Origin of the sequence: Balneatrix alpica DSM 16621 (assembly GCF_000619885.1) — a bacterium.
Taxonomy (GTDB): Bacteria; Pseudomonadota; Gammaproteobacteria; order Pseudomonadales; family Balneatricaceae; genus Balneatrix; species Balneatrix alpica.
Map to the genome: position 1 here is coordinate 1 of NZ_JHUZ01000014.1, position 57,671 is coordinate 57,671.

The following is a 57,671-nucleotide window of genomic DNA, read 5'->3' on the forward strand; positions in this document are numbered from 1 at the left end:
ATGTTGTGATGACGACAACGAACTGAAGACGATCCAGAATTTAGGTAAACCTGCGGTCACAGCGTGACATAAGACAGAGAGACCTGAACCGAATTGCTTGGCGACCATAGCGAGTTGGAACCACCTGATTCCATCCCGAACTCAGAAGTGAAACGACTCAGCGCCGATGGTAGTGTGGGGTTTCCCCATGTGAGAGTAGGTCATCGCCAAGCGCCTAATACGCGAAACCCCTGTCAGACATCTGGCAGGGGTTTTTGCTTTTTGGAGTTTAGTTTTGAAGTTGTGCTTGGCGGCTGATGCACCCGAGTCTTCCCCCGGAATCAGCTAGCGAATGGCTGCGAGGATATCTCCCGCAATCGCTTAAGCTGCCCATACACCTATCCTGACGATCTCCAATCCTCGTTGCATGCTCAGCGTAATGGCTGGATTGTGAAAGAGCCTCCAGCTAGTGGGCGTGTAAGCGTGATCACGCCATCTGAGCTTGCCATGTCCCCCATCGCTGCCGAGATCAATGTTCCGGGGTGAAGAAGCGCTCGGCGTATAAAGCGCATATACCCACCTAACAACAGCTTGGCTGTTCATCTTATCTTATCCAGAGTTCTTGCAAACTAACTGATCTGTTGCGTCTTGATTGCAGCCTCCATCAGCATCTTGGCTAGGATAGGAGTGGGTTCGCTGTGCCGGATCAGTAAGCGCAGGGGATAGAGCGTGCGGCCGCCACTGATCGGAATCAGCTTTAATCCAGGTACGCTGGCAGCGAGATAGGAGGGGTAAGGCATGATGCTGCAGCAGTGACCGGCTAGTACCGATTGCACCAACAGATGCACGGAGTCGGTCTCCAGAATGGGCTGGAGCTTTAAACCAAGATGCTGAAAGTTGTGCTCGATTGCTTGGCGAAAGTGCATACCTTGAGAGAGCAGGCCAAGCGGTAGCTGGGGTAAGGCGCTCCAACTGATTTCCTCCAGTGAATCTGGCGTCAACTGTTGGATTAATTGCGGGTGATAGAGCAGGCCCATGCGGGTTTCACCGAGATCAAGCGCTTGGAAACGCTCGCCTGGTTGCTCTAAGTAGGCGATGCCTGCATCCAGTTGTTGGCGGCTAAGTTGTTCAAGGATGTGTTCAGAGCTGAGGGCGCGTAGTTCCACTTCTACCTGTGGATAATCTTGCTGCAACTGTTTCAAGAGGGGAATCGGGCTATAGCTGCAGAGGGGGACAATTCCTATGCGGACTTTGCCAATGATCTGCCCTTTGCAGGCACTGGCTTCTATTTTAAGGGCGTCGTAGGCACTGAGCACTTGTTTGGCCCAGGCGAGGATACGTTTGCCTTCTTCGGTAAAACCTTCAAAACGTTGCCCGCGTTTGACTAAGGCAATACCCAGCTCTTCTTCCAGGCTTTTCAGACGCATCGAGAGGGTGGGTTGAGTCACGTGGCAGTGCTCGGCAGCCTGACCAAAATGTTGGCTGTTTTCCAGGGCGACCAAAAAACGCAGTTGCTTGATGTCCATACACTCTCCCTTGTTCGCTACACCTTAGCAAAGGAGCTAAGCGGTTAAAACGCACCGGTGCGGATAAACACCCCGGTGATCACAAAAGCGAGACTGAGAACAGTGACCGCACGAATATGCCAGGCCAGGGTAGGGAGGTTGTGTACGTTTAAATGGGGAATCACTCTTAACCTGGCATGGGCTGCCAGAGCAAAGGTAGCAAGTAATAACGTGAGCTTGATGAGTAACCCAGGATGTTGATGCCATGCACCACTCAGTCGATAGTGACTCAAGGCAATACCGGTCAGTATCTGCATAATCAGAGCGGGCATGCCAATACGTTCGAAGCCCGCCTCAAATTCCAGTAATCGTGCCGGCGATTGCTGTTTGAGTACTTGCGGCAAAATGACCAGGCTGAGTACCAAGTGTCCCCCGGTCCAGAGAGTGGCTCCGAGTAAATGTAAACTGAGTAGCAAGGTGTACATGTCAAGGCTCCAGACGGGCTAGGTTGATTAAGCCTAGCGGGAGTCTGGCAGGGAGGGTTTGAGCTGAGTCTATTTTCAGTTAGGTGTCTGTCACCTGACGACGGCGCGAGTGAAGCAATTTTGGCTGCTGATAACTGAGGACGTTGATACAGTCAAAGAGACCGCTAATCAGAAACTCTTTTAGTTGGTTACTGTTATGCTGACTGACAAAGCCTAAGCGCTGGCTTTCCTGCTGCAGCCAGCCATTCTGGTTGATTTGAAACAACCAGCCATGACCTTGATGACAGTACTGCCAAAACTCGAGTAAGTCTCCTTCGTCCAATAAGCGGAAACCTATCACACTGCTGAAGCACACTTGAATCTCCAGAGCTGGGCTTTGCAAGAGTACCTCCAAATCTCCTCCCTCATAGCGAATGCTTTGCAGAATCAGGTCGCTGCCGGGCAGACAGGCAAAGCTGACTGGTTGACCATGAGCGGAGCTACGATCAGTGGGAGGAAGTGGGTGATTTTTTCGAGCAAATAGGGGTGGGCGCATTGTGGCGTACTGGGCAAATAATCGGTTGCGAGTGCGTTGTAGCATAAACAAGGCTCCAAAGTTAAAAGAGGTGCGTCCTTGCACCAGGCTTCCTTGCCTGTGCGTCCATCGGGTTAGCTCCGTAGGTGCTCAGTTACAGCGATATGCATGACCAATCAGGGTGGTATTCGTGGTGCCGAGCGAGTCACTTGCTTGAGAGTGATGGCTTTCTTGCATGTACACGACATTAGCCCCCACTGCCGCTGCTTTGTTGCGTAAATCATTGCGAGCACCTAGCAGCAGGTTTTCAGTTGAGGTGTAGTTGCCGCTGAAAAAGTTGCCCTGAGAGCCACTGACTTCAGCAATAAAGCGACATGAGCCCGTTGGTTGTTCCATCACCAGACGAACTTGTTCGGCCCCAGGATTGGCCTGGATGGCGGAGCATCCGCTCACGCCAACCAGAACAGCACTCCACAAGGTAAAGGGGACATACCTGTGCATGTGTTGTCAGCCTCGTCTGTTGTTTAGAAGGAGTAGATTAAGCCTACTGAAGTTGAGACGGAGCTTTTCCGCTCAACCAAGGAGGAGTCAGAGATATTTTTGCTGAGTTTGGTCCATTGGGTGCCATGGTGCAGGCTGAGATTGTCACTAATTCCCACTGTCAGCTCATAGCCCAGGTAAGGGTTGACGGCAGATTTACCGGTATAAGCTTTACGGCTAGCTGTCGCTTCTTTGTTGGTGACACCGTAGTAGTAATCTACATACTTTTTACTGGCGATTTGCATGCCAACAAAAGGACTGAGTTCAACGCTGTCACTGATTTCGATAGGCAGGCTATAGTTAGCATCGGCTAAGAAACCTTTGTAAGCACCACTAACGTCGTGTTGCAGGCTGAAAGTAGTGACACCCCAGGCGCCGTAGGTGCCGACTTCTACGCCGAGGTCCAGGCTACCCTTACGTTTGTTCATACCCTTGAGGAAGGGTGAGTCTTTGCTTTCATAGCCCTCGCCACCGCCTCCCAGGAAGGCATTGACCCAGAAGCCTTCATCTTCTGAGCCGGATTGCATCAGCTTAACGCCGAGTTCACTAGGATTGAGGTAGAACAATTCTCCTTCGTAATGCAGGAAAGGGGTGGCTTGCCACTTTTTGTCATCTTTATGCTGCTTGTACAGCTGCTGTTCATAGGCTGCGCCTAAGCCCAGGCTGAAGGTGCCCTCGGCCATGGCAGTGCTTGCCAGCAACAGGCTGCAAGCACTGAGGAGCGAGGTTGAGAGATAAGTCTTTTTCATTACGCTATTCCTTAACTGAGTGGGAATAGCGTTAGTCTGCGCGTAGTCGCTAACAGACATTAGCCCTGTTCTGTATGGCTTTGTATGGGTTGGGGCAGGATCAGCTCGAAGCAGGCTCCACCTAAGGTATGACTGGCACTGACACATACCTGTCCGTTATGTAAACGCATGACTTCGCGCACAATACTCAACCCCAGTCCATATCCCCCTTGGCTACGGCTGCTATTTAAGCGAGTAAAGGGAGAGAAAATCTGCTCCCGCTCCTCTGGTGCAACGCCTGGGCCGTCATCCTCTACCAAAATATGAATGTTAGTACCCTGTTGTATCAGGCTGACTTGAACTTGTCGTTTAGCATGATGGAAGGCATTACGGACTAAGTTATGCAATGCACGGCTAAACAGGCGCTCATCAACTTCCTGCGGAATAATTTGGCTAGGCAGCTGCAACCCTAAAGCGAGAGGACTTTCTGGGCGCAAGTGTTCGATTTGAGCGGCGAGCCAATGATTGAGGCTAATCTGGCTGAGTTCGAGTTTAGCCTCTGTACGCTCCATGCGTGCGTATTCCAGCAATTCTTCTACCAGAGTGTCGAGTTCATCAATGTCCTCGGCAATGCCTTGCATTAACTCCTGGCGCTCTTGTTCAGGTGCTTGCTGGAGCATGTCCAATTGCAGACGTAAGCGAAAAATAGGCGTGCGCAGCTCATGGGCGACGGCGTTAGTGAGTTGCTTGTGACTATGCAGTAAGCGACTAATGCGTTCCGCCATTAAATTGAAGCTGGCATTGAGATGCCCAATCCGCCAACGTCCTTCCTCGGGGACTCTTGCTGCTAAGTTGCCTTCCGCCAGTGATAGTGCCCCCTGCTCCAGGCGTTTGAGTTTACGCTGCAATAGGTACAACCAAAGCAAACAGGCCAGCGCCATAGCGAGTAATAGCAGGGCGAGAATAATGTTGGCAGCCTGCTCTAGTTCTGGAATGGTCTCAATGGGGCCCACACGTAAGACCCAGTCAGCTTCTTCAAAACGGTAATAGACGAGCGGATCTTCGTCGGTGGGCTGGAGATAGAAATCGCCCGGCTCCAAAGCCTGTAGCTCGGTTTGTACATCGGTAAACTCCCCCAGGGGGCGGAACTTGATTTTGACATTGGAGTTAGCAAAGGCTTCCTCCATCTGAGGGGCAATCAGACTAAGGCTGTTATCCAGATTTAGCATTTCAATGAAAGTGGTGAGACCTTGAAAGTCTCGGATGCTGTCACGTCGTTCCAGGTCTGCTACCCAGGGTTGTAACACCAGCAGTTCCAGTACCAGCACAATAATAATCAGGGAGGCAACCAATCCCAGATAAAGGGTGATAAATAAACGAGCCATATCCACGCGTCCTTCAATAAGCTAGTGCTATTTTGGCATAGGAAGGTTGGGGCAGCCCGCGTTAGCCTGTCTGCTTTTGTCCGCCTCTGTCAGTACCAGACATCGGGTACAAACAGGTACCCTTTGCCGCGGACGGTGATTAAGCGTTGGGGCAGGGAGGCGTTATCCCCTAGTTTGCGTCTGAGACTGGTGATTTTGTTATCGATGCTGCGATCCAGCCCATCGTACTCAATGCCACGGGTTTGCTTGACCAGCTCATCACGGCTGAGGGTTTGCTCCGGATGGCTGGCCAGTAGCCAGAGGAGATCAAATTCACCCGGGGTGAGTGCGATGTTGTCACTGCCTAGCTGGCACAGTCGTTGGATATGATTGAGGTACAGGTGACCGTAGCGTAGCTCTTTGCTGGATGTAGGTGTTGCCTCGGCCATGGCGGAAGGAGAGGTTTCTACCCGTCTAAGCAGCATCCGGATACGGGCTAGGAGCACACGCGGATGAAGAGGTTTATTGACGTAGTCGTCGGCGCCCATCTCCAGGGCGGCGACTTGATCCATATCGTCTTCACTGGCCGTGAGTACTAAAATTTTACCGTTGTAGCGGTTGCGCACCTCGCGGCAAATACTTAAACCATCCAGCCCCGGTAGCATTAAGTCGAGGATGACCAATTCCGGCTGTCGCTGCGGAATTAGCTGCACGGCCTCTTGGCCCTGATGCAGGCAGTCAACCTGGAAGCCATGCTTACTTAAATATTGGCTAATTAAGCTCGCCAGCTTTTGATCATCTTCGACAAGTAGTATCTGCATAACCACCTTCTCTGGGGAGGAGCTGGCCCAGCATAACGGATGTTAGCCGTGACACCAATCTTCCAGCGTTGCTACCACCAGCGCATGGTCTTCTAACTGGGGCAAGCCCGATAGACTGAGGGCGCCAATTAAGTCCCCTTGTCTCAGGCGTAGCGGGAAACTACCGCCGTGGGCAGCATACCTCTGCGGATCAATATGGGTTTGGGCTTCAAACTCACGTCCTTTACTGCGGTTATATTCACCAAGATAGAGGGAGCTGTGGCCAAAACGCAGCACCGTATTACGTTTGCGTTCTATCCAGCTATGGTTATCCAAGTTAGAGCCTGGCAGGGCGGCTTGCAGCAGGACGCGCCCATAGGCATAGACTTCCAGCACTACGGGGGCCTGACAGGCTGCTGCCCGCTGGTATAAAGATTGCCCCAGCAGCCAGGCATCCTGCAGGTTGAAGTGCTGGAGTTGCAGCCTTTGCTCTTGTTCAAGCAGCATCTCGAGGTTCATTAGTGCACCTCCAGGGTGCGTCCTTGCTGGCTGCTTTGGTAAGCCAGTTCGATTAAACGAATACCCTGCAGTGCCTCCTCTGCGCTCACGGGGGCTGCCGCGCCTTTTAACAAGGTGGCGACCATGTCCTGATAAAAGCGCTGATAGTTGCCCGCCTGGGTGGGAAGTGTCAGGGCGGGTTGTTCTGCCAGATAGAGCTGGCCATGGGCGGTAACAGGTTCCTGCCCCCATTCTGGATGGCCTGGTAACTGGCCTGCCCGCAGGGCATCTTCCTGGGGATCGAGGCCATATTTGACGAAGCTACCCAGTTGACCCTGCAGCAGATAACGCAGATTGGGATTGGCACAGAAGGGGCTGGAGTTGAGTAATACCTCTTTATCCGGGTAATGCAGGTGGAGCTGGAAAAAGTCGGTACTTTCTGCACCCGGACGCAATTGGCGGCAATGGGCACTCAGAGCTTGAGGTAGGCCAAATAACAGCAGGGCTTGATCAAGCAGATGCGGGCCAAGGTCAAACAAAATACCGGTGCCGGCCCCTGCCTGTTCACGCCAGCGGGAGCGTGGTTGAGGGCGAAAACGGTCAAAGTGTGATTCGAAATAACGGATTTGCCCCAGACGCTGATCACGGATCAGTTGCTGTAACGTCAGGAAGTCACCATCGTAACGGCGATTGTGATAGACCAGCAGTTGCCGCTGCTGCTGTTTAGCCAGCTTGATCAACTCCTCACCCTGCTGTGTAGTCACGACAAAGGGCTTTTCCACCAACACATGCTTGCCTGCCAGCAAGGCTTGGCGGGCCAGTGGGAAATGGGTGTCATTGGGGGAGGTGATCACCACCAGTTCAGCATCCGTATCCGCAATCAATTGCTCCGCCTGTAGGTAATGCTGGATATCAGGATAATCCTGGCGCACCTGTGCCTGGCTGCTGCTGATCGCGACCAGTTGTAACTCTGGCTGTTGGCGAATAAAGGGCAGATGAAATGCCTGGGCAGACAAACCATAACCAATCACGGCGGTTTTAAGCATCGCTGGGCTCCAATGTGGTCAGATGAATATCGGCAGCTTCAAGCTGCTGGCAAAAGGACGCAGGAGGGGGCTGATCCAGGTAAAGGGCATCCAGCTCCGTCAGGGCACACACCTGGTAACGATGGTGCTGGCCTAACTTGCTGCAACTGCCGAGGGCAATGCGTTGTTCGGCTTGTTGGATAGCTTGGCGTTTTAGTTGTGCCTCAGCGGCACTCGGAGCGGTCAAACCCTGCTCATCCAGGGCGCAGATACCTAAGAGGGCAACATCAAGACGATACTGGCTGAGTTGGAGCAGTGTCTCGCTGCCGTAGCAGGCACCCTGGGTGGCATCAAAACTGCCACCTAACAGAATGAGTTGCAGATGCGGGTGTTGGCTGAGGGCCTGGGCGGCAGCCAAGGCTGGGGTGATGATATGGAGCTGGTGACTGCGTACCGCCAAGACGTTAGCCACAGCTAGCAGGGTGCTACCACTATCCAGATAAATCCAGCCATGCTGCGGGAGTGTGCTAACCACCCTCTCCGCCAGTTGTTGCTTCCAGGGGGCAGCTGGGCGCTGGGCAAAAGGCAGGATGCCAGGGGCATGGGCGGCAAGCCGCACGCCGCCGCGCAAGCGCTGGTAGCGTGGATTCTCACAAAGACGCAACAGGTCACGGCGAGCCGAGTCGCGGGAGATGTTGAGGAGCTGGCAGATTTGTTCCAGGCTCAGACGTTGCTGCTGCTCAAGCAGGGCAGCGAGTTGCTCAAGGCGTTCTTCTTGCGTCATTTTAAGTTTTTATAAGTTTATTTAAGTCAAAATCCTAGTGGCTCTTATCAAAATCTGCAAGCATTGCCCGTAATAGGTATAAAAAAAGCGGGCCGAGGCCCGCTAAGAACGTGAAACTTAAGGAGGGATAGGCACCGTGCACAACGGATGACATATCCCTTGTTGTTTAGCCTTCTGCGGCTTCCAGCTTCATCACTCGTCGCTGGGGTTGGCGCCCCAGCTTGGTCATCAGTTTCTCGCCCAATACCAATAGGCATGGGGTGAGGAACAGGGTCAGAGCGGTGGCGAAGGTGAGGCCACCGGCAATGGAGGAGGAGAGTTGTGTCCACCATTGGGTGGAGGGCGCACCAATGGAAATCTGCCGGTTCAACAGGTCAAGGTTAAGGGCCATCACCATCGGAATCAGACCGAGTACGGTGGTAATGGCGGTCAGCAAGACCGGGCGCAAACGCAGGGCGCCGGTTTCAATGGCGGCGCTGACGGCATCCATGCCCTGGGCACGCATCTCGTTATAGGCATCAATCAGGACGATATTGTTATTCACCACAATACCGGCCAGGGCAATGATACCGATACCGCACATGACGATGCCGAAGGTTTGTCCGGTAATCAGCAAGCCCAGCAGAATGCCCGCGGTGGAGAAGACAATTGCCGAGAGCACTAACAAGGCCTGATAGAGGCTGTTGAACTGGGTTACCAGAATCAACGCCATCATAAAGATCGCCGCCAGGAAGGCCCCCATCAGGAAAGTCATGGTTTCGCGTTGGTCTTCGTCTTCACCCTTGAAGGTGACTTTGACATCGGCCGGCAGGGTCATTTCAGCCAGTGCCTGTTGCAGCTTCTTCACCTGGTCATTGGCCAGCACTCCTTCCTGTACATCACTCTTGATGGTGATCACCCGCTTGGCATCCACCCGTTCAATGGTGCCGGTTTTGGGGGCGGGGGTAAGGCTGACGAAGTTGCTGATCGCCACCATACCTTGGGGAGTACGGATATGCAGTTGATCGAGCTGATCGAGGCTGCGCTCACCTAGCGGGAAGCGAATGCGGATATCCACCTCATCATCGGCATCGGCAGGACGGTATTCGGTGACCTTGATACCACTAGTGACCATCTGAATGGCATTGCCGATGGTGGTGATATCTGCGCCATAACGCGCGGCCTGCTCCCGGTCAACATCCAGGCGCCATTCGATACCAGGCAGGGCACGGTTGTCTTCGCTATCGGCAAAGCCGCCAATCTCATCCATCTTAGCGCGCAACAGGGCGGCACTTTGCTCCAGCGACTGGCTATAGAGGCCAGCGATCTGCATGACGATGGGTTTATCTCCGCCGGGGCCGTTTTCCGCCTTGCGGAATTCCAGCTGCACACCAGGAATATTCTCGGCGCGCTGACGCATGTCCTCAAGGATGGTATTCGCCGGGCGGCGCAGGTACCAGTCAATAAACTGGAACTTGATCGCCCCCACTACATCTGCTGCCATCCCCTGGCCGGGTGAGTTGAAGGAGCGGGCGGCCATGGCTTCGATTTCCGTCATACCGAGCAATTGTTGCTCAACCTGACGCACCAGGGCATCACGCTCATAGATCGACAGATCGCCGCGGGCATGGATTAACACCTGGGCGGAATCGGGCTCCACATCGGGGAAAAACTCAACCCCTTTGCCCAGTGCGCCATAGGCCATGTAGGTGCCGATCAACAGCACGGTAGAGACCAGCAGGGTTAGTTCAGGCCAGCGCAACAAGCGGCGCAGGACGCTAACATAGGCTCGGGTCAGGGCGGAGCGCTGGCTATCTTGATCGGCCAGGGTTAAGGCGGCACGGCGGCTGGTGATCACCGCACCCATCACCGGCATAAAGATCAGGGCCATAAACAGGGAGGCGGTTAGGCACAGCAGGACGGTCATCGGCAAGTACTTCATAAACTGCCCCACCACGCCGGGCCAGAACAGCAGGGGTAAAAACACCACCAGAGTCGTCGCGGTGGAGGCAATCACCGGCCAGGCCATGCGGCTGGCGGCATTAGCATAAGCCTGCCTGGGTGGTTGGCCGTCTTTCAGGTAGCGATCAGCCAGTTCGGTGACCACGATGGCGCCGTCAACCAGCATGCCGACCACCAGAATCAAGCTGAACAGCACCACGATATTGAGGGTGTAGCCGAGGCTGTAAATCAGCAGGATGCCGGTCAAGAACGAGCCGGGAATCGCCAATCCCACCAGAAGGGAGGAGCGCAGCCCCATTACCGCCAGAATAATGACCATCACCAGGATGATTGCGGAGATGATGTTGTTAAACAGGTCGGTAAGGATGTTCCGAATGTCCTTGGATTGATCAAGGATATAGGACACCTGAATCACCTCAGGCCAGCGTTTTTGTTGCTCGGCCACCAGGTTTTGTACCTGCTCGATGGTTTCGATAATGTTAGCGCCGACCCGCTTTTTGACGTCCAGAGTCAGGGCCGGTTGGCCATTGACCCGGGCAAAGCCCTGGGGATCCTTAAAGGTGCGGCGCACGCTGGCAACATCCTGGAAGGTGACGACGGTAGTGCCATCCACTTTAATCGGTAGGCGCAGCATGTCATCGAGGTTTTCAATTACCCCGGGTACCTTCAGTACCATCCGCCCGGCACCGGTATCCAGTGCTCCAGCGGCCACCAGTTTGTTATTGCTGGTGACGATCTGGTAGAGCTCGGCGTAATCGATGTTGTAGCTTTCCAGAATCAACGGATCGACGATGATTTCCATCACCTCTTCCCGGTCACCACCGATTTCGACTTCGAGCACCCCAGGAATGCCTTCGATTTCATCACGCAGATCCCGCGCCAGCTTAACCAGTTGCTCCTCAGGCACTGGGCCCGCCAGGGAGAGTGACAACACCGGGAACAGGGCGACGTTAACCTCGTTGACCGTAGGCTCATCGGTGCCATCGGGTAACTTGGACTTGGCAACATCGACCTTTTCACGGACATCGTTCAGGGCTTTTTTGGAATCAAAGCCAGCATCAAACTCCAGCAGTACCGAGGCATGGCCTTCACTGGCGGTGGCGCTCATTTCTTTCACGCCTTCGATGGATTTCAGCTCATTTTCCATGGGGCGGGCCAGTAGGCGCTCGGCATCCTCAGGGGAAATGCCCTCATAGCCCATGGACACATAGATAATCGGAATGGCGACATCCGGGTCGGACTCCTTGGGAATCGACTGGAATGCCAAGGCACCACAGATCAGCAGGAACAGCAGCAGCAAAATGCTGGTGCGGCTGCGATCAATGGCGGCGTGAATGATGGCATGCATAAGGGGTCAGGCTCCTTGCTTAACCGCGTTTGGCCGGAATGGCTTGCACCTGATCACCGGCCTCAACAAACCCCTGGCCGAGGGTGATCACTTGGGCGCTGTCAGGCAGGCCCTTGACCCAGGCTCCCTGGGCATTAGTGCGGACGATCTGCACTGGGAATTGCTCGACGTGTTGTTCTTGATCGACGGTTTTGATAACGAGCTCACCTTCTTTACCCAAGCTAATCAGTGAAGGGGAGACAAAGTGTGCTTGTACCTGCTCCACCGGCAAACTCAGGGTGGCCGACAGCCCAACCAGACGCTTCTGGCCAGGATTGTCGACGGTCACCTCAACTCGGAAACTGCGGGTGGCATCATCGCCCTGGGTGGCGACATAGCTGAGGGTGCCCTGCAGCTCGGTGCCATCCAGTAAGTAAGCCTTGGCAGGCTGGCCGATTTGCAACTGGCTGATACTTTGTTGAGGCACCTGGGCGGTGACCAGTAAACGGCTATCATCCACCAGAGTGGCGATCACATCTCCCCGCTCAACAAAATGACCCAGCTCCACCGGACGCTGATCCAGTACCCCGGCAAAAGGAGCCTGAATACGGGTATGGGCGATATCCTGGCGGATGCTCTCCAATGCTGCTTGGGCACTGGCTAGAGCTGCTTTGAGTTCCATGATCTTACTCTCTGCCTGCAACCCTTTCTGTTTGAGGGTTTGGGCGGCTTTTAAATCATGGTCATACTGGCGTACCTGCATCTGTGCTTGCTGCAGGCGTGCCTCACGATCATCCAGCGCCAGCTTAATCAGCATGGCATTGGCGTCGACCCGTTCACCTCGCTTGGCCGCTAGCTCGGTTACCCGGCCACTGGTTTCGGCTTTGATGTTAACTGTGCGCAGGGGCTCGACCTGGCCCTGTACTTTGACTTCACGGACAATTTGGCTGGCTTCCAGGGTGGTGACTTCCACCTTAAACACCGGCTTTTCCGCTGTTTTGGCAGAGGCCGCTGGGGGCTCGGTAGCGGCGGTGGTGACCGGTTCGCCCGACAGCATCCAGGCGGCTAGCACGACCACAATAACAATGGCGATCAGCATAGAACGTTTCATGGCTTGGTCTCGTTATAACTGGCAATAGGGGGTGAGCTCAGATCCGGCGGGCAGTTGGGCTGACTACCGGGTTTGGCGGGTAAATGGGCGATACCGGCCAGGGTGAACTCAATAATGTTGTCGATAAAAGCGCTATCACTGACGTGGTGCTGGGGGCAGAGCTGGTGCTCTTTACGCCACAGCATACCGATAGCGCCATCAAAACAGGCCTGAATGCCGAAGATCATGTCCTCCAGCGGGCGAGGAGGCAGGGCTCCTTCACGAATACCGCGATCAATAACCTGATGTAGCAGCTCGAAGAAGGCCTGATCCAGTTGCTCAAATTCGGCAAACAACTCAGGGGTTAAACGCTGGATAAACTCAGGGCGGCGGCAGTAATAGCCAACCTGGGCGATGTTCTGTCGCTGTAGAAAGGCAGCAAAAGAGGTAGCTAGCATCCTGCGTAGAATGCCTAATACCGGTGCCTGGAGGTCAATCCCGCGGAAGGAGTCTAGCAGCTGGTGATGAAAGTTCAGTGAAATCCGGGCATAGAGGGCTTCCTTGCTGGCAAAGTGTTTATACACAGTGCCTTTGGCCACCTCGGCTTGCTGAGCAATCTGTTCGACGGTGACCTGAGTCCAGTTGTCATCGACAAACAGGGCTTCGGCTGCCGCTAAGATGGCTTGCTCACGCTCAATAAACTGGCGCTGTTTAAGGGATAAAGAGGAGGTCATAGGGGTGTACACAAAAAATGGACCGGCAGTCATTCTATGACTGTCGGTCACGGATGGGCAACCCTAATACAGCGTTTCTTGAGTGCAACAGTGGGCTTGATGAGCTTTAGGCAGACAGAAAGAGATGATCGATCTATTTCTTATTTATTTAAGAAAAATATGATAGGTGGCTGCAATAATCATGCTTCAGTAGTTTTTTCCAGATATTAGTCTCTGTTTTTAAATAAAGAGCATTTGCATCTAATTTTAAGCGTATTTTTTGTACTGCGTTATAGGATGGATTATTTCTTATAACCTTCTATAGAGACTAAGGAAAAATAACTTTACTCAAAAAAACACACAATGGCTATCGGAGGAGTGGTCAAGTGAACACGTAGGTGTGTACAGGTACTTGGCTGTCGGCAAGGCCTTGCTGTGTTCAGGGACATGCGATGATATGCGGCCAGTGCACTGGTTCTGTATGAACTTATGGACAGAGAGGACATGATGTACCGCACAACAATCTTTCGTGATGCTTAGGTTATGTGCTAGGATTCGCGTTTATTTTTGCTGGGTGTGGAGTGCTCATGGCTAAGCTAAAAAATGTGCAAAAAAATGATTTGCGCAATGCATTAAGCCTTTGCAAAGGGTCTTTTATTGTTGCAGGCATATTTAGTTTTTTTATAAATGTGCTGATGCTGGTACCGTCTATTTATATGCTTCAAGTATATGATCGAGTGGTAACAAGTGGTAGCGAGTCGACATTATTTTTTATTTCGTTGATTGCTTTTTTTGCTTTTGTCGTAATGGGCGGGCTTGAATGGGTGCGTTCACAAATTCTTGTGCGTGTTTCAAATAGAATTGACTATTTGGTATCAGATCGTATCTACGATGTTTGTTTTAAGCGTAGTTTAGTTTCTCAAGGGAATTCGGCTAGTGCTCAGCCATTGACTGACTTGACAGCCCTGCGCCAATTTATGACAGGCAATGGACTGTTTGCTGTATTTGATGCTCCCTGGCTTCCTATTTATATTTTTGTGATGTTTGCGTTTCACCAGTGGTTTGGCTGGATGGCCGTTTTCTCTGCTGTCATACTGCTTTTAATAGCATATGCAAACGACAAGACAACAAATAATGCTATTACTGAAGCAAATAAGATATCCAACGAAAATATATCAAAAACGAATCGGCAGCTTTTTAATGCAGAAGTTATTGCGGCGTTAGGCATGATTACTGCGCTGAAAAAGCGCTGGAGAAAAAGTAATGAGGATGTGCTGCTACTGCAAAGTAATGCAAGTATGCAGGCTTCTCTCATGACGAATATTTCTAAAGTTTTTAGAATGATAATGCAGTCCGCGACTTTAGGAGTAGGTGCATATCTAGTTCTAGAAAATCAAATGTCACCAGGGATGATGATTGCCGGTTCCATACTTTTGTCTCGTGCGTTATCTCCGATTGACTTATTAGTTGGCAGTTGGAAAGGATTTATTAATGCGAAAGGCCAGTATGATCGTCTGAATGAAATTCTAGAAAATATGCCTAAAGAGACTGAAAAAATGTCTCTGCCAGCACCGAAAGGTGAGATTAACTTTGAGCAGGCTTTTGTGACGCCGCCAGGATCCAGAATGCCTGTCATTAAGGGCATTAACCTACACATTCCTGCAGGACAAATTGTAGGTATCATTGGCCCCAGCGGAGCGGGAAAGACGACCCTTGCTCGGGCATTACTTGGAATTTGGCCTTGTTCACAAGGGTGTATCCGCTTAGATGGTGCGGATATTTTTCATTGGAGTCGAGATGAAATAGGCTCCCATATAGGATATCTTCCTCAAGATATTGAGCTCTTCGAAGGAACTATTAGCGAAAATATATCGAGATTTGCTGATCAGCCGAAGTCTGAAGATGTTATTGCAGCAGCACAGTTGGCAGGTGTTCACGATATGATTTTACAATTGCCTCAGGGGTATGACACTCATATTGGGCAAGCTGCTGGAGTTTTATCGGGAGGTCAGCGTCAACGCTTGGGATTAGCAAGAGCACTTTATGGTATGCCAAGCTTGATAGTACTGGATGAGCCTAACTCTAATTTAGATGATGAAGGAGAGAAGGCACTTTTTAAAAGTTTACAAGAGTTAAAAAAGGCAGCAAAAACTGTTTTTGTAATTTCCCATCGTTCATCACTATTAGCATATGTTGATAGTCTTATCTTGTTGCGTGATGGAAGTGTTTCGATGGCTGGTCCAAGAGATATGGTTCTTCAAAAACTTGCAGAGAGCAAGCATTCAAGTGTGGGAAAGGCTAATGGTTAAGATGCTTGATTCTAACGGAAATGAAGTGGCAAGTTCTTCATTGCCTATTTATGACTATTCGATTAGAAGAATAGGTTATGTAATTGTTTTTCTGGCTTTTGGTGTTTTTGGAGGTTGGGCACTATTTGCACCCTTAGACAGTGCGGCCTTGGCTCCTGGTGAGGTCACTATAAAAGATAATAGAAAAACTATTCAGCACTTTGAGGGCGGAATAGTTAAAGAGTTATTAGTTAGAGAAGGCGAGCGAGTAGCAGCAGGCCAACCGCTAATTATTTTGGATTCTACTAAAGAACAAGCATCTTTAGACATAATTATTGGTCAGTATTTTGTTAGCTTGGCTAAACTTGCTCGTTTGGAACTTGAGGAGTCGCTGTCTCTTGACGTGGCTGAAATTAATTACCCGGACGAACTAATCAATACTGCTGATGTAAGGGCTGTTGAAGCTATTAGCTCCCAGAATAAAATATATACTACTCGACGAGAAGCCCTGTTAGGACAGCTTGAGTTACTTAATCAACAAGTTAAGCAATATAATTCACAAATTTCAGGTCTTAAAGCTCAAAAGGTTAGTAAGGAAAGGTTGGTATCATCTTATAAAAAGGAAATAGCTGATCTTCGAGTGCTACTCTCTGATGGTTATGCAGAGAAAACAAGGCTTAGAGAGCTTGAGCGTCAGTTAGATAATAATTTGGGAGAAATAGCGAGTATTGACGCGGAAATTGCATCTAGTAACTTAAAAATAACTGAGGCCGAGTTAAAATCTATTCAAATTAAAAAGGAATATCAAAAAGAAGCTGCAGATGCAATTGCTAGTACAGAGGTAGAGTTGCAAGATCTGAGCGAACGTAAAAAAGTATTATTAGATTCTCTTAATAGAAAGGTTATTCTGTCGCCAGAAGCAGGTAAGGTTTTATCGCTGCAGGTACATACTATTGGTGGAGTAATTGGGCCCGGCAATGCAATTATGGATATAGTTCCAGAGCAGGAAGAGCTTGTTATTACTTCTCAAATTTCTCCTATTGATATTGACCGTGTAATGATAGGCCAAGATGTTGAAGTCAGGTTTAGTGCTTTTAAAAGCAGTGTTACTCCGCGCACGCATGGTGTCTTAGTTGATATCTCAGGTGATAAGCTAATAAATGAACAAACAGGTATGCCTTATTACCTTGCCAAAATCAGGCTAAAGGAAGGCAGTGCCACTGCTTTGAAAGAAAAGGGTCTTGAGCTATTACCTGGTATGCCGGTAGAAGCTCTAATCAATACGGGAAGCAGAACCTTTGCTCAATACTTAGTGCAGCCATTAACAAACTTCTTTGCTAGGTCAATGTTAGAGGATTAAGTATGCGAGGCTATATTTCAGCATTACTAGTGTGTCTTATTGCAAGTAATGCCGTATCTGGCGTGTTGGTGGATCTCGATCAAAGTGCAGAACTAAACAATCCTAGTCTAACTGCTGCTGGATATAGAGGAAAAATAGCTGAAGCACAAACTAGTCAAGCACGCTCTAGTTATCTGCCACAAATTTCAGCAAATGCGAGCATTTCAAAGCACGAGCAAGAGTTGGAGAATGGCAGGAGCTTGCGCTACGATGGCCAGAAAAGCTCTATTACAGTGCAGCAAGCTATTTTTGACAAATATAGCTTGAATAAAATCGATGAGTCTAGTGCGATAGAATCCGTATATGCATTGAAGTTAAAGGAAATCCATCAGTCTATCAGGAAGGATATATTGTTTTCATATTTAGATGCTGCGCTAAATATGGAGAAATTAAGTATTTTAAAGCAGCAGAAGATAAATCTTGAAGGGCAGTTAGAGCAGATTAAGTCGCGATATAAGCTGCAGCTTGCGAAAGTAACTGATGTTTATCAAGCTGAAGCAGAAGTGGCTCGTCTTACAGCTGATGTTACTTTCTACGAACAGCAATTAAACATCTTCTTAAGAAGGCTGTATAGTCTTAGTAAATATGAGCCAATTCTCAAGATGGAAAGCATTAGCCCTATCTTACACGATAGAGTTTTATTAGCAGTTGACTCAATGCCCTTTTCGACATTGCTAAATAAAACTAGGGAAAATCCAAAACTGCTCGCACTAAGTAAAGAGATAGAGGCTGCAGCTATTGGTAAGGATGCGGCATTTGCAAAACATTACCCCACAGTTTATCTAGGTGCTTCTATTCAGAAAAGTAATACTGGCTATGAAGATAGCCCCTCAAGTAAAACTACCACGAGTAGCTTGTCTTTAAATCTTAGTGTACCACTTTATAGTGGTGGTCAAACTGATGCAAAAGTTCGTGAGGCTAGTCATAGGCAATCATTAGCTCAAGCTGAATATAATGTCGAAGAGCAAAACTTAGAGCAGTTAGTCCAAGAGGCATACTCTGAGTTAATCGGTGCTAAGAGGCAGTTTGAAGCAAAAGAGCTGTTAGTTAAATCTTCTGAAAAGGCATACAGCGCGAATCAAAGAGGTTATGAACTCGGTGTTGTCACAATTAACGATGTCTTATTAAGTCAGAATGCACTTAGCAAAGTTATTGCTGATAAAGTTGATATCAATTACCAGATATTAAAGGCTAAATTAAATTTAGCTTTTGCTGTAGGACTGATGGACTATGAGCTAGTTAGCACCCTTGATAAGGTTGCTACGTTAAAATGAAGAAAGTTTTACATGTATATAAAACTTTTACTCCTTACACATACGGTGGTGTGGAGGAGTTTATAGACCAATTGATAAAAGGTACATCGCTAAGAGGGTATCAAAATTGGTTATTATCTTTTTATCCAGGTGAAAGAATTTATATTGAGAAGCGTGCAGGGCTAAAAATATACTGGGTGCCTGCACGATTAAACTTGCTTTCGATGCCTATCAGTCTGAAAGTGAGGAAGGTGTTTCAAAGGTTATTGGGGAAAGTGGATTTGGTTCACTATCATTTCCCCTTTCCATTGCAAGATGTTCTAAATTTACTAAATAAAGACAAGCCTTATATAGTTACATACCATTCCGATGTTGTTAAACAGAAAGTCTCCGGTGTTTTTTATAAGCCGTTAAGTCATTATTTTATAAGAAATGCAAGTGCGGTAATTGCAACATCTAGAAACTATGCTGAATCTAGTACTACTTTATTAAAGTTTAGAAGAAAAATTAGAATAATTCCAATTGGTATTGAGGATGTAACTGCCAATGTTATGGAAGATAAATGGAAGAAAAGATTAGGGCGCGATTTTTTTCTTTTTGTGGGGGCTCTAAGATATTATAAGGGATTGGCGACGTTGGTTGAGGCTGCTCGCATTAATCACCTTCCTACTGTTATTGCAGGAAGTGGGCCTGAGTTAAAGGCATTAAAGAAGCAAGCTGATGGGGTAAAAAATATCATATTTTTAGATCATGTTTCGCATGAGGATAAGCTTGCATTATTTAATTTATGTGGTTGTTTTGTATTTCCATCAAATAAAAGATCGGAAGCTTTTGGCATAAGTTTAGTAGAGGCTTGTCGAGCAGGAAAACCGATGATTAGCTGCGAAATAGGTACTGGAACCAGCTTTGTTAATATGAATGGGGTAACAGGTATTACAGTACCGCCGGATAATCCACAGGTGTTCTCACAGGCTATGCAAAAAATATACTCGGATGAGAGTTTAAGAGAAGGCTTTGGCTTAGCTGCTAGGAAATGGTACGAAGTGAATTTTACATCGGATGTAATGATTCAGTCTTATATTAAAATATATGATGAACTTATTCCTTAATTTTATTTTTTTGACGTTTTTCGAGGCACATTAGAACGACTTGAATGTTAAGTCTGGCTGTTTCCTCGTGTTTTTTTCTATAATACTCAGTGTGATAAATAAAATTCTTGGTCAATAGATTTTTAATAAATTTTATTTGGCCTTCGATGTCGCCATTTGATTCTTTAATACATAAAGCTGTGTCGCGTAGTGTACTTCTTCTGTTTTTAGAAAAACTATGAAGATCTATGTCGAGAATGATCTTTTCTAACTCGGACTTTGGTTCAGAATTTCTTTTAGTAACCAAAATTAGGTCTTTGATAAGGTTTTTATCAATGCCGACTATATTAGCAGACTGCTTATCAAAAAACTCTGAAGAGTTTTTCTCATTCTTGCTGGATCCATATTGATATATAATGTCGTGGAAAATTATTGCAATCTGTAAGTGTTTTTTGTTTGGTGGCTTAAGCTGCTCTAGTGCAGAAAGAGACTCTAAAATATGCTCTAGAGTATGGTAATGACGATGAGGCTCATTGTATCGATTTATTATTTCTTTTGTTAATAACTGAGCAGCGCTGTGAGAGAAGGTGATCTCTCTAATAAGTTTATAGATTATTTGAAAGCTCATATTCTTCTCAGAAAATAAATAACCATTCTATTCCAAGAGTGTTTTTCTCTTTGTTAAGAAAGTCAATATTGGAACGATGATGGTCTTTGGAAAGGTAGAGTTTGATATTACTGCTCCTGATGTTTTTTGCGATACTGGCAGTAATATTTTGGCTATGTAAACTTCTATAAACCTCAGGGAGAAGTAGCTCGTTATAGAGATAATGGTCTTTAGTCGTTTTGTAGGAGTATGATAGCTTGTACTCTACACCATGATTAGTATTGTGCGTTAGGTCTGCAGTTAGACCATTACTGGATGACTTGCCGGACTCACTATGGCTGTTGCCTAAAATCGCACTAACGTTGTATTGATAATTTTTTCCTAAAAATAGCATGTGGTCTTTATAGCCAATACGTACTTCATCTGAATGGTAAACTTTATTATCATTTTTTTCTCGACCATTTATATATTCTATAAATATTCCATTTTTAGAAAGATTAACTACGGCAAAGTCTCCTTTTTTTATGCTATTCCCGTTTTCTACGCTACTGTGGAGATAGGCTATGTCATAGTCAAAATAGATGCTATCCTGAATTCCACCCCCAGCAATAAATGAATTGTGCAGGTCTAGTGCTTTATTTTTTGGTATTTTTAAGGAAGTCTCACCAATTAAGTAATAGCGAAAGTAATTGTTTTCATCTGTATATTGGGCGCCAATCTTTGGCTCTAAAAAAAAACTACTTTTTTGTGTATAGTCTTCGGATATCGATACATCAAGATGCCGACCAAGGAAAAAAATCTTAGTGGTGTTTTTGCTAATACCATCGTTGTAATTATCTGTATATCCTATACCTGCGGAAAAATAATAACTAGTATTGTTGAGTAGTCGATCATAGATTGACTTACTATAAGGATCAACATGAACTACAGTGGAGTATCCCTGAATACTTTGCAAATCAAGCCAGGCGCCCACATGGTTAGGGTTCAAAATTAAAACTCGTTCAAAGGCTAGAATCGCTTCTGATATTTTATTCTGCTGTATGTAGCATAATCCCATCGAGTAATTTTCTTCATCGGAGTAAAGGTCCCTATTTTGAGAGCACTGATCTGAGCTCGCATAAGATATACAGCCATGAGTAATGAAGTAGGAAATAAGGGCTAGCCTTAAAGAAATCATTTTTTTATTACTCGGTAAACTTCTATTTTGTGTTTTTTGCCTTTTAAGTATTGTAGCCCCATAGATTGGAATGCATACTTTTGGCTATATATTGTAAAATTACAGATGATATCACTTTCTTTCTTCGATATCTCTTGCAAGCGGGCAGCTATGTTTACAGCGTCCCCTATTACGGTATAGGACATTCTGTGTTGCGACCCAATGACGCCTACCATTACTTGTCCTTTCGCAATGCCTATTCCAACATCAATAGGATGTTGAAATGCTAACCTGGCAATGTGCGCTGAAAATTGATTGCTTTTTATTAATTCATTAATCTTTATTGCGGCATTGACTGCCTGAATTTGATGCTCTTCTAATTCTAAAGGGGCATTCCAAAACGCTAAAAATCCATCCCCTAAATATTTATCCACTACTCCATCATGATTAATAACAATTTCAGAACATTGCTGCCATAAATAGTTTAGAAGCTCGACAACTTTTGATGGTTCTGATGATTCAACAAGCGTTGTGTAATCTTTAATATCCACAAATAGAATGCTGACATTCTTGAGTTTTGGAGTAAGAGAATGACTATCATTAATTAGTTGTGGAATTATTTGTTTTGGAATGTACTCACTAAATAATGATTCTAGCTTTCTTCTGGCTAGTACGTGCTCGGCTATTTTTTTAATAAGTGCTGTAGCAGTGAAAAAAAGTACGCTTAGTACAAGCCAACTCACTTCAAAGAAAACACTGCTTTTATATATATAAAGCATGAAAGCTGTGGTCAGTGCTAGGCTGAGGAGTATTGCTATATTTATGTTCAGGAGTAAGTATATGAGTAATATGGTGATAACAATCGCAAGGCGTTCAGCTTTGTTAAGGTGGGTTCCGATAATATAATCATTGCTTATCAAATTTTGATAGGCAATAGCATGCAACATAACTCCAGGAAAACGATCATGAGTTGGTGTGGGAACCCAGTCGTATAATCCTGATGATAATGATCCAATAAAGAAAAATCTCTGACTGATTGCAGTAGGGGGGATCTTCTTTTCCACTATGTCTGCTAAAGAATAAATAGGAATAGATTTGTTAAAATTTAAAAAATTTATTCCTGATGTAGGAATGGTAATAGTGTGAGAAGACTGTCGTGCACTTGCTAAAGCTAAACTGGGGAAAAAGTATTGGCAGTCATCGATAAAATATAAGTACTCCCTCACTTTGCCATCAATATTATAGGCGGGAGTGATGTGGCCTACGTTAACAATCGGATTTAAAAGTTTTTTGCTTAACCCTATCCATCCGTAGATGCTATTGTTTTGGCATTTCTTGCTTTCTTCACTAATGCTTAAGTATCCAATCTGCTTGCTAATTGACGGGTTCTTAATTTCAAGCGCTTGCGCCATGATGGCTTTATTAAATGAAGCAGCTACTATGGCATCGTTTGGTTGCTCGTCCGGCATTAGTATGTCTAGAGCAACGCCACTGGCTTTATAATAGTCGAAAAGAGTATCTACTGTATCTGCTATTACTTCTCTAGGCCATGGCCAAGGACCGAGCTTTTCAAGGCTATTATCATCAATTCCAATAATTGCAGTATCGGTTGAAATTATTCTTTTGGAGTTGCTATAAATAAAATCATATATTGCTAAGTCAAGTTTTGACCATTGAGTTGTTTGTGGGGCTAGTATTGCTATCGCTATGAAACATGCAATTGCTAGTCGATGTAAAAACCTAATGGTTGTGTTACTGCTTCCAGTTAATAGCACCACTTATCACCGACTCTGAATCAACAGTTTTCTCAAATAACATGCCTACATTTTCCTTGTCGGCGGAATGTATGCCTTTAATGTCTGCATTAGAGTATGCGCTGTGATGACTGCCGCTTAATACTCCATCTTTAGAAATATTACCAATGGAGTAAATTAAGTTTGAATCTTTCATTTGTGAAGATAAAACAGTGAATTCGGTTACAAATGTATTGTCATTAAAATTCACATATAACTTTCCATTATTTACTTGAGCAGGATATATGCTGCCGCCTCGGTAAAGTAGAGCTTCAGCGGCGGCAATACTGTAATTAAAGGTTCCTGGCTTTTTGTCTACTGCGGGAGCTCGTTTGAGGAGGAGTGAATAAAATGTATTGGATAATTTTGTTTCGTAATTAGCTAAAGAAATAGCACTTTCAGGAATGTTGCTAGAGTTAATATAGGCATAATTTTCCCAACGACCCCAGCGGATACTAGTATCACCATCACTTAGTATGAACTTGTTAGGTTGTTGGCTAGGATATTGATTAATGATATCTAGAGGGGTTGGTAGGGATAGGCTTTCTCCGCGCAGACGTTTGCTAATCTCGTCTCTTGCCTTTTGGCTAAGCATAGATGTTTCGAATATAAAGTCTGTTGATATGGGGCCATTTATAATTACTGGTGTCGTTTCCCCTTTTCTTATTTCTACATATTGGGGAGTGGGGGAAGAAAATAGTTCAGTGATTTCTTTGTTGCTACAAGCTACACTCATTTGATAGCACTTTAAAATTATAGGCGTTAAAGAAATACCGCCTGACGCAACATAGGCTTTGGATTTGTTATTGTCTGTGTGCACATAAAAATCCGTCCCCCTAATTCCTATCGATACAATAGGAGTTAAGAGTTCAAATATATCTTTATTTTTCTCCCCATACTGGCCAGTAACGCTTCTTATTGAACCTCGCTCAAGTTGAAGCTGAATTTTTGCTTCACTGTAAGAATCAAAAGAGAAATTGCTATTCGGTTTTATGGAAATAATAGCTTTATCCAGCATTTCAATTTGTGCGTAGCTATTGTCTGCTGTGGCAATAGTGTCACCGGCTGATAATGATACAGTTTGTTTATCAGCTATTTTTTTCTCGTTGAGGAGGACATCACCAGAATGAAATATTATTTTCCCTATTATATTTTCATCTGCGCTTACTGCTTTAAAAGAAAGCAAAGCAATGATTGCCGCTAGGAAAATGTATTTCATCATATAAAGGTGCCAATTAAATTTACATATAAGATTTGTGCCAAAGTAAGCTATAGCACATTTTTGTTGTTTTTTCAATTGTTGCTGAGTTTTTGTCGTGATTGTTCGCTAGCTGTACCAGTCTATATATTCTATGCCTTCGCTCAATTTTCCTGAAAGTTTAATTCTATTCTCATTGCTATCTGCAATTTCGGCAAGAACCTGACCAAGTGACTTACTCTTATAAAGAGTTTGATTGGTATAGTAGTCAAGTCCTTTATAATCGGGCTCCCTGTTTAAGATATTTATATAAAATTTCTCAATTACGCCTTTGGGGTTATGGTTTGATAAATATTTATCAATCGGGGAGGCTTGATAGATCTGCTTAAACTCTTGCGAATATATAAATGATTCTGCAATCGACTTGGTGCTAGCTCCTTTTTCTGCTTGCTTGATCCAGTAGCCAAGTCCACTGTCATCTGGTTTTCGGTTAAATGCAGCTTGATATAGCCGGTAAATACCACCAGCACTATTGGCAGACTCAAAATCGAAAGAGATTACCTTGTCTAAAAATTTAATTCTCTCAACGTTGGTTGTTATTAGGGTGCCCGTTTGATGGGTTATGCTTAGGCTATTATTTAAACTTTTGATCTCACTGGAGCTTCGTAAAGAGTTTAAAATGACCGTGTCAAAACCTATGCCGCCGTCAACGTTGTCGTTACCGGAGCTAATGTGGATAGTGTCATTTCCTTTGTCTGTTTTAATATTGTTAGAGCTAATGTTGTCAAATACGGTGTCATCGCCTGAGCCTGAGATTAAATTCTCAATCCAGCAATTATATGCAATTGCAAGAGCTTTTTCGCCTGTATATAGAGTATCCTTGGAATAACTACTTCCCCAAAATGGAGTGTCTTGTTTGATATATAAGTCGGAGAAACTTCCAGGGCGTAAGTCAATGCGGCAATTAGTACTAAAATTGGATAAGTTAATGGTGTCTATACCGCCGCCATCCCAAATTGTTTTATAAAAAGGCTGCTCATTGCTATATTTGTATTCATTGTTTCCGCTATTGTAGTTGAAGTTGGCGCCATATAGTTCTTGGATAGCTGCAATGTCATATATGGAGGGGCCAGTGGGGATGATTTTTTCCCAACTTCCAAATATTGCTAAAAATGAATCATAAAACCAGACTTTCTGAGGATGGTTATAGGACATGAGGGTATATAAATAGTTATCCTCATAGCTAGGTAAGCGCTGATTTTCAAATGGGTGCTCTAGTCCTAAGGCGTGGCCTATCTCATGGTTGAGGGCTAAGTAGTTATAAGTGCCAGCATCAAAATTATTTTTATCTTGAATGCTATAGTTTACCCATATATCGCCTGCGGATTCATTTTTTCCAGGGTAATAGGCGTGTCCCCAATAATCTTTTATTGCACCTTTAGTAAAAAAGAAGCGCATTGTGCCGAGGTTGTTTTGTGCTTCATCAACCTCCACAAAATTTAAATTAGCTACATTGGCCCATTGCTGCAATGCTTGTTTGGTCATTGCTTTTTGATGGCTATTAAAGCCATACATTGGGTAGTCAAGTTCATTTTTACTTCCGTAATTTGAACTCGAAAATGTTGCGGTTGTTTTGGATGTAAAAGGGAAGCTATAAGTAATAGTTGTTTTATCAAAATAGCTTCTCGGCCAGCTATAATCAGAAAGCAGAGCATCAATGTAGTAAATGCCGGATTTGCTCGCCATTGCAATCTCCTTATTGCTATTCTGCAACATCCTTATGCAGAAAATTGGGGGATAAAGTTGGGACGGTATTATAGCGAAGTGTCAGAGGGCGAGGTCAATACGTACCCTCTTCTTTAGTGCAGGGTGGTGGGAGTGCTGTGCACTTGTTCACCTTCTTGTAGCCATAAAGGCCAACTGCTAAAAGTCCAATCAGCTTGTAAGTAGGTGTGGCGTAGAATGCTTAACCACTGGCGTAAAGGCGTAGGGGTAAAGGCTAAGCGACTACTTTCTCCTTCAAGAGGCTGAAAGGTGAGCAAAAGTTGCTCCTGTGAGGATGTGATATCAATACTCTGGATAAGAATATGCTGACCTGCTTGTGCCGGGACAGGTTGCTGAGGTGTTACTTGGTGTTCTGCCTGATGCTGCAGAATGGCTTGTAGTTGCTCTATTTGTTGCTCAGAGCCCTGTTGCTCAAGCCACTGCATTAAGTGTGGCAGGAGCCGATTAGCTAAGCGGTTTGTCAGCCAGAGTGTCAGTAAGCTACCGTCGGCGGCTTCTGCCGCCAGACGGATGCGATCCTGAGTGTGACAATACTCTGTCGTGATACGTTCGAGCGTGAGCATGTTGATTAGCTGAACTGGAGAGTCTCGCCCTCTGCCTGGGTCTTCTCCACTGGGCTGGGCAGCGCAGCTTTTAGGGCTTGGGCATAAGCATTGCGCGCAGTCTGAGCAATCATGAGTTGAGCTTGCAGACGGTTTACTTCTTGTTCGGTCAGTTGCAGCATTTGTAGTTGCGCTTTGGCTTCAGTAGAAAGGGTGTCTAGATCGTAGTCCACATTATCGATTTTGATGGTTGCCATGGTCTTTCCTATTAGTAATGGGTCAGCTTTTCGCAAGTGATAGCGATTAGGAGATGGATTTGGCTTGCTTAAGCCAGTAGCGCCGAAACAATATTGGGGTAAGTGGGATGATTTCAAGCCTTTGTTAGCTTATCCAGCCATCATCATCCACGATTGTGCGCATAGCAGTTAGTTTGAGAATACCAGTGCCAAAACTTCCTCCTACAGGGTTGAATACGTCTAAGTAGAAGGTTTCATTCTGCTCCGGCTCATTATCACCGATGACTTCCACAGGTATTACCGCGTAGTTTTCACCTGGATAGAGATTGAGTGTACCGGACACCGCTAAGTAATCACTACCAGCGATAGCTGTACCATCTCGAGTTGCATAATCCACACTAAGAGTTTGGTTGGCTTCGCTGCGGGTGCCAGTAAACTCCAAAAAGAAATAAGTGTAACTGGTGCCGCTATTACCCTCGCTGATGGCTTTGATCACCTCCGATGCTTGGCGAGGTGCGTTGGGGTACTGTGCACGTAAGCTTTGATCAATCCATTGTTGATAGGCACTTACACGTTGCCAGGCAGCAATTTCACCAAAACTGGAGTTGACCTCTTGGTCAATATCTGGATGGATACTGCCATGACTGATGCTGGCGGTATAACTTGCAACCCCGGCGACCTTATTGTTGATAAAAGCGGGGCCTCCACTATCGCCCTGTGCAATAAGCCCTTCATCCGGACCTAAGCCTGTATTTGCCACATTGAGTAAGCGGCCCAGTGCATCGTTATTTACATTACCGTTGTCAAAGTCGGCTAGTAACTGGGTACCGTTAACTGGTGTCCAGCCTATCGTAGATCCCAGTGTAGTCTTGAGGGTGGCGGCATCGGCATCAAACTGGTTGTTAGCTTTGAGCTTTAGCAAGGTATTGCTGCTGGTTGCGCCGCTGTCGCCACTGCCAGCCTGACCATAGCCCACCAGAGTAAAGATTTGGCCAATTTCATCACTTTGACGATAAAGGTCATAGCGATTGACGTGATTTGGTGCGGGGGCGCTGAGCCAAACAATCGCAAGGTCGTGATTGCTTTGCGTGTCGTAGCCTGGGTGGAGCAACACTTCCATTGTGCTTAACGTTTGATTGCCAGATGACGTTGTCAGGGTAACAGTGGTGCTCCCACTCCCGTTAGAGGGGGATGTTGGCTGAAATAAGTGGGCCGCTGTGAGAATAGCGCGACCATCATAAAGTAAGCTGCCCGTGGCGTAATAACTGCCGTAGCTAACTCGTACCACCCCATCATAGCCATCACCAGGAAACGTGCGGTAACGGGGGGAGGTGTAGGCTACGGCAGTAGTCGGCATTATTCAGCCTTGGCAGCTTGGGCTTTCGTTTTACGTGGGGCGCGCGGCTTTTTAGCTTTGGGGGCCGGCGCTGCTTCATCTTTGGTTTTCACCGCCTCAATTAAAGCTGCCACATAAGCATTGCGTGCGGTTTGAATCATACTCACCTGGCGCTGTAGTCGAGCCAGTTCTTCATCAACCGCCTGAATATTAGCAGCCTGTACTTTGGCCGCCTCAGAGAGCTTTTCGGTGGTGTACTGAGTGCCGTTGATAGTGATGTATTCAGGAAGAGACATATAAATACCTGTTAGCCTGCTAAAGAGTGAAATGAAAGGACTACAGGGTAAGCATTCCTAAGAGTGTGAGCAACGAGTCTGTCACAGTTGATAGTCTTGGCCGTTGGTATTGCTGTTATTAGAGCTGTTTGACCCGCTTACAAGGTGTGCAGAACGGGAGGTGTGACTGTTCATTTTTTAGCAAAAAGCATAGTAGAGGCATTTCAGTGCTGGAGTGATTGCTAGTTGGCCTGTCTATTTCTATATTAGTGTCCGCTGTTCATTTCCAACTGTGACTAGCTTGTGGTGTGCAGAAACATCGCGAGTTTAGGGTGGCGACTAAGAGGTAAACTTAAGCCGATTAGTGCCGATATAGTCCCGCTGAGATGGGACATGCCATCAGCATTCTACGCAGCTTAGGCTGTATCCCTATTTATCCTGCCTCTTAAAGGTCAGCTAGGAGAACCTACAATGTCAGCCCCCGTAACAAGGAAGCAATCGGTCACTCAGGTGTTAAAGGATGTAGATGGATCGCCATCGCTGTCGAGTGACTCTCCTGAGCCGACAGTGGTTTCGGGGGCTGTGTACTTTATTGACGCCAGTGTGCCTGATATTGAGTTGCTGATAGCGGGGTTGCCAGAGGGTGCCGAGGTTGTGCTGTTGCAGCCAGACAGCGATGGCGTGCAGCAAATGGCGGACTACTTAGCTAATAGAGAAGCATTGGATGCGATTCATATTCTTTCCCACGGGGGAGAGGGGGCGCTTTATGTGGGTAACAGCGCCCTGAATGCAGACAACCTGGCCAGCTATCAAACAGCTTTGGCGCAAATTGGCCAGGCGTTAAGTGATACCGGCGATATTCTGCTCTATGGCTGTAATGTTGGGGCTTCGGCGGCGGGGGAAAGTTTTGTCAGCGAGCTGGCGGCAATCACAGGGGCCGATGTTGCGGCCTCTAATGATGTCACCGGTTTAGGCGGTAACTGGGAGCTGGAAGTACAGGCGGGCAGTATTGAAAGCCAGGTTGCGTTATCCAGCGCCGTCCAACAAGCCTACGGCTACTCCCTGGCGATCTTTGATTGGTACGGTGCTAGTGTAGCCGGCAATACTGTATCGCAAACGGTAGCGGGGGTAACGGCGACGGGGACTAGTTCTGTAGGTTGGTCTACAGCCTCGGGTGGGGGTGGCTTTAGTGGGGATTTTATATTTACACATAATGGTGTAAATACCATCACCTTTTCATTTAGTCAGGCGGTGGATTTAACCAGTATTGAGGTGCTGGATTCTGATAGTGACAATAGGGCGTGGGTCCTTACCCCCTTTGGTGGCAGTAATTCCACTATTACTGTTCCCCATATTCCCGACTCTACCTTTGGCGACTCTGCCTGGAGTATTGCGTTAAACTGGTCCGGTATTACCTCTTTTACCGTGAGTGAAAGTGGGGATAACTTTTGGCCAGCTTTTGATTCTTTTATTTTTACGGTTACCCCCACTTCTACCATTACGAGTGCTTCCTACAATGCCAGCAATGGCGCTTTAGTCGTTACAGGTACGAATTTTGAGGCTAGCGCTGGTGCGGCCAATGATGTTATTGCCAATAAAATCACGTTAACTGGGGAGGGTGGGGCAACTTACACCCTAACCGACACCGCCAATGTTGAACTGACCTCTGCCACCGAGTTTACCCTGAACTTATCCGCGACAGATCAGGCGGCCCTGAATCAGATTTTTAATAAAAATGGTAGTAGCTCCACCAGTGGCACCACCTATGATGTCGATGGTGCAGCAGGCTTTATTGCAGCCAATGCGGCGGCAGATACGGGCGTAAACGGCGTGACCGTGAGTAATGTTGCCGTGCCTACAATCAGCTCGGCAACGTATGACTACAGCAGTGGTGTTCTGACCGTTACGGGTAGCGGTTTCCTGAAAAAATCGGGTGCCACTAATGATATTGATGTTAGCAAGCTCACCCTGACCGGGGAGGGAGGAGCGAGCTACACCCTTAGCACCAGCACCAATGTTGAGATTAGCAGTGGTACCAGTTTTAGCCTGACCTTAATGGGGGCCGATCTATACAACGTGGCGGCACTGCTGAACAAAAATGGTACCAGTGCTGCATCTGGCGCAACGTTCAACCTGGCCGCAGCAGAGGACTGGGCTGCCGGTGCAGATGCGGCGTTGATCGTTGCGGATTTGACCGGGAATGCCATCACCGTCAGTAACTACACAGAGCCCACTATTAGTAGTGCCAGTTACGATCTCAATACAGGCGTGTTGACGTTAACCGGTAGCGGCTTTGTCAGCATGGCGGGAGCCGCCAATGATATTGTTGCTAACAAGCTGACCATGACAGGGGAGGGGGGAACTCCTATACCCTGACCAATACCGCAAACGTCGATATTAGTTCTGCTACTTCAGCATCCTTAACACTCAGTGCGGTTGATGCACTAGAGGTCGCCTCCCTGTGGAATCAGAATGGCACTAGCTCTGCCACCTCTGGCACAACCTACAACCTATCCGCCGCGGAAGACTGGATGGCCGGTGCGCCGGCTGCCAATGTTATCGCCGATGCGACGACAGCGGTCACTGTATCCAATTACGCCACTCCATCTATCAGCAGTGCTACCTATGACTACAGTAGTCATACCTTAGTGGTGACGGGTACGCGCTTTGTAAAAGCCACAGGTGCGGGCAACGATATTGACTTGAGTAAGCTGAGTATCACAGGGGAGGGTGGCAGCAGCTATACCCTAACGGGTGCCAATGTTGAGATAGACAGTGCGACTCAATTCACAGTGACGTTGAGCAGCGCGGACATTCCCTATGTCAATGCGCTCTTGAACAAAAACGGCACCTCTGCTGTTTCAACAACCACTTATAACCTTGCTGCCGCAGAGGACTGGATGGCCGGCGCGCCGGCTGCCAATACCATTGCCGACACCACAGCTAATGGCATTACGGTCAGCAACTATGTAACGCCAAGTATTAGCGGAGCCAGCTATGACTGGAGCACCGGGCAGTTGCAGTTAGCCGGTAGTCATTTTGTGTCTGCTTCGGGTGCTAATAACGATATTGATGTCTCCAAACTCACGCTGACCGGCGAGGGCGGACAAAGCTATACCCTGACCAGTAGCAGTGTGGATATCAGCTCCGCTACAACGGCAACGATTAACCTGAATGCGGTTGACCAGTTGCATGTGCGGGGCCTGTTTAATGCCAACGGGGGCAGTTCAGATGGCGCCACAACTTACAACCTCTCTGCCGCAGAGGATTGGATGGTTGGTGCGCCGTCAGCCAATACCATTGCCGATGTCAGTAATGCGGTCACAGTGTCTAATGTTGCCGCCCCGACTATTACCTCCGCTACCTACGACTACGGCAGCAATAGCCTGGTTGTCACTGCCACCAACCTTGCCAAGTACCCAGGGGCGGACAATGATATTGACACCAGTAAGTTGACGATTACCGGTGAAGGTGGGGCAAGCCATACATTGGCCAGTAGCAGCAATGTGGAGATTCTTTCTGCTACGAGTTTTTCGATTACCTTGAGTGGAGCCGATATTCCTGCGGTGGAGGCCCTGCTCAATAGCAATGGCACCACCTCTGCAACCAGTACAACAACCTTCAACCTGGCCGCTGCGGACAACTGGTTACGGGGCAGTGCCGCCTCAAGCGATATTGCCGATGCCACCAACGCCATTACGGTCAGTAACTATAGTGTCCCCGCTGTCACCTCTGTTGCCTATGACTGGAGCACCGGGCAGCTGGTCCTGACCGGCAGTAACTTCGTTGCTGCTGCTGGGGCGAATAATGATATTGATGTCAGCAAGCTCAGCATCACGGGGGAGGCAGGCAACAGCTATACACTGACGAGCAGCAGTGTTGATATCACATCCGCCACCTCCGCAATCGTGAGTCTGAATGAGGAAGATCAGCTAAATATCCGTGGTTTGCTGAATAAAAATGGCACTCTGTCGGCGGATAACAGCACCTACAATCTGGTCTTGGCGGAAGACTGGATGAGTGGCAGCCCTGCTAGCGCCACGATTGTGGATGCCAGCAACCCCATCACCACCACTAATGTCGCACTGCCCACCATCAGCAGTGCCAGTTATGACACCAGTACCGGCGTATTGGTTGTCACGGGTACCAACCTGTTCAAACGGGCAGGGGCAGATAATGACATCGACCTCACCAAACTGACCTTTTTTGGTGGAACGGCGCAAACCTATACCCTGACCAGCACCAGTCAGGTGGATATTAGCAGTGCAACATCCTTTAGCCTGACGCTCAGTGGGGCGGACAAAGTGTCCGTCGATGCGTTGCTTGACCAAGTCGGTACCAGCTCATCTGGCGCGAGTACCTATGACTTGAGGGCCGCCGATGGATGGTTAACCGCAGCCAACAGTGGCGTGAGTATTGCTGATCAGGGCAATGCAATTACTGTGTCGATTGCCCCGCAAATCACCTCCGCAAGCTATGACGTGGCGACGGGCGTCCTGACGGTAACCGGTACCAATATTCAGGCGAATGGCAGTGGTGCTGATATTGACGCCTCCACCATTACCCTGACGGGAGAAGGGGGAGAGGTCTATACCCTGACTGACACCCCTGATGTTAATCGTGATTCGCTTAGCCAATTTAGCCTGGCTCTCAGTGCGACGGATCGCGAAGCTATCAACCAGATCCTCAATAAGAACGGTGCTAATGCGACCGATGGTACCAGCTTCAACCTGGCAATCGCCGATAATTGGAACACCCAATACAGCGGCGGCGGCACGGCAAATGATACGGTCTCCCTGCAGGTTAATAATGTAGCGGTGCCGGCCATCACCAGCGCCAACTATGATGTCAGCACCGGTTTACTCAGCGTGACCGGTACCGGCTTCTTGAAAAGTGCCGGCAGTGCTAACGATATTGATATCTCCAAACTGACTTTGACCGGGGAGGGAGGGGCAACCTATACCCTGACCAGTAATCATGTCGATATCAGCTCCAGCACGGCTTTTAGCCTGACACTCAATGACGCTGATCGGGCAGCGCTCAATCAAATCATTAATAAAAACGGTAGCAGTGCTACCTCCGGCACCGCCTACAACTTGGCCGCAGCGGAAGACTGGGCAGCGGGGGCCGATGTCGGGCTTAATATTGAAGATCTGAATGGCAATGCGATTACCGTCAGCAATGTTCCTGTGCCCAGCATTACCTCTGCCACCTACACCACCCAGGGTACCCTGGTCGTAACGGGTAGCAACTTCCTGAAAAGGGACGGCCTGGCCAATGATATTGACGTCTCCAAACTGACCTTTACCGGTCAAGGGGGGGCAACCTACACCCTGACAGACAGTGCTGATGTTGAGATCAGCTCGGCGACCTCTTTTACAGTCGTGTTAAGCAATACAGATAAAGCCGGGGTGAATGCACTGCTGAACAAGGCCGGTACCAGTGCCAATGACAACACCAGCTACAATCTGGCCGCCGCAGAAGACTGGGCTGTAGGGGCGGACGCTGGCATCGTTGTGGCAGATACCACCGGTAATGGCATTACCGTGACCCTCTATACCCCGCCCAGCAGCGGTGGCTCCAGCACACCAAGTAATGGCACGACCCAAACGGTAGATGGGGTGCAGGTGAATACCACCATCAATAACGGTACCCAGACCATTACCTTTAGTGTGCAATCAAACCGTGTGGATGATCCCAACTCAGCCACATCGGGAGCGGATGTTCCGGTGGTGCAGAACACCAATAACAATGGTAACCAGGTGATGGTGAGCCTGCCGACGGGGACAGGGCTCAGCGCATCAGGCCCCCAAACGGCACTGAGCGCCTCGGGTGCACTCACCACCTTGACCGCGAGTATTAACAATGTGTCAGGTAGCGGCGCGGGGGCAGCGGGGCTTATCGCAAATGCCACGAGTTTTCTGGGTTCGGTTGGCGCAGGCTCCTTGGTGGATGTGCGTACTCTGACTATCACGTCTACGTCGACTGCTGCCAGTGTGGGTTCTCCGATCATTATCGGCGGGAATAGTGCCGGCACCGGCGCTGGTGGCGGAAGTGTGATGAACACCGAAGCCTTGGTGATTGATACCCGCCAATTACCATCGGGACATGCGCTGCAGCTTAACAACATTGAATTTGCCGTCTTGATCGGCGCCACCCAGGTATCGGGTGGGGTGGGTAATAACTTTGTTGTCGGCGATGACAGCTCACAATACATCGTCTTGGGAGAAGGGGATGATGTGCTCTACGGCGGAGGGGGTGACGATACCGTTGGATCAGAAGGCGGGAATGACCGTCTATTCGGCCAAGCGGGTAACGACACCCTGTTTGGTGGAGAAGGGGCTGACATGATGCACGGTGGTACCGATAGTGATGTGGTGACCTACACAGGCAACCTGGCGGATTACGAGATTATTCAGCTCAATGGAGTGATCACCATTACTCGCTTGGCGGACCGCAGTGACAGCGACACCCTGATCAATATTGAGCGGGTAGACTTTGCTGATAGCAGCTTTACACCGGAATATGGGCTGGGGCTGCAGGCAGTGGCAACCCTGTATCAACAGGTGTTTAACCGTCAGGCCGATGTGGGGGGATTCCAGTGGTGGACACAAAGCCTGGATCAAGGCCGCTCCTTGGGGAGTATCGCTTTGGAGTTTCTGGGCTCTGCGGAATATGGCAATCAGGCTGGGGTCAGCTTTGCTAACCTGGATCATGATCAACAGCTTGATCACCTTTACCTTGCTCTGCTTGGCCGTAGTGCGGACAGCGAGGGTAAGGCATTCTGGCTAGCCCAAGCGAACGCTGGAGTGAGCATTGAACTGATAGCGAGTGCCTTTGTGGCTTCAAGCGAACTCAGTGGCCAGTACCTGGCCAGCCAGCAATGGGACTTTCTGGTCTAGCGATCAGCGTCTGCCAGGACGGGGTTGGGGGGATGCCCCCTGACCTCGTCCTGGTGGCGGGCGTTCAATATCAGCAAAGTTCAATATCAATAAAGTTCAATACCAATAAAGAGTGAGCAAAACACGGGCTGGGCTTTAGTACGGCTTAAAGCAGTCGCTGAGTGCTGCTGACTGAACCTGCACCAACTGCACGGGGAGGCCATCAGCTTTGCATTGGCCACCACGGCGCTAGCCAATATGGTGAGGCGCTAGCCAATATGGTGAATAGGTATCGCACGGCTCTTGCCTGAGATTTCCGCCTTAGACTTCCAGCTTAGCGTCTCACCCTCACTATCTCGCGCGGCTAGCGCGCCTCTAATTTTTCCCTCCCGCACCGATCTTTCACCCGATAGCTCACTGCAACTGGTCTTGGTTGCCTATTGCTGGCTATTTTAGGCCACTAGCGCTAATTGGCCGATGTCTGTCCTGATGTAAGAGGTGAGTGCGATGGGGTTCAATCATGCGGGTAGCCTGGACTAGAGTGGGTGCCACTTAGAGGATAAAAGGCATCGAAATGAGTAGGGCAATCACTATGTGAAAAGTCATTAGCTAGAAGCAGAAAAGAAAATAAAAAAAACCAGCCACCGAGGTGGCTGGTTTTTCGCATCTGCTTCGGCATCCATCTTATGATGGATGCCCACTCGGACGGCCCTTACAGGGCAATAGTGTCGTGAGTGTTGTTGAAAGAAGCATTGCTCAGGTCGATCAGACCGGTCAACTTCACGATGAAGTCTTGGCCGTTGGTAAAGGTAGCAGTGTCAGCACCCATATCAGCTACGATGTAGGTGTTGCCAGCGTACTGGAACCAAGCGGCTTCGGTAGCGGCCAGAGAGTTGATAGCAGCGTTAGCGTAGTCTTGGAATACCGCAGTATCAGCTTGAGTGATCTTGGTATTCTTGAATGCGCTGATGCCGTCAATCTTGATCAGGTCGCCAGCAGTGAAGTCTGTAATGGTTGCGTAGCTTGAAGAGTTCAAGGAAGCAACGTTGATTACAAACATGTCGTTACCTTCGCCACCGGTCAGAGTGCTCAGACCTGCGTTAGCGGTCAGGGTGTCATCACCCGCGCCACCGATCAGGATGTCAGCAGTAGTACCAGTTGCAGCAGTCAGAACGTCATTAGCAGAACCACCTTTGATGGTAGTGGCGCTAGTGGTGTTCAGAGAGGTAACGGTCAGGGTGCCAGTCATGGCAGAACCGTCGATGCTGGTTACCTTGGTGCTGCCGGTCAGGGTCAGAGCCAGGTTGGCGTTACCAGTCAGGTTAACAGCGGTAGCGGTGTCTGCAGTCAGAGTCAGAGTGTGAGTCTCAACAGCATCGTTCACGCCATCATCGTTGTTGTCCAGCTTGCTGTCAGTCGCTTTCAGGTTGATGGTCTCAACTTTAGCGGCGGTCAGTACACCAGAGTTCATGCTGCTGGTAGCAGTGGTCAGTTCTACGTTCAGAACGTCAGCGGTACCAGTTGTTGCATCTTTGATGTTAACAGTGTGCTTGGTGTTAGCACCGGCAGCGGCAGCGGCAATGACAACGGTACCGTTGTTAGCCAGGTTATCCAGCACCAGGGTGTCGGAGTTAGTGGCAGTGGTGGTGTCCAGCACAGTACCGTTAGTGGTGACGTAGTTAAAGCCCAGTTTCTCCAGGTCGATAGTCACGGTGTCAGCGGTATTGTTATCGGAACCGGCGGCATCGTTTAGCAACAGACGCTCGAAGTTGGTGTAGAAAGTCTGGGTAGTGGCATCCAGTGCATCTGCATTGGCAACAGACATAGACAGGGTGTCAACGCCGTCACCGCCAGACAGAGTGGCAGTAGAGCCAGTTACGGCAGCACCAAATACCAGGGTGTCATCGCCTGCGCCCAGGTTAATGGCCTTGTTCAGTGCAGTGCCGGTAACCAGAGTTACAACGTCAACGCCAGCGCCACCAGTATAGGTAGCCAGGGTGCCGTTGATGGAGGCAGTGACTTTGCCAGTAGTGGCAGAGGTGTCAACAGAAGTCAGGGTGTCTGCTTCGTCAGCATCGAAAGTAGCGCCAGCAGTGCCGGATACAGTGATGGTTTTCAGAGCAGTGAAGGTACCGGTAGACAGGTTGACAGATTTGTCACCAGAGATAGCCAGAGTTTCTACTGCTGCTGCGGTCAGGGCGAAGGAAGAGTCTGCACCAGTAGTTTTCAGGTTCAGAGTCTTCAGCGCGCTGTCTGCTGCGCCATCCAGGGAAACGTTGCCCTTGATGTTGTTTACAGTCAGGTTCAGGCTAGCCACGCCAGCAGCGTCAACGGTCATGGTGGCGTCAGTTTCACCGGCAGTGCCAGTAGAACCGCTGTTTGCCAGAGTCAGATCGGTCAGCTTGGTTAGGCTGGTAGTGTTACCGATGGTGCTGGCGTTACCGTAACCATCTACAGATACAGTAGTGATGGAAGCAGTAGCGTTGTCATCGATAGTTACGGTGCCGTTGATTACGCCCAATACGCCGTCTTTAGCTGCAGTAGCAGCAGAGCCAGCAGTAGTGGTCACAGTAGCGGTACCAGTACCAGTGTTAGCCAGGTTGGCTACGTCGGTATTAGCGGTGGTGCTAGTGAATACAACAGTGTCACCACTTACAGCGCCACTGGTCCAGCCAGTGAAGATGCCGGTGTAAGTACCTTTAGCAGCAGAGGCTCCGGCCTGGGAGTCACCAGCTGCAGGCAGAGTGCCATTAACCAGGTTAGCGAAAGCTGCAGCAGCTTCGGCAGCAGTCATGTCAACAGTTGCAGTGAAGGTCAGGCCACCCATGATCAGGGTTTGGCCAGCAGTCAGAGCAGAGAACTTAACACTTGCAGTTTCGGTTACGCCAGCAACTGCAGTCACACCTACCACTTCAGCGGTGGATTTAGCTTGAGCAACAGTTACGGAAGTAGTGGCGTTGCCAGCTACAACAGTGACGTTACCCTGAGTCAGGGTTGCACCAGTAGTATCTGCGGCGGCCTTAGAAGTGTCAGAGGTCTGGGTAACAGTGATAGTGCTACCACCGTTGACAGTGATGTTGCCCTGGGTTACGTCAGTACCTGCAGTGGCTTTGTGGTTAGAAGTAACGGCTACAGTACCAGTGGGCAGGTCAGTAGCGGCGCCACCGTTACCTACGGTGATAGTGCCAGTACCGCCAGTAGCAGTAACTGCCACGTTAACACCACCGTCAACGGCGATGTTGCCAGTGCCTTGGTTGGTATCGGTTACAGTGATGTTGCCAGCGTTAACAGTGGTAGCGCCAATAGTGATGCCAGTGTTGGCAGTGGCGTCGCTAACAGTAATGTTTTTACCACCGTCTACAGTGATTGCGCCAGTTGCACCAGCAACAGATACATCAGTGCTGGTTGCAGCAGTCAGAGTAACGGCTACAGACTGGGTGCTGTTCAGGTTAGTCAGGCCAGTAAAGTTGGTGCTGTCGATAGTGACGGCTGCAGCACCTACTGCGTTGATTACTTCAACGCCAGAAATAGACAGGCCAGAGATTGCAGTGGTGTTGATAGCAGCAGCAGCGCCATCTTTGTCTACGCCAACAATTTTCAGAGTGTCAGTGCCAGCGCCGCCAGTGATGCTGTCCAGAGCAGACAGAGTGCTGGCGTTAGCGTTGATGGTGTCATTGCCATCAGTACCAGTGATGCTGTCAGCACCAACGGTCAGGGTGAAAGTCTGGCCAGGAACGCCAGCAGAACCAGTGCCAGCAGCAACGGCGTCAGCAGTGCTCTTAGCAGAAGTTACAGAAGATGCTGCAGCGGTAACAGTGGTTAGAATCGCAGCTGCGTCAGAAGACTTGGCATCATAAGCAGCGGTATCAGCAAATTTACCGGTGTAGTAGTTAGCTACATCCAGTTTGTTGTCCATGATGGCTTTGTCGTTGCCAGAAGCGCCCTGGATAATGGCCAGAGCCAGTTCGCCCAGAGTTTTGGCACCAGATTCGATCTGGCCGCGCCAGAAGTTCAGGCCATCAGCATCAGCAGCACGACCAAAGGCTTGCTGATAAATCATTTCGATTTGCTCACTCACTGCTTTGCTACCGAACTTAGCGGTGGCTTCAGCAGAAGTGGAGAAGGCTTTGATAATTGCAGACAGGCTGCCACCAGCGGCATCCAGCTGGTCAGCCCAGTAGGTCAGGCCGGCAGGGTCAGCAGGACGGCTGTAGTAAGCAATGTAAGCTTGCTGTACTGCATTAATGGAGGCTTGAGTCGCCATTAGTAATGTCTCCTTAGATTTGACATGTCTACCCCCGGCTCTGGCTCTCACCAGAGCCTGCTAGCAGGGGTTCCTAGCTTGCTCAGGCTACTGTACTTTGCTAACCAGGGTTGTGATAAGCATCACACGAAATGATTAACCTTTATTTACAATAGCTGGAGGCGCGCTCAGCTTAATCAGCTGATGCGGCAAGTGCAAGGCGGTCGAGTATAGTTAGGCAACGTGGATAAGGCCAGTTTTCAAGGGGTTAGCGAGCCAGCAAGGAAGGCTGCGGTAGCAGCCTGGCGGCTTGGTTAACATGGCGTGAGGGGGGTAGGGTGGCAGAGCAGGACAATACAGTAGCGAAAGTGGAAATTGAAATAGCCACATTGAGGCGTATCCCGCTGCTGGCGCAGCTGCCGCTGGAGCGACTCACGATGTTGGTTAGGCATATGCGCCTGCTCAAATTTGCGAAGGGCAGCCTGGTGGTACGCAAAGGGGATAAGGCTGATGTGTTGTGCTTCTTATTTGCTGGGCGACTGCAGGTGGTGGACACCACCGCCAATGGCCGTGAGCTGGCATTAGGGTATATCGAGCCATTAAGCCATTTTGGTGAGCTGGCATTGCTGGATGGGCAGCCGCGCTCCACTCATATTGTCGCGGTGGAGGATGCTTGGGTGGCCGTTTTGCCCAGTGCTATCGCGCTGGAGGTGATGTTTACTGAAGCCAGTATCTGTGCCGCATTAATGCGCCAGATGGCGCGAACAATCAGGCAAACGAATGCCCATCTCTTGGCAGTGGGCAGCACCCAGGCCAGCTCGCGGGTGGCTCGGCTGTTGGTGCATTTTGCCAGCGCCGGTGTCGCCGCTGAGGGGGCTGGTGTAGCGGCAGAGGGGGGAGAGGAGCCAGGCTTTGATCTGCCACCACAACAGGTGCTGGCTAACATGGCTTGTACCACTCGTGAAACAGTATCGAGAATTCTTTCCCAGTTACAGGCTGAGCAGCTGCTGCAAAAACAGGGCAGGCAGTACCGTATTCTTGATTGGGATAAGCTAATCGAGCGTTATTTCGATTAGTAGCTTGATTAGTAGCGCTCTCGCTGTTCTGCTGTCATGGCTAGCTTGGGCAGGCTTCATCACACTGAGTTTTCAAGGCCTAATCTGCATACTCACCTGCTTGGCTAGTCATTGGTGATATTGCCATCGGTGAAATTGTTCTGCCGCTTTGGTGCAATCAATTAATCATGTCATTCCCGTGCCGTGGTGCCAGCGCTCATGCCTCAATGAGTGTTAGCACCACAGCTAGTGAGCCGAGTCACTCCTATTCTTTACCCGCCTGCACCAGTTGGGCCAGGTGTTGGGCAGCATGGGCAGTGCCGCCCTGTTGCTGCCAGCGCAGGGTCTGGCTGCACACTGCGGCGACCTGGGCCTGACCCCGTAATGCCTGAATATCTGCCTGTTGCTGGATGCCAAAACCCACCGCAATCGGTAGGGCGGTGGCGCGGCGTAAGCGTTGCATATACTGCTGAAAGTCGAGTCCCCACTTCTCGGTGGCGCTGCCGGTAACGCCACTGCGGGCCACGGCATACACCATGCCTGCAGCACCGGTGAGGAGCTGTTGCAGGCGCGTTTCGCTGGTGAGGGGGGTGACCATGGTGATCAGGGGCAGATCCAGTTCCTCTAACAAGGCCTGTTCCTCGGCGCTGAGTTGCGCCAGGGTCAGGTCGGGGATAATCAGCCCCAGTACACCTGCGGCGGCGGCTTCACGGCAAAAACGGCTAAAGCCATAGCGATACAGTGGGTTGAGATAGCTCATCACAATAAAGCCAACCTGGGGGTGGGCCGGGCAGACCTCGGCGGCGAGGGCCAGGGTGGTGGCAACACTACCACCCTGCTGCAGGGCCTGGTGGCAGGCATCGGCCAGGGTTGGGCCATCGGCAACGGGATCGCTGAAGGGAATTTGTAACTCCATCAAGCCGATGCCGGATTCGGCCAGGGTGGCGATGTCGCTTGGGTGAGCTGCCAGATTGGGATAGCCCACCACCGTGTGGGACATAATCAGGCAGTCCTGTTCCCGCCCCAGGCGGGCAATATGTTGGCTAAGGCGGCTCATGGCTGATCTCCCAGGCGTTGCAGTTCCCGTTGTAAAAAGGCAGGCCATTCGGCGGTTGGCAGGGCGCGGGCAACATTAAAGATGTCCTTGTCGCCGCGACCACTGAGGTTAATGACCCAGTTTTGCCCTCGGTGTTCAGGCCCCGCTTCGCGAATGGCAGCGGCCAGGGCATGGGTGGATTCCAGCGCGGGGATGATGCCCTCCAGTCGCAATAGCTGACTAAAGGCGCTGATCACCTCGTCATCGCTGGCGTGGCTGGGACGAAAGCGTCCCTGCTCATGCAGGTCGGCCAGAATCGGTGAGACCCCAACATAGTCGAGGCCAGCGGCGATGGAGTGGGTATCGATCAACTGGCCATCGTCATCCTGCAAAAACAGGGTGTGGAAGCCCTGAGCAATGCCGGGGGCGGCCTGGGGATGATTAAAGCGAATGGAGTGGGCCTGGCTATCCGCCCCTTTGCCGGCGGCTTCGACACCAACCAGTTCGGTTTGCTGGGTGGTCAAAAAGCCACTGAACGCCCCCAGGGCATTGCTGCCACCGCCGACACAGGCATAGAGGCGCTCGGGCGCTTGGCCAAAGGCCTGCAGGCTTTGCTGCTGCAGCTCCTGGCCAATTACGGATTGAAAATAACTGACCATTTCCGGGAAGGGTTCCGGCCCGCAGGCGGTGCCAATCAGATAATGGCTGTGACGGCTGCTGGCGGCCCAGTCGCGCAGGGCCTCATCCATGGCCTCTTTGAGGGTGCGGCCACCATGCTGGACGGGAATCACCTCGGCCCCCAGTTGGCGCATCCAGAATACATTGGAGTACTGTCGCTCCACGTCGTCGGCACCCATATAAATGCAGGCCTGCAAGCCAAAACGGGCGGCAATCAGGGCGGTAGCAAGGCCATGCTGACCGGCGCCGGTCTCGGCAATCACGCGGGTTTTACCCAGGCGCTTAACCAGCAGGGCCTGGCCAATCACGTTGTTAATCTTGTGGGCGCCGCTGTGGTTGAGGTCTTCCCGCTTGAGCCAGATCTGTGGCCCGCCCAGGCGTTCGCTCAGGTTGCGGCAGGGAGTCAAGGGCGTAGGGCGGCCACTGTATTCCTGGCAGTGGCGATAAAACTCTGCCCAAAAGGCTTGATCATCACGCACCTGATAGAACAGAGTGCGGACTTCCTCCAGAGCAGGTTGCAGGATTTCCGGAATATAGCTGCCACCAAAGCGGCCAAAAAAGCCTTGTTCTGCGCGGAGCATCGGCCTACCCTCCTAGAGTAGCGAGTTAATCAAAACTAAACGGTTTAGTTAAATTAAGCGATTCAAAACAGCATGGCAAGAGCATCAAAACGCGATTTTATTGTGGAGGTCGCCACCGGCCTGTTCATGGAGCATGGCTTCAAGGGCACTTCGGTGGATATGGTGGTCAGTGCCTGCGGGGTGTCGAAGCCAACGGTCTACAATCACTTTCCGGACAAGGTTGAACTGTTGCAGGCGGTGCTGAGTCGCTGGGTGGAGCAGCGCTTGGCGGCGATGCCGGAGGTCAGCAACTGGTTGCAGTGGCAGGCCGGGTTGACGGCCTGGTTTGATGATGAAGTGCTGGCCATGTATCGCTTAGTGTTAGGCGAAGGCTGGCGCTTTGAGGCGGCGGCGCAGTTATTCTGGCAGGGCTTTGATCAGCCATGGCGGCAGCAGGTGATGCAGTTGGCGCAGCGGCCTGGGCAGGTGGAGGCCCGGCTGGATCAAGCGCTATGGAAAGGGGTCAGCCAGGGTCTGCAGGCCGGGCTGCAAGTGTTACAGGCGGATTAACCCAGTTGTAAGAAGGCAGGAAGGAAGATGGCCTCATCCTTTGGTTTTGATTTGCGCGCGCTGGAAGTCTTTGTCAAAGCGGTAGAAACCGGCAACCTCACCCAGGCGGCGGAACGTTTAGGCATGACCCAGTCATCGGTGTCCCAAACCCTGTCCAATCTGGAACAAAGCCTCAAGCTGCAGTTGCTGGATCGCTCGGTGCGGCCATTATTGGTGACCACCGCTGGGCGTTTTTTCTATGACCGGGCCGTGCAGCTGTTAGCCGAGGCCCGCAAAACCCAGCAGGATATGTCCAAGGGCCAGTTTCAGCGCTTGCATCTGGTGCGTATCGCCCTGGTGGACTCCTTGGCTACCGCGGTAGGGCGGCCTTTAATTGAGGCGGTGCGCAAACGCACGGAGGACTGGTCGATCAGCACCGGTTTGTCCCATATGCATGCCCAGGCCCTGCTGTCGCGTCAGGTCGATATTATTATTTCTGATGATGCCCTGGATGATTATGACGGCTTAAGCCGTTACCCCATTCTGCGTGAGCCCTTTGTGCTGGTGGTGCCCCCGGGTTTTAGCGGTGAGGTGCAGAGCCTTAGCCAGTTACAGCGCCAGTATGAATTTGTCCGTTATCAACCCCACTCCCTGATCGGTCAGGCGATTGAACGCTACCTGCGGCGGCAGGAGGTGCGTTTGCCGGCCCGTTTGCACCTGGATAACACCTTTGCGGTGATATCCACCGTGGCCTCCGGCGCTGGTTGGACCATCACCACTCCGCTGTGTCTGTTGCAAAGTGGCTTGCGTCAGCATCAGGTCAAGTGTTTGCCTCTGCCGGGAGAACTCTTTTACCGTCATTTGATGCTGGTGGCACGGCAGCAGGAACTGTGGGACTTACCCAAGGTGATTGCCGAAGACAGCTGTCAAATTTTACGTGACAGCTTTTTGCAGGAGGTGTCGGGGGAGCTACCCTGGCTGATGCCGCATATCGAAATCGGTTAATTTGCTGCATTTTGTCCGGTGTTTTTCGGGTTTTATCTTTGTTTTTACCACTATCGTTTTTGCTAATACTGTCTTTTTAGGCGTAATGAAAGTAATTGCGCGCTTTTTTCTTACCCCAGTACATTGACCAGGCACCTGACAGAGCAGCGTCAGGTGGGCTTATCTCGGGTTGCCCAGGCAGCCTTGTAAAAACAATAAAGCAGAGGGTAAGCAACAATGTCTGAACTCAACCCAACGGCGTCCGTCGCCTATGAGAGCGTTACGGATGATTACCTGGCCAAGCGCCAGTTGAAGAAGGGCGCCGCCGGCTGGATTTTGCTGGCGAGCCTGGGGGTGTCTTATGTAATTTCCGGCGACTTTGCCGGTTGGAACTTTGGTCTGGCCCAGGGCGGCTTTGGCGGCATGCTGATCGCTACCCTGCTGATGGCGGTGATGTATACCGCGATGGTGCTGACCCTGGCGGAGCTGTCTGCCTCCCTTCCCACCGCTGGCGGTGGCTATAGTTTTGCCCGGCGGGCCATGGGGCCTTGGGGTGGCTATCTGACCGGCACGGCTATTTTGCTGGAATACGCCATTGCCCCGGCGGCGATTGCGATCTTTATCGGTGGCTATACCAATGAGCTGTTTGGTTGGAATGGTCCCACCGTCTATGCGGTGTTCTATGCCGTCTTTGTGGGTCTGCACCTGTGGGGCGCAGGCGAGGCGTTAAAAATCATGATGGTGATTACCGGTTTGGCGGTTGCCGCCCTGCTGGTGTTTATCTTCGGCATGTTGCCGCACTTTAGTGTCGATAACCTGTTCAATATTGAAGTGAGCAGTGCCGCAGCCGGTGCCTCTGCCTTCCTGCCTGAGGGTTATATCGGCATCTGGGCAGCGATTCCCTTTGCCATGTGGTTGTTCCTGGCGGTGGAAGGGGTGCCCCTGGCGGCGGAAGAAGCCGGTGACCCCGCACGGGATATGCCCAAGGGCATTATCACCGCCATGCTGATCCTGCTGGTTGTCGGTGGTGCGGTATTGCTGCTGGCTCCTGGTGGTGCTGGTGCCGAGGCGATGAAAGACCATGGCGCTCCCTTAGTCGGTGCCTTGCAGGCGGTGTATGGGGAAAACTCCAGTGCGGCCACCTTTGTTAACCTGGTTGGCCTGGCCGGTCTGATTGCCAGCTTCTTCTCAATTATCTATGCCTATTCGCGCCAGGTGTTTGCCCTGTCCCGCGCTGGTTATCTGCCCCGCTTCCTGTCCGTCACCAGTAAAAACAAAGTTCCAGCGATGGCCTTGATCGTGCCAGGGGTACTAGGTTTCTTGCTGTCCTTGACCGGTGAGGGTGACCTGATGATCACCATGGCGGTATTCGGTGCCACCATTTCCTACGCACTGATGACCCTGTCGCACATCATTCTGCGCGCGAAAGAGCCCAAGCTGGCCCGTCCCTATAAGACGCCGGGTGGGGTGCTGACGTCCGGTGTGGCCTTTGTGCTGGCGATTCTGGCCTTTGCCTCGACCTTCGTGGTCAGCCAGGAGGCGGCCCTGTGGTCGGCGGTATTCTATGCGGTGATGCTGGCTTACTTTGCCTTCTATAGCCGTCACCATCTGGTGGCTAAGGCGCCGGAAGAAGAGTTTGAAGCCATTGCCCGGGCTGAGCGCGAGTTGAGCTAATCCATCCATAATAGGGCTGGGATGCCCACCCCTAGCATGACAAAACAACAAGATACAAGGGTGAAAACCATGATGAATGCACGAGAAGTACAGAGCATTGCCGATGCGAAACGCATAGTTGAAGAACGCGGCCTCACCCACGTTAAGGTTGGCCTGTTCGATAACGATGGGGTCATGCTGGGCAAGTACATGAGTAAGACCAAGTTCTTCTCCGCGTTGGAGTCTGGTTTTGCCTTTTGTGATGTCGTGCTGGGGTGGGATGTTAAAGATCAGCTCTATGACAATGGTAAGTACACCGGCTGGCATACCGGTTATCCGGATGCGCCGGTGCGGATTATTCCGCACAGCTGCCGTGAAATTCCCTTTGAAGATGGCATGCTGCTGTTTATGGCGGAATTTGATCAGGCGGCCGAAGAGGTGTGCCCCCGTGGCACCCTGCGCCGGGTGATCAATAAAGCGGCGGAAATGGGCTTTGATGTCTATGCCGCAGCGGAATATGAATTCTTTATGTTTGATGAAACCCCCGACTCCATTCGGGAAAAGGGCTTTCGCAATCTGAAACCCTTTACCCCGGACTGGTTCGGCTACTCAATGATCCGCAACTCGGTACACTCCGATCTGTATCACCAGATTCTGCAAATGGGTGAGCAGATGGACTTCCCGATTGAGGGCCTGCATACCGAAACCGGCCCCGGCGTATTGGAAGCCGCGATCGGCGTTGACAAGATTGAAGCCGCAGCAGATAAAGCCGCGCTATTTAAAACCTTTATGAAAGTGTTGGCCCAGCGCAATAACCTGATGGCCACCTTTATGGCCAAATGGTCGAGCAAGTATCCGGGCCAGAGTGGCCATATTCACCTGTCGCTGCGCAATAAGAGCGATGGCCGCTCCGCCTTCTATGACCCCAGCCAGGAATACAACATGAGCAAAATCCAGCGTCACTTCCTCGCTGGTCAGCAGCGTCTGATGCCGGAAATGCTCTGTATGGTGGCCCCGACCCTGAACTCCTACCGGCGTTTGATTCCCGGTTATTGGGCGCCGACCCATTCCACCTGGGGGGTGGAGAATCGCACCACCGCCTTGCGTTTGATTCCCGGCTCGGACAAATCCCAGCGTCTGGAGTATCGCCTGGGTTCGGCGGACGGTAACCCCTACCTGGCGATGGCCGCCGCCCTGGCCTCCGGCCTCTATGGTGTACTCAATGAGTGGGAACCCGAGCCTGTAGTGAAGGGCAATGGTTATGCCCAGGAACATCCGGATTACCTGGCCCTGCCCCGCACCCTGTGGGATGCCGCCCAACGCCTGCGTGGCTCGGAAGCGGCACGGGAGATGCTCGGTGGTGCCTTTGTTGATCATTTTGCTGCCAGCCGCGAATGGGAAGAGCGGGAATTCCGCCGCCATATCAGCGACTGGGAACTGGATCGTTATTTCGAAATTATCTAACTCGCAGGACTGAATTGATGAGTCATTTACTGCAAACCCGATCGCCAATTGATGGACGTATTTATGTCGAGCGTCCTTATGCCGAAGCTGAGCAGATCAGCGCAGCGGTGGCCGCCGCCAAGTCGGCCCAGGCCACCTGGCAACAGACGAGCCTGAGTGAGCGCCAGGCCATTTGCCGCAAAGCGGTAGAGTGGTTTGAACAGCACCAGGATGAAATCGGTGAAGAGCTGTGCTGGATGATGGGCCGGCCGATTCGCTATGCCGCAGGCGAAGTCCGTGGCCTGGCCGAGCGTGCCCGCTACATGACGGAAGTGGCCGCCGATGCCCTGGCCCCGGTACAGGTAGGGGATAAGGCTGGCTTTAAGCGTTACATCAAAAAGGTGCCGGTGGGTACTGTATTGGTGATCGCCCCCTGGAATTATCCCTATCTGACCGCGATTAACTCGGTGGTGCCGGCACTGCTGGCGGGCAATACCGTCATCATCAAGCACTCGGCGCAAACGCCGTTGTGTGCCGAGCGACTGGTGCAGGCCTTTACCGCAGCGGGCGTACCTGCAGGGGTATTCCAATTCCTGCACCTGAGCCATGCGGATACCGAAGCCCTGATCAAGCACCCGGACATCAACCATGTGGTCTTTACCGGCTCCGTACCCGGTGGGGCGATGGTGGAGCGTGCGGCGGCGGGTCGCTTTATTGGCGTGGGCCTGGAGCTGGGGGGCAAAGATCCGGCCTATGTGCGTGCCGATGCGGATGTGGCCCATGCGGTGGAAACCACCATTGATGGCGCCTTCTTTAACTCTGGGCAGTCTTGCTGCGGCATTGAACGCATTTACGTGCATGCCGATGTCTACGACGCCTTTGTCGAGCAGGCGGTGGCGCTGGTTAAGCAATACAAGCTGGGCCCCTCCAATGACCCGGAAACTACTCTGGGGCCCGTGGTGCGCGCCGAGGCGGCGGACTTTGTTCGTGCCCAGGTAGCGGAGGCGGTAGCCCAGGGCGCCGTGGCTCACATTAATGCGGCGGACTTCCCCCTGGATCAGCCTGGCACCCCCTATCTGGCCCCGCAGCTGTTAACTGAGGTGAGTCACCAGATGCGGGTGATGACCGAGGAAAGCTTTGGCCCGGTAGTGGGTATTCAGAAGGTTTACTCCGACGCCGAGGCCGTGGCCCTGATGAATGACTCCGATTATGGCCTGACCGCATCGATCTTTACCCGTGATATCGACACCGGTATTGCCCTGGGGGATGAGCTGCAAACCGGCACCTTCTTTATCAACCGTTGTGACTACCTGGATCCGGCCCTGGCCTGGACCGGGGTGAAAGACTCTGGCCGTGGCTGTGCCCTTTCGGTACTGGGCTTTGACAGCCTGACCCGTCCTAAGTCTTACCACATCAAAACCGAACTCTGAGGACGCGCTATGTCACTCTCCGCTTTTACAATGAACTGGAACTACCCCACCAGCGTGCGTGTGGGGGTAGGGCGTGTGAAGGAAGTGGCGACCGCTTGCCAGCAACTGGGCATGCATAAGCCGCTGCTGGTGACGGACCCAGGGTTGGCAGCACTGCCGATGGTGGCGGATATTCTCGGTATCTGCAAAGAGGCCGGACTGGCCGCCGGGCTGTTCTCCCAGGTGAAAGGCAACCCCACTGGCGCCAACGTGGATGCCGGGGTCGCGGCCTATCGTGCCGGTGACCATGACGGGGTGATTGCCCTGGGTGGTGGCTCGGCACTGGATGCCGCCAAGGCGATTGCCCTGATGGTGGGGCAGGATCGCCCGCTGTGGGACTTTGAGGATGTCGGTGATAACTATACCCGCGTTAATGTTGAGGGCATGGCGCCGGTGGTGGCCATTCCTACTACTGCGGGAACCGGTTCTGAAGTCGGACGGGCCTCGGTGATCACCGATGAAGCCAACCATGTTAAAAAAATCATCTTCCATCCCAAGATGTTGCCGGCGCTGGTACTGCTCGACCCCGAGCTGACCCTGGGCTTGCCCGCCCATATTACCGCTGCCACCGGCATGGATGCGCTGTCCCATAGCCTGGAGGCTTATTGCTCGCCCTTCTATCACCCGATGGCGGAAGGGATTGCACTGGAAAGCATGCGCCTGGTGAAGGACTATCTGCCCCGCGCGGTGGCCAATGGCCAGGATGTGGAGGCGCGCTTGCAGATGCTGGTGGCCTCCAGCATGGGTGCTACCGCTTTCCAGAAAGGCTTGGGGGGCATGCATGCGCTGGCCCATCCGCTGGGTGCACTCTATGACGCCCACCACGGTCTGCTCAATGCCATCCTGATGCCCTATGTGTTGGTAGCCAACCGCAGTGCCCTGGAAGCACGGATGGAGCGTCTGGCACGTTACCTGAACCTGGCTGAGCATAGCTTTGATGGCTTCCTCAACTGGGTGCTGGAACTGCGGGCCAGCCTGGGTATCCCTGCCAGCCTGGCGGCCTTGAATATCGATGCCAGCCAAGCAGACAAGGTCGGCCAGATGGCGGCGGAAGACCCCTCCGCCGGGGGCAATCCTCTGCCCCTTAATGCGGCGGACTACAGCCGTATTTTCCGCAAGGCGGTGGCTGGAGACTTAACAGCCTGACCGAGCTGGGCATCAACTGAGTGGCCCCTGCCGCCAAGCAGCAGGGGAGAGAGGTGGGTTAACCCACCCGAGGAGCAAGCCAATGAAAATCGGCATTTTGCAATGTGATGACGTGATGGAGAGCTTGCAGTCCCGTCATGGTAACTACCCTGAGATGATCGAAAACCTGCTGCGTGAGCAGCAGGCCGACATAGAGGTGGCGGTCTATCGCGTGCTGGAAGGGCAACTGCCCAGCCGTTTGGACGAATGCGATGCCTACATCACCACTGGCAGCCGTTATGGCGTCAATGATGGGGATGGCTGGATTAGCGAGCTGGAGCAGTGGGTACGGCAGCTGTTTGATGCCCGTATCCCCCTGGTGGGCATTTGTTTTGGTCATCAGCTGGTGGCGAAGGCGCTCGGTGGCAAGGTGGTCAAGTCCGACAAGGGCTGGGGCGTTGGGGTGTCCTTTAATCAGGTACTGAGCCCTAAACCCTGGATGGAGCCCTTCCAGTCCCAGCTGGATCTGGTGGTCAGTCATCAGGATCAGGTCAGCATTCTGCCGCCTCAGGCAGAGGTGTTGGCCGCCAGTAGCTTCTGCCCCTACTACCTGGTGCAGTACGGCGAACATTTCCTCACCGTGCAAGGCCATCCGGAGTTCTGTAAAGACTACTCCTGTGACCTGATGGATGCCCGCCGTGATCGCATCCCAGCCAACCGCATCCGCGAAGGCATGGCCTCTTTGGCGGCGGAAGTGGATGACCGTTTAATGATGCGCTGGGTGATGAACTTTTATCGCCATGCGCTGAGCTGATTAGACCTCCTGGCACGCCGCCTTTGGGCGGCTTTTTTTTTGCGCTAATAAAGGGGAGTACCCCATGACTGCACCGCGATTGTGGATACATGGCCTGATGGGGCATTTGCAATTACCAGAACTGCAGCAGGATCAGGCGGTTGAAAAGAGTGCGGCTCCGGCCCTGCTGGGTTACGGCGAGTGGGCCCAAACCCTTCATCCTATTGCACTCTGGGCCCAGGCTGAGCATCTGGCGGCCTGGCTGGAGCGCCATTGGCCGCAGCAGGCGGTGACGTTGATTGGCCACTCGGTGGGCGGTGTCGTGGCGATGCTGCTGGCGGCAAGGTGGCCGCAGCGGGTGGCCAGGGTGATCAGTCTGGAGGGTAACTTTAGCCTGACGGACGCATTCTGGTCAGCGCGGGTGGCGACCATGAGCCTGGAACAGGTTGAGCAGATGCTGGCGGGTTATCGTCAGGATGAGATGGGCTGGTTAGCAGGGGCGGGGATTATTGCCAACCCCCAGCAGCAGGCCTGGGCGCGTTCGTGGTTGGCCTGGCAACCGGCTGCTACCCTGCAGGCCATGGCGCAGTCGGTGGTAGCCATCACTGGGCAGCCCGACTACCAGCAACTGCTGCAGCAGGTGATGCAGCGTACCCCGGTACACCTGATAGCAGGGCAGCATTCACGCGAGGGTTGGGCCGTGCCTGATTGGGCGTTAGCGAAGTGTGCCAGTTATCAGGAGCTGCAGGGTTGCGGGCACCTGATGATGCTGGAGCATCCCCAGGCCCTGCTGGCAGCTATTCGCGCCTGTGAGGGATAGCAAGCTGGCTTTATGACAGTGTGTGCAGGGCTATCGAATTTCCATGATTGAAGCCCTAGAATAGCCTGCATTCTTTCCTTTTGGGCCGCGCAAGAAGCAGGCCGCTGGTGGCAGTAGCACGATGAAAAGACGTGATTTTCTTAAAGGTTCACTGAAGGGCGCTGCCCTGAGTGCCGCAACCCTGAGTTCGTTATCCTCCATGTTGGCGTTGGCGGCCAGTAAGGAAGAGGTCAAGCTGATCGGTAAGGCTGAGCCTTTCGATTATGCCTGGCTGAAGGGGTTGGCGCGTACTCTTAGCGCGTCGAGCTACCAAAGTTACGCAGGGAATGTGCCTGCCTCCCTGCAAAAGCTGGATTGGGATCAGTACCAGCACCTGCAATATCGTAAAGAGCATGCACTGTGGGCGGATGATGGGCAGTTCCGGGCGCAGTTTTTCCACCTGGGGCTGTACTTCAAAACGCCGGTACGGATGTATGAAGTCAAAAACGGCATGGCGCAGGAAATCGCCTATGATCCCGCCATGTTTAGCTATGGCAAGTCTGGGGTGAAGGCCAGCCAGTTACCAAAAGATTTGGGCTTTGCCGGTTTCCGTCTGAACTATCACACCGATTGGAGCCGTGATGTGGCGGCCTTCTTGGGGGCCAGTTACTTCCGTGCGGTGGGGGGCGAGCTGCAGTATGGCCTGTCGGCCCGTGGTTTGGCCATCGATACCGCCATGCCGCGACCGGAGGAGTTCCCGGAGTTTGTCCGTTTCTGGTTGGAGCGTCCGGCCGCTGGCAGTGATCGGATGACGGTTTATGCGTTGCTTGACTCCCCCAGTGTCAGCGGTGCTTACCGTTTTATCATCACCCCTGGGGATACCCTGGAGATGGATGTCGATGTTGCCCTCTATCCGCGCAAGCCGATTGAGCGCCTGGGGATCGCCCCCCTGACCTCGATGTTTATGATTGGTGAAAATGATCGCCGGGCTAACTGGGACTGGCGCCCTGAAATCCATGACTCTGATGGTTTGGCGATTTGGAATGGCAACGGGGAGTGGATCTGGCGCCCGCTGAACAATCCCCGTGAGCTGCGTTTTAATGCCTACGGTGATAACAATCCCCGTGGTTTTGGTTTGCTGCAGCGTGATCGTAACTTCGATCATTATCAGGATGACGGTGTATTCTACGAGAAGCGCCCCAGCCTGTGGGTGGAGCCGAAGCAAGCCTGGGGGGAAGGTTCGGTGCAACTGGTGGAAATTCCCACGTTGGATGAAACCTTCGACAATATCGTTGCCTTCTGGAACCCGAAAGAGCCGGTGCAACCGGGACAGGAATACCTGTACGGCTACCGCCTGTACTGGAATGGTGTGCCGCCAGTACATACCCCGCTGGCCTATGCGGTGGCGACCCGTACTGGTCTGGGAGGCGTGGTGGGGCAGCGTCGTCACTACTTCAGCCAGCGTTTTACCGTGGACTTTGTTGGTGGCAAGATCCCGCTGCTGGGGGGGAGCCTAGACGTGAAGGCCGTGGTCAGTAGCTCCCGCGGTCGGGTCGAGCTGGTGTCCTGTCGTCCGCAGCATCAGCTGGGGGGGTATCGTGCCCAGTTTGATGTGGTGCCGCTGGATAACAAGCTGGACCCCATTGATATCCGCCTATTCCTGCAACTGGGTGAGGAAGCCATCAGCGAAACCTGGCTCTATCAGTGGAACCCGCCGCCTATTAATGAGCGTGATCTGCGCAATCCCGGCCACCTGTAAGTCACCGCTCGCTAGCAGTCAGTCGATACCAGCCAGGCGAATGCCTGGCTGGTGAGCTTCCCGCCAATCAATCGCCTTTGGCGATGCCTTCCCGACGTGGGTCAGCCCCACCGCGTAAGCCCTCTGGGCTTAGTACTATCGCCTGAATGCCGGAGTTCAGCTCCCGCACTGAGGTTTTAAAGCCCATCTGTATCAACTCATCCTCCAACTGGGTGGCACTGCTGCCGGCTTCCAAGTCATAGCTGCCAAAACGGTTGACCAAATTGGGCAGGCTGATGGCCTCCTGCACCGGTAAGCCCCATTGCAAGTGGGCAATCAGCGTCTTGGCGACATAGCCGATGATGCGTGAGCCGCCGGGGGAGCCGACCACCATATAGGGTTTGCCTGCCTGCATGACGATGGTGGGGGCCATGGAAGAGCGGGGGCGTTTGCCTGGCTCCAGACGGTTGGCAATCGGATAGCCGTCGGCATGGGTGGCGAAGGAAAAGTCGGTGAGTTCATTGTTGAGCAGAAAGCCCTTCGCCATCAGGGTGGAGCCAAAGCCGTTCTCAATGGTGGTAGTCATCGACAGGGCATTACCTTCAGCGTCGACGATAGAGATATGGCTGGTGGAGGGCAGCTCCAATGACTGGTCATCGGCCAGGGCGATGGGTTTGTCCCATTGCGGCTCGCCTGGGTTGGCTTCCGCTAAGGCTTGTCCGGGGGTAATCAGCTTGGCGCGCGCAGCCAGGTAGTCCGGTTGTAAGAGTCCCTGGGGCAGGGGCACATAATCCGTATCGGCCATGTAGCGGCCTCGATCGGCAAAGGCCAGGCGCGAAGCATCACCAATGATCTGCCAGGCTTGCGCTGACTGGGGGCCGAGGCTGGCCAAATCAAAATGGCTGGTGATGCCCAGAATCTGGCCGAGGGTCAGCGCTCCTGAGCTGGGTGGGCCCATACCGCACACATCGTATTGCAGATACGCCAGGCAGACCGCCGGGCGCTGTTTGATGCGATAGGTGGCAAAGTCCTGCAGCGACAGCACACCGGGGTTGTCACTGGCATGTTGCACCGCCGCGACAATCGCCTCGGCAAGCGGGCCTTGGTAGAAGGCTTCATGTCCCTGTTCGGCCAGGGTGCGCAGGGTGTCGGCGTATTCGGGATTGGTTAGTAGCTCTCCAGCTTGGCGTGGCTGTTCGCCATTAAAAAAATAGGCTTTGGTGCTGGGGTAGCGTTGCAGGTGTTCGGCACTTTCGGCAATGGCACCGGCCAAGCGGGGGGAAACGGCAAAGCCTTCACTGGCCTGGCGGATGGCGGGTTGCAACAGCTCTGCCCAGGGTTGTTTGCCATAACGTTGATGCAGTTCACCGAGCAGTTTAACGGTGCCGGGGGTGCCGACCGAACGTCCGCCGACCACGGCAGCATAGAACTTCATCTCACTGCCATCGGGGTTGAGGAAGAGTTCTGGTGTGGCCTGTAAGGGCGCGGTTTCGCGGCCATCAAAGGTGGTTAAACTGCCGTTAGCGGCATCGTAGTAAACCACAAAGGCGCCGCCACCGAGGCCGGAGGATTGTGGCTCCACCAGGCCGAGCATGGTCTGCACGGCCACCATCGCATCCACGGCGTTACCACCCTGTTTGAGCACCTGATAGCCCGCCTCTACCGCAAGGGGGTTGGCCGCTGCCACCATAAAGCGTTGGGCTTGGACTTCCTGTTTGTGCTCAAGGCCGGAGGCCCCTTCGGGAGCGACGGCATCGGCGGCCTGGCTGGCCGCCAGGGTAGGGAGACTGAGGCTTAGTCCGGCGAGGGAGCTAAGCAAAGCATGGGATAAGCGCATCGAAGTATCCTTTTACGTTATTGTTATGGCAGGTACTGGGTTTGCGGACAGTACCTGCTCATCCCAACAAAGAAGGAGGCGTTGGGGAAGTGGCTTTTATGCAGGGCCCACTGCAGGGAATTCAGAATGAAACTACGTAACCTCGATTTGAATCTGCTCCTGATGTTTGATGCGCTCTATCAGCAGCGTTCGGTCAAGCGTGCGGCCCAGGTATTGGCCTTGAGCGAGTCGGCCTGCAGCCATGCGCTGGCGCGTTTGCGTCAGGCCCTGGGGGATGAGCTATTTGTACGTCAGGGGACGGTGATGGTACCGACGCTGGTGGCAGACAGGCTGGCACCGCAATTGGAGCAAAGCCTACAGCTGTTGCGTCAGGCCCTGACGGAGGCGCAGGGTTTTGATCCGGCCCAGAGTCAGCACTGCTTTCGCCTGGTGGCGAGCGATTTTGCCCAGATGCTGCTCTTGCCGGGACTAATGGCTCACTTGGCCGAGCAGGCAGCGGGGGTGCGTATTCAGGTCAGTAAGACCGAGCCACATTCGTTAGAGGCGTTAGTGAAACGTGAGACGGATTTTGTGCTGGGGATTCCGTTTGAGGGGATGATTCCGCCCCAGGTGGGCGCCTGTCTGTTACTGCAGGATGAGTTTCAACTGCTTTGCCGTAGTGGTCATCCCATCTTGCAACAGCCTTTGGATTTAGCAGCCATGGTGGCCTGGCCGCATATTCTGGTATCCCACTGGGATGGTAAGCCGGGCGTGATTGATCAGTGTTTGCGTGCTGCGGGGGTGCAACGGCGTATCCAGCTGACCCTGCCGACCCCACAGATTGCCGCCCTGACCCTGCAGCATACGGATTTACTGGCGGTCATGCCCAGCCGGGTGGCCGCGCAGTTTGCTGCCCCCCTAGCCTTACAGGTGCGGAGGTTGCCGCTACAGGTACCCGCCACCCAGTTACAGCTGTACTTTAATCAGCTGCGCCTGGGGGAAGCGGCCTATCAGTGGGCCTGGCAGCAGCTGAAGCAGGTGTTGCAGGTGGTGCCGCCATTAGCCAATAACCACCTTGGTGATCCTCAACCTGTTGCAGGCATTGCCAGCCAAGATGCTGATAAAAGCCCCGTGCTCCATGGTTTTGTCGATGGCATTTGAGGGTGGCGCGCTGGCTAAAGTACGGCATGCAGGCGGCGAGCAGGATACGGCCTAAGCCCTGGCCCTTATACTCTGGGGCAATAAAGAGGCTGTGGAGAAAACTATCCTCCTGCCAGATACCGGCAAAGCCTACGGGAACCGTATCGAGGCACAGTACTAACACCTGTTCACCGACAATCAGGGAATCAAAGTCCGCCAGCTGCAGCTCGCTGGGCTCCAGCCAGTGGAAGCTCTGTTGGCGACAGCGCAGGTAGACTCCCTGTAAGTAGGGACGATCGGGCTCGTGAAAGGGGCGGATTGCAATAGTCATCAGTGCGGGCCAGGGGGCACCAGCCAGTAGCGGCTATTGCCGATCTGGGTATCAGGCGGCAAGGCGGGATTGTGCAGTGGGAAGATAGGCCGTTGTTGCCACTGTTCCAGCGGAAACAGATGCTGGCTGATGGGATGTTGCTGCATAAAGCCTGTGAGCTCGCCGTTGTCGATCAGGGTGTTGAGGCCCTGCTCAATCCGCTGGGCTAAAGCTTCGTTGCCTGGGCTGGTGAAAAAATACATGGGGAAGGGATAGTAGAGCAGCCATTGGTCAAACCACATTAGGCTAGCGCTGCCGGCCACCCGTTGCTGATTAAAGGCCTCGACCTCCGCTGGCCCTTCGTGAATACCCCGCGGAAAGTAGTCACAACGGCCATTGCTGAGCATCAGAAACATCGATTCATAGCGGGCCACCCGGCTGACCCGATAACCATTAGCTTCGAGGATGTCACTATCGGGCCAATGCATACCCTGGCAGGCGATCAGTTGCTGGATCGCCTTGGCGTTATTGAGCTGGGCGAATTGCAGGTAGCGGTCGCTGCGGATAATCAGGCCGCGATAGCCCAGCAACCCCTTTAACAGAGGAATCCGAATGGCACGTAGATCGCGCTCCCGCTCGCGGGAAGTGCCCATCCAGTAGACGTCGATAAAATCACCGTGCAGCACGTCCTTTTCGGCCCGACCTTGCTGCAGTACCACATCCGTCAACACCACCTTGGCGGGGCCATGGCTGGCGGCGCTATGGTCGAGGCTCAGTTGCAGTAAATCCTGGAAATAGCGATGGCTGGCATCCTGTTGGGATTGCGGCGGAATAATCCGCACCTCTTGCGCGGCGGCCATCGCCCAGTTTGGCGCGAGCAGGCTGCACAGCAGTAACCCGCCCGCTAATAGAGACCTGAGTGACTGACGCATATCCCCTCCTACTGCCTGAAGGATTATTGGGGCGAAAAATCAGGCATCACCAGGGCATCGGATCAGCTGGCCTGGCAATGCCTGTTGCTGTCATCGTTATCCAGCCGCTAGTACCGTCAGGGCCTTGCTGACATTGCTGCGCAGGTGGGCGGGGTTGAGGGTGCCGATAATCACCGAGCTGACGCCGGGCTGGGCAAAGATCAGCTCAAAGCTGGCCT

Annotated in this window: 45 protein-coding genes, 1 rRNA gene and 1 pseudogene (1 of these 47 running past the window's edge); 18 read left to right on the forward strand and 29 right to left on the reverse strand. The window is 51.5% G+C overall.

Annotated features, from left to right (window positions below; all coding sequences use genetic code 11):
- Positions 1–96 precede the first annotated feature (96 nt).
- Positions 97–212: ribosomal RNA gene (gene rrf / locus Q334_RS0106590) — 5S ribosomal RNA — on the forward strand.
- Positions 213–608: 396 nt separating this feature from the next.
- Here rrf and Q334_RS0106595 read toward each other — a convergent pair.
- The 13 genes from Q334_RS0106595 to Q334_RS0106655 form a co-directional block, all read right to left on the reverse strand.
- Positions 609–1,505: a LysR family transcriptional regulator gene (locus Q334_RS0106595; protein WP_027312513.1), complete on the reverse strand. Its 897-nt coding sequence runs from the start codon at positions 1,503–1,505 to the stop codon at positions 609–611.
- Positions 1,506–1,549: 44 nt separating this feature from the next.
- On the reverse strand, positions 1,550–1,969 hold the full coding sequence (locus tag Q334_RS0106600) for a CopD family protein (protein ID WP_027312514.1): 420 nt from the start codon (positions 1,967–1,969) through the stop codon (positions 1,550–1,552).
- Between the two features lie 79 nt (positions 1,970–2,048).
- Complete coding sequence (locus Q334_RS19900) at positions 2,049–2,549, reverse strand: hypothetical protein (RefSeq protein ID WP_155888967.1); 501 nt, start codon at positions 2,547–2,549, stop codon at positions 2,049–2,051.
- 84 nt (positions 2,550–2,633) lie between these two features.
- Positions 2,634–2,984 carry a DUF4156 domain-containing protein gene (locus Q334_RS18270; protein WP_051527578.1) on the reverse strand — a complete coding sequence of 117 codons (351 nt, stop codon included), beginning with the start codon at positions 2,982–2,984 and terminating at the stop codon, positions 2,634–2,636.
- A gap of 23 nt (positions 2,985–3,007) precedes the next feature.
- The gene (locus Q334_RS19905) at positions 3,008–3,772 is read right to left on the reverse strand and encodes a MipA/OmpV family protein (RefSeq protein ID WP_051527579.1); all 765 of its coding nucleotides are present in this window, start codon (positions 3,770–3,772) and stop codon (positions 3,008–3,010) included.
- A gap of 59 nt (positions 3,773–3,831) precedes the next feature.
- Positions 3,832–5,136 carry an ATP-binding protein gene (locus Q334_RS0106620; protein ID WP_027312516.1) on the reverse strand — a complete coding sequence of 435 codons (1,305 nt, stop codon included), beginning with the start codon at positions 5,134–5,136 and terminating at the stop codon, positions 3,832–3,834.
- Positions 5,137–5,225: 89 nt separating this feature from the next.
- Positions 5,226–5,936, reverse strand: coding sequence for a response regulator (locus Q334_RS0106625; protein WP_035461022.1), 711 nt, complete (start codon positions 5,934–5,936; stop codon positions 5,226–5,228).
- A gap of 42 nt (positions 5,937–5,978) precedes the next feature.
- Complete coding sequence (locus Q334_RS0106630; RefSeq protein WP_027312518.1) at positions 5,979–6,434, reverse strand: heme-degrading domain-containing protein; 456 nt, start codon at positions 6,432–6,434, stop codon at positions 5,979–5,981.
- Positions 6,434–7,459, reverse strand: coding sequence for an oxidoreductase (locus Q334_RS0106635; protein WP_155888968.1), 1,026 nt, complete (start codon positions 7,457–7,459; stop codon positions 6,434–6,436). The genes Q334_RS0106630 and Q334_RS0106635 overlap by 1 nt, the downstream gene beginning before the upstream one ends.
- Positions 7,452–8,222 carry a DeoR/GlpR family DNA-binding transcription regulator gene (locus Q334_RS0106640; RefSeq protein ID WP_027312520.1) on the reverse strand — a complete coding sequence of 257 codons (771 nt, stop codon included), beginning with the start codon at positions 8,220–8,222 and terminating at the stop codon, positions 7,452–7,454. Before Q334_RS0106640 ends, Q334_RS0106635 begins: the two co-directional genes overlap by 8 nt.
- Before the next feature lie 166 nt (positions 8,223–8,388).
- A complete protein-coding gene (locus tag Q334_RS0106645; protein WP_027312521.1) occupies positions 8,389–11,511 on the reverse strand; it encodes an efflux RND transporter permease subunit in 3,123 nt (1,040 codons plus the stop codon).
- Between the two features lie 19 nt (positions 11,512–11,530).
- Positions 11,531–12,601, reverse strand: coding sequence for an efflux RND transporter periplasmic adaptor subunit (locus tag Q334_RS0106650; RefSeq protein WP_027312522.1), 1,071 nt, complete (start codon positions 12,599–12,601; stop codon positions 11,531–11,533).
- On the reverse strand, positions 12,598–13,314 hold the full coding sequence (locus Q334_RS0106655) for a TetR/AcrR family transcriptional regulator (protein ID WP_027312523.1): 717 nt from the start codon (positions 13,312–13,314) through the stop codon (positions 12,598–12,600). The genes Q334_RS0106650 and Q334_RS0106655 overlap by 4 nt, the downstream gene beginning before the upstream one ends.
- A gap of 566 nt (positions 13,315–13,880) precedes the next feature.
- Between Q334_RS0106655 and Q334_RS0106660 the strand changes: the two genes are divergently transcribed.
- Genes Q334_RS0106660 through Q334_RS0106675 form a run of 4 tightly spaced genes read left to right on the forward strand, consistent with a single transcriptional unit; the run spans position 13,881 to position 19,342 of the window.
- On the forward strand, positions 13,881–15,602 hold the full coding sequence (locus Q334_RS0106660; RefSeq protein ID WP_035461024.1) for a type I secretion system permease/ATPase: 1,722 nt from the start codon (positions 13,881–13,883) through the stop codon (positions 15,600–15,602).
- On the forward strand, positions 15,595–16,941 hold the full coding sequence (locus Q334_RS0106665; RefSeq protein WP_051527581.1) for an HlyD family type I secretion periplasmic adaptor subunit: 1,347 nt from the start codon (positions 15,595–15,597) through the stop codon (positions 16,939–16,941). The genes Q334_RS0106660 and Q334_RS0106665 overlap by 8 nt, the downstream gene beginning before the upstream one ends.
- Positions 16,942–16,943: 2 nt before the next feature.
- Entirely contained in the window at positions 16,944–18,254 is a 1,311-nt protein-coding gene (locus Q334_RS0106670) for a TolC family protein (RefSeq protein WP_027312526.1), read from the forward strand.
- A complete protein-coding gene (locus Q334_RS0106675) occupies positions 18,251–19,342 on the forward strand; it encodes a glycosyltransferase (protein ID WP_027312527.1) in 1,092 nt (363 codons plus the stop codon). Before Q334_RS0106670 ends, Q334_RS0106675 begins: the two co-directional genes overlap by 4 nt.
- On the opposite strand, the gene Q334_RS0106680 is transcribed toward Q334_RS0106675, so the two are convergent.
- The 9 genes from Q334_RS0106680 to Q334_RS18285 all read right to left on the reverse strand — a co-directional run bounded on the left by Q334_RS0106680 (position 19,332) and on the right by Q334_RS18285 (position 28,270).
- Entirely contained in the window at positions 19,332–19,949 is a 618-nt protein-coding gene (locus tag Q334_RS0106680; protein WP_027312528.1) for an HD domain-containing protein, read from the reverse strand. The genes Q334_RS0106675 and Q334_RS0106680 overlap by 11 nt on opposite strands.
- Positions 19,950–19,956: 7 nt before the next feature.
- A complete protein-coding gene (locus Q334_RS0106685; RefSeq protein WP_027312529.1) occupies positions 19,957–20,985 on the reverse strand; it encodes a tetratricopeptide repeat protein in 1,029 nt (342 codons plus the stop codon).
- A gap of 116 nt (positions 20,986–21,101) precedes the next feature.
- A complete protein-coding gene (locus Q334_RS0106690) occupies positions 21,102–22,862 on the reverse strand; it encodes an adenylate/guanylate cyclase domain-containing protein (RefSeq protein ID WP_081414373.1) in 1,761 nt (586 codons plus the stop codon).
- Complete coding sequence (locus Q334_RS0106695) at positions 22,837–24,099, reverse strand: FecR family protein (protein ID WP_027312531.1); 1,263 nt, start codon at positions 24,097–24,099, stop codon at positions 22,837–22,839. The genes Q334_RS0106690 and Q334_RS0106695 overlap by 26 nt, the downstream gene beginning before the upstream one ends.
- Before the next feature lie 105 nt (positions 24,100–24,204).
- Positions 24,205–25,821 (reverse strand): DUF4214 domain-containing protein, encoded by a 1,617-nt coding sequence (locus Q334_RS0106700; RefSeq protein WP_027312532.1) that lies wholly within the window; start codon positions 25,819–25,821, stop codon positions 24,205–24,207.
- Positions 25,822–25,934: 113 nt separating this feature from the next.
- Positions 25,935–26,423, reverse strand: a complete 489-nt coding sequence (locus Q334_RS0106705) for a hypothetical protein (RefSeq protein ID WP_027312533.1) — start codon at positions 26,421–26,423, stop codon at positions 25,935–25,937.
- 5 nt (positions 26,424–26,428) lie between these two features.
- Positions 26,429–26,659: a DUF6447 family protein gene (locus tag Q334_RS18280; protein WP_051527582.1), complete on the reverse strand. Its 231-nt coding sequence runs from the start codon at positions 26,657–26,659 to the stop codon at positions 26,429–26,431.
- A gap of 124 nt (positions 26,660–26,783) precedes the next feature.
- Complete coding sequence (locus tag Q334_RS0106715; protein WP_035461026.1) at positions 26,784–27,995, reverse strand: trypsin-like serine protease; 1,212 nt, start codon at positions 27,993–27,995, stop codon at positions 26,784–26,786.
- Positions 27,995–28,270, reverse strand: a complete 276-nt coding sequence (locus tag Q334_RS18285; protein WP_211249509.1) for a DUF6447 family protein — start codon at positions 28,268–28,270, stop codon at positions 27,995–27,997. Before Q334_RS18285 ends, Q334_RS0106715 begins: the two co-directional genes overlap by 1 nt.
- A gap of 450 nt (positions 28,271–28,720) precedes the next feature.
- Between Q334_RS18285 and Q334_RS0106725 the strand changes: the two genes are divergently transcribed.
- Together Q334_RS0106725 and Q334_RS0106730 are read left to right on the forward strand one after the other, a co-directional pair.
- Positions 28,721–30,625, forward strand: a complete 1,905-nt coding sequence (locus Q334_RS0106725; RefSeq protein ID WP_081414375.1) for a DUF4347 domain-containing protein — start codon at positions 28,721–28,723, stop codon at positions 30,623–30,625.
- Positions 30,626–30,780: 155 nt separating this feature from the next.
- On the forward strand, positions 30,781–35,151 hold the full coding sequence (locus Q334_RS0106730) for a DUF4214 domain-containing protein (protein ID WP_027312536.1): 4,371 nt from the start codon (positions 30,781–30,783) through the stop codon (positions 35,149–35,151).
- Positions 35,152–35,842: 691 nt separating this feature from the next.
- Here Q334_RS0106730 and Q334_RS0106735 read toward each other — a convergent pair.
- Entirely contained in the window at positions 35,843–39,394 is a 3,552-nt protein-coding gene (locus Q334_RS0106735; RefSeq protein WP_027312537.1) for a beta strand repeat-containing protein, read from the reverse strand.
- 431 nt (positions 39,395–39,825) lie between these two features.
- Here Q334_RS0106735 and Q334_RS0106740 point away from each other — a divergent pair, with 431 nt between their 5' ends.
- The gene (locus tag Q334_RS0106740) at positions 39,826–40,449 is read left to right on the forward strand and encodes a Crp/Fnr family transcriptional regulator (protein WP_162157421.1); all 624 of its coding nucleotides are present in this window, start codon (positions 39,826–39,828) and stop codon (positions 40,447–40,449) included.
- 244 nt (positions 40,450–40,693) lie between these two features.
- On the opposite strand, the gene trpA is transcribed toward Q334_RS0106740, so the two are convergent.
- Positions 40,694–41,485, reverse strand: coding sequence for a tryptophan synthase subunit alpha (gene trpA / locus Q334_RS0106745; protein ID WP_051527583.1), 792 nt, complete (start codon positions 41,483–41,485; stop codon positions 40,694–40,696).
- Positions 41,482–42,723: a tryptophan synthase subunit beta gene (trpB, locus tag Q334_RS18290; protein ID WP_035461028.1), complete on the reverse strand. Its 1,242-nt coding sequence runs from the start codon at positions 42,721–42,723 to the stop codon at positions 41,482–41,484. Before trpB ends, trpA begins: the two co-directional genes overlap by 4 nt.
- A 72-nt stretch (positions 42,724–42,795) precedes the next feature.
- Between trpB and Q334_RS18295 the strand changes: the two genes are divergently transcribed.
- The 9 genes from Q334_RS18295 to Q334_RS0106795 all read left to right on the forward strand — a co-directional run bounded on the left by Q334_RS18295 (position 42,796) and on the right by Q334_RS0106795 (position 53,276).
- Complete coding sequence (locus Q334_RS18295; protein ID WP_035461030.1) at positions 42,796–43,272, forward strand: TetR/AcrR family transcriptional regulator; 477 nt, start codon at positions 42,796–42,798, stop codon at positions 43,270–43,272.
- A 27-nt stretch (positions 43,273–43,299) separates the two neighbouring features.
- A complete protein-coding gene (locus Q334_RS0106760; RefSeq protein WP_027312540.1) occupies positions 43,300–44,256 on the forward strand; it encodes a LysR family transcriptional regulator in 957 nt (318 codons plus the stop codon).
- A 216-nt stretch (positions 44,257–44,472) separates the two neighbouring features.
- Entirely contained in the window at positions 44,473–45,909 is a 1,437-nt protein-coding gene (eat, locus tag Q334_RS0106765; protein ID WP_027312541.1) for an ethanolamine permease, read from the forward strand.
- A gap of 69 nt (positions 45,910–45,978) precedes the next feature.
- Entirely contained in the window at positions 45,979–47,352 is a 1,374-nt protein-coding gene (locus tag Q334_RS0106770) for a glutamine synthetase family protein (RefSeq protein ID WP_027312542.1), read from the forward strand.
- A gap of 17 nt (positions 47,353–47,369) precedes the next feature.
- Positions 47,370–48,761, forward strand: coding sequence for an aldehyde dehydrogenase family protein (locus tag Q334_RS0106775; RefSeq protein ID WP_027312543.1), 1,392 nt, complete (start codon positions 47,370–47,372; stop codon positions 48,759–48,761).
- A gap of 9 nt (positions 48,762–48,770) precedes the next feature.
- Complete coding sequence (locus tag Q334_RS0106780; RefSeq protein WP_027312544.1) at positions 48,771–49,946, forward strand: iron-containing alcohol dehydrogenase; 1,176 nt, start codon at positions 48,771–48,773, stop codon at positions 49,944–49,946.
- An 82-nt stretch (positions 49,947–50,028) separates the two neighbouring features.
- The gene (locus Q334_RS0106785) at positions 50,029–50,739 is read left to right on the forward strand and encodes a glutamine amidotransferase-related protein (RefSeq protein WP_027312545.1); all 711 of its coding nucleotides are present in this window, start codon (positions 50,029–50,031) and stop codon (positions 50,737–50,739) included.
- Between the two features lie 64 nt (positions 50,740–50,803).
- On the forward strand, positions 50,804–51,538 hold the full coding sequence (locus Q334_RS0106790) for an alpha/beta fold hydrolase (RefSeq protein WP_027312546.1): 735 nt from the start codon (positions 50,804–50,806) through the stop codon (positions 51,536–51,538).
- Between the two features lie 121 nt (positions 51,539–51,659).
- A complete protein-coding gene (locus Q334_RS0106795) occupies positions 51,660–53,276 on the forward strand; it encodes a glucan biosynthesis protein (protein ID WP_027312547.1) in 1,617 nt (538 codons plus the stop codon).
- Positions 53,277–53,343: 67 nt separating this feature from the next.
- On the opposite strand, the gene ggt is transcribed toward Q334_RS0106795, so the two are convergent.
- Entirely contained in the window at positions 53,344–55,092 is a 1,749-nt protein-coding gene (gene ggt / locus Q334_RS0106800) for a gamma-glutamyltransferase (protein ID WP_027312548.1), read from the reverse strand.
- A 126-nt stretch (positions 55,093–55,218) separates the two neighbouring features.
- On the opposite strand from ggt, the gene Q334_RS18300 reads away from it, so the two are divergent.
- A complete protein-coding gene (locus tag Q334_RS18300; RefSeq protein WP_051527584.1) occupies positions 55,219–56,232 on the forward strand; it encodes a LysR family transcriptional regulator in 1,014 nt (337 codons plus the stop codon).
- On the opposite strand, the pseudogene Q334_RS20670 reads toward Q334_RS18300, so the two are convergent.
- The 3 genes and pseudogenes from Q334_RS20670 to Q334_RS0106815 all read right to left on the reverse strand — a co-directional run.
- Positions 56,204–56,542, reverse strand: a pseudogene (locus tag Q334_RS20670) (GNAT family N-acetyltransferase); the annotation flags it as partial. The gene Q334_RS18300 and the pseudogene Q334_RS20670 overlap by 29 nt on opposite strands.
- Positions 56,542–57,453 (reverse strand): hypothetical protein, encoded by a 912-nt coding sequence (locus Q334_RS0106810; protein ID WP_035461031.1) that lies wholly within the window; start codon positions 57,451–57,453, stop codon positions 56,542–56,544. The gene Q334_RS0106810 and the pseudogene Q334_RS20670, both read right to left, overlap by 1 nt.
- A 96-nt stretch (positions 57,454–57,549) precedes the next feature.
- A protein-coding gene (locus tag Q334_RS0106815) for an aldo/keto reductase (protein ID WP_376836921.1) crosses the window boundary here: on the reverse strand, positions 57,550–57,671 show its 3' portion. Its footprint extends 667 nt past the window's final position; 122 of the gene's 789 nt are visible here — the last part of the coding sequence; the start codon falls outside the window, past its right edge — the gene reads right to left on this strand; the stop codon is at positions 57,550–57,552.

Bases quoted from the DNA above. Each gene is read 5' to 3' on its own strand.
- Q334_RS0106665 (WP_051527581.1), top strand. From the start codon at position 15,595: ATGGTTAAGATGCTTGATTCTAACGGAAATGAAGTGGCAAGTTCTTCA.
- Q334_RS0106735 (WP_027312537.1), bottom strand. From the start codon at position 39,394: ATGGCGACTCAAGCCTCCATTAATGCAGTACAGCAAGCTTACATTGCT.
- Q334_RS0106780 (WP_027312544.1), top strand. From the start codon at position 48,771: ATGTCACTCTCCGCTTTTACAATGAACTGGAACTACCCCACCAGCGTG.
- Q334_RS0106700 (WP_027312532.1), bottom strand. From the start codon at position 25,821: ATGGCGAGCAAATCCGGCATTTACTACATTGATGCTCTGCTTTCTGAT.
- Q334_RS18280 (WP_051527582.1), bottom strand. From the start codon at position 26,659: ATGGCAACCATCAAAATCGATAATGTGGACTACGATCTAGACACCCTT.
- Q334_RS0106795 (WP_027312547.1), top strand. From the start codon at position 51,660: ATGAAAAGACGTGATTTTCTTAAAGGTTCACTGAAGGGCGCTGCCCTG.
- Q334_RS0106770 (WP_027312542.1), top strand. From the start codon at position 45,979: ATGATGAATGCACGAGAAGTACAGAGCATTGCCGATGCGAAACGCATA.
- Q334_RS18295 (WP_035461030.1), top strand. From the start codon at position 42,796: ATGGCAAGAGCATCAAAACGCGATTTTATTGTGGAGGTCGCCACCGGC.
- Q334_RS0106630 (WP_027312518.1), bottom strand. From the start codon at position 6,434: ATGAACCTCGAGATGCTGCTTGAACAAGAGCAAAGGCTGCAACTCCAG.
- Q334_RS0106790 (WP_027312546.1), top strand. From the start codon at position 50,804: ATGACTGCACCGCGATTGTGGATACATGGCCTGATGGGGCATTTGCAA.
- Q334_RS0106695 (WP_027312531.1), bottom strand. From the start codon at position 24,099: ATGATGAAATACATTTTCCTAGCGGCAATCATTGCTTTGCTTTCTTTT.
- Q334_RS0106635 (WP_155888968.1), bottom strand. From the start codon at position 7,459: ATGCTTAAAACCGCCGTGATTGGTTATGGTTTGTCTGCCCAGGCATTT.
- Q334_RS0106705 (WP_027312533.1), bottom strand. From the start codon at position 26,423: ATGCTCACGCTCGAACGTATCACGACAGAGTATTGTCACACTCAGGAT.
- Q334_RS0106775 (WP_027312543.1), top strand. From the start codon at position 47,370: ATGAGTCATTTACTGCAAACCCGATCGCCAATTGATGGACGTATTTAT.
- Q334_RS0106785 (WP_027312545.1), top strand. From the start codon at position 50,029: ATGAAAATCGGCATTTTGCAATGTGATGACGTGATGGAGAGCTTGCAG.
- Q334_RS0106685 (WP_027312529.1), bottom strand. From the start codon at position 20,985: ATGGGATTATGCTACATACAGCAGAATAAAATATCAGAAGCGATTCTA.
- Q334_RS0106625 (WP_035461022.1), bottom strand. From the start codon at position 5,936: ATGCAGATACTACTTGTCGAAGATGATCAAAAGCTGGCGAGCTTAATT.
- Q334_RS0106810 (WP_035461031.1), bottom strand. From the start codon at position 57,453: ATGCGTCAGTCACTCAGGTCTCTATTAGCGGGCGGGTTACTGCTGTGC.
- Q334_RS0106660 (WP_035461024.1), top strand. From the start codon at position 13,881: ATGGCTAAGCTAAAAAATGTGCAAAAAAATGATTTGCGCAATGCATTA.
- Q334_RS0106620 (WP_027312516.1), bottom strand. From the start codon at position 5,136: ATGGCTCGTTTATTTATCACCCTTTATCTGGGATTGGTTGCCTCCCTG.
- Q334_RS0106680 (WP_027312528.1), bottom strand. From the start codon at position 19,949: ATGAGCTTTCAAATAATCTATAAACTTATTAGAGAGATCACCTTCTCT.
- Q334_RS0106675 (WP_027312527.1), top strand. From the start codon at position 18,251: ATGAAGAAAGTTTTACATGTATATAAAACTTTTACTCCTTACACATAC.
- Q334_RS0106650 (WP_027312522.1), bottom strand. From the start codon at position 12,601: ATGAAACGTTCTATGCTGATCGCCATTGTTATTGTGGTCGTGCTAGCC.
- Q334_RS18285 (WP_211249509.1), bottom strand. From the start codon at position 28,270: ATGTCTCTTCCTGAATACATCACTATCAACGGCACTCAGTACACCACC.
- Q334_RS19900 (WP_155888967.1), bottom strand. From the start codon at position 2,549: ATGCTACAACGCACTCGCAACCGATTATTTGCCCAGTACGCCACAATG.
- eat (WP_027312541.1), top strand. From the start codon at position 44,473: ATGTCTGAACTCAACCCAACGGCGTCCGTCGCCTATGAGAGCGTTACG.
- Q334_RS0106760 (WP_027312540.1), top strand. From the start codon at position 43,300: ATGGCCTCATCCTTTGGTTTTGATTTGCGCGCGCTGGAAGTCTTTGTC.
- Q334_RS0106600 (WP_027312514.1), bottom strand. From the start codon at position 1,969: ATGTACACCTTGCTACTCAGTTTACATTTACTCGGAGCCACTCTCTGG.
- Q334_RS0106645 (WP_027312521.1), bottom strand. From the start codon at position 11,511: ATGCATGCCATCATTCACGCCGCCATTGATCGCAGCCGCACCAGCATT.
- Q334_RS18270 (WP_051527578.1), bottom strand. From the start codon at position 2,984: ATGCACAGGTATGTCCCCTTTACCTTGTGGAGTGCTGTTCTGGTTGGC.
- Q334_RS18300 (WP_051527584.1), top strand. From the start codon at position 55,219: ATGAAACTACGTAACCTCGATTTGAATCTGCTCCTGATGTTTGATGCG.
- Q334_RS0106595 (WP_027312513.1), bottom strand. From the start codon at position 1,505: ATGGACATCAAGCAACTGCGTTTTTTGGTCGCCCTGGAAAACAGCCAA.
- Q334_RS0106640 (WP_027312520.1), bottom strand. From the start codon at position 8,222: ATGACGCAAGAAGAACGCCTTGAGCAACTCGCTGCCCTGCTTGAGCAG.
- trpA (WP_051527583.1), bottom strand. From the start codon at position 41,485: ATGAGCCGCCTTAGCCAACATATTGCCCGCCTGGGGCGGGAACAGGAC.
- Q334_RS0106725 (WP_081414375.1), top strand. From the start codon at position 28,721: ATGTCAGCCCCCGTAACAAGGAAGCAATCGGTCACTCAGGTGTTAAAG.
- Q334_RS19905 (WP_051527579.1), bottom strand. From the start codon at position 3,772: ATGAAAAAGACTTATCTCTCAACCTCGCTCCTCAGTGCTTGCAGCCTG.
- Q334_RS0106740 (WP_162157421.1), top strand. From the start codon at position 39,826: ATGCGCCTGCTCAAATTTGCGAAGGGCAGCCTGGTGGTACGCAAAGGG.
- Q334_RS0106655 (WP_027312523.1), bottom strand. From the start codon at position 13,314: ATGACCTCCTCTTTATCCCTTAAACAGCGCCAGTTTATTGAGCGTGAG.
- trpB (WP_035461028.1), bottom strand. From the start codon at position 42,723: ATGCTCCGCGCAGAACAAGGCTTTTTTGGCCGCTTTGGTGGCAGCTAT.
- ggt (WP_027312548.1), bottom strand. From the start codon at position 55,092: ATGCGCTTATCCCATGCTTTGCTTAGCTCCCTCGCCGGACTAAGCCTC.
- Q334_RS0106715 (WP_035461026.1), bottom strand. From the start codon at position 27,995: ATGCCGACTACTGCCGTAGCCTACACCTCCCCCCGTTACCGCACGTTT.
- Q334_RS0106730 (WP_027312536.1), top strand. From the start codon at position 30,781: ATGGCCGGTGCGCCGGCTGCCAATGTTATCGCCGATGCGACGACAGCG.
- Q334_RS0106670 (WP_027312526.1), top strand. From the start codon at position 16,944: ATGCGAGGCTATATTTCAGCATTACTAGTGTGTCTTATTGCAAGTAAT.